This is a genomic window from Desulfuromonas sp. (assembly GCF_002868845.1).
In the GTDB taxonomy this organism is placed as follows: Bacteria; Desulfobacterota; Desulfuromonadia; order Desulfuromonadales; family BM501; genus BM501.
In genome coordinates, this window is sequence record NZ_PKUB01000048.1 from 102247 (window position 1) to 158555 (window position 56309).

Genomic DNA, 56309 nt, shown 5'->3' on the forward strand with positions numbered 1-56309 from the left:
GAGGGGTTGCCGCTGATGGAGGCGGTCACCGGGGCGGCCAGGCAGCGGCTCATCCCCGTCCTGGCTACGGCCGTGACCGACGCCGTCGGCTTTCTGCCCATGGCCATCTCGCTAGGGGTCGGCGCCGAAGTGCAGCGTCCGCTGGCGACCGTGGTGGTCTGCGGGGTGCTGACTTCGACCCTCCTCACGCTGTTCGTCCTCCCTGCGCTCTATGTGCTGGTGGGCCAGGGTGAGCGAAGGACCAACGCCCGAATTCGTTCAACGGAGAAAGGAAAAACCGAATGCGGCTAAAGATGTTTTTGGCAGTCACGATGGTTGCGTTGGGCGGGTTGTGCGACCTGGGGGGCAAGGCGCGGGCGATGGAACCGCTGCTTCTGGAGATCGTTCCGACGTCTGTGGCCTCGGTTTCCGAAGCGACGGTGGTGCAGGATGGCGAGGGGCTGCTGGTCAAGGGGGCGGTCCGGAAATTCCACAGGTTTTATCTGCCGGGCCATGTCGATGTCATTATTCTGGACGCGGGCGGAAACCCTCTCGGCCGGGCCAAGGCCCCGCTTTCGGGGTATGCGTCAAGGAGAGGGGGCGTGAAAGAGGCGCGGTTTGCGGCTCGTTTTGAGTGTTCGGCGCCGCAGGGGGCAACCGTGAAGGTCAGGTATCACGCTGCCGGCTCCGACGCGAAAGAGGTGGAAAACTGTTCCTAGTGTCCTGTGCGGTTCATCACGTCGGTTAATTCAATCGGGGCGGCCAACAGGCCGCCCCTTGTTTTTTCAGGAGGGGGGTGCGCCAGGGGGATCGCGTTCGAACGTTTTGGGTTCCCGCAGGGGAGGTCATCCCGGTCCGCCCCGGCGGAAACGTTTCGTATCGATCCCCAGCTTGCGCATCCGGCCGCGCAGGGTGTTGGGGTTGATCCCCAGCAGGCGGGCCGCCCCGTAGGTGCCCTCCACCCGTCCCCGGCAGCGATCGAGGGCGGCCTCGATGTGCCGGGACATGGCTTTGTCGAGGGTCGCGAAGGGGCGATCGGGGGCGCCGGGGGCGGGGCGGGACTCCACCGCCTCTCCCGCCCCCGAGGAGAGGGTCAGGTCGGTGCCGAGGGCCTGGGCGACTTCGAGCCGCCGCCCGCTGCCGAGGATCGCCGCCCGCTCCATGACCGCCGAGAGTTCCCGGACGTTTCCCGGCCAGGGGTAGGCGGCGAGCAGGCTGTTGTCTTCCGGGGTCGGCACCAGGGGCGGGTTGCCGAGGCGCCGCGCCGCCCGAAGGGCGAAGTGGGAGGAGAGGGCGGGGATGTCCGCCAGCCGCTCGCGCAGCGGCGGGATGCGTACGGGGAAGATCGCGATGCGGTACCAGAGATCCTCGCGGAAGGAGCCCGCGGCCACCATGGCCTTCAGGTCGCGGTGAGTGGCGGCCACTACGCGAACGTTGACCTTCATCGGCCGCTGGCCGCCGACTCGTTCGAAGGAGCCGTCCTGAAGGATGCGCAGGAAGCGGACCTGGGCGGCGGGGGTCAGTTCTCCGATCTCGTCGAGGAGCAGGGTCCCCCCGTCGGCCCGCTCGAACCACCCCTTGCGTGTGTCGGTCGCCCCGGTGAAGCTCCCCCGCTCGTGGCCGAAGAGCTGCGAATCGAGAAGCTCCGGCGGGATCGCCCCGCAGTTGACCCGCACAAAGGGCCCGGAGGCCCGCCGCGAGCTCTGGTGGATGGCCCGGGCCACGACCTCCTTGCCCGACCCCGTCTCTCCGAGGATCAGCACCGGGGCGTCGGATTGGGCAACCAGTTCGATCCTTTCCACCACCCTGGCGAGTCCGCTCTCCGCCCCGACGATGGTGTCGCTGATGTCCTGGCGGCCGAGGCGGGAGAGGAGGGAGCGGTTGTCGGCTTCGACCGCTTCCTTGAGACTGCTCAGCTCGCGGTGGCGGCGGTCGTTCTCCAGGGCCGCCGCGAGGGGGTCGAGGAGCGCCCGGAAGAGGGGCTCGTGCTGCGGGGCGAAGCGCCCCGGCGCGGCGCTGAGGACCAGCAGGCCCACCGGCTCCGTCTCCCGGTGCAGGGGGCCGGCCAGGACCTGTCCGCTCATCCCCTCGGGGAGGAGCCCCGGGAGGGTGCGGGCCACCTCGCGCGAATCGGCGCGCACGATGCGCGTGGGCTGGCACCAGGCGAGCAGCCCCTCCATCTCGTCCTGCCGGCAGTCGCTGCGTTTCAGCAGCGGCGGGACAATTTCATTTGCAGGCCCCGCCGCCACGGTCTCCACCCGGCAGGCGCTCCGGTCGAACTGGCGGACCAGGACCAGGTCGGCGGGGAGGCGGCTGCAGAGGAGGGGGGTGATGCGGGCGAGGGCCTCGGGGAGTTCGACGTGCCGGCAGGCGGTGGTCCAGATTTCGAGCAACAGGGGAAGAAAGGCGTCCATGGTAAATCCGTCAAATAGAAATGAAAAAATACTGTATTTAACGAAATTTGTATCTTATTTGACAGATATGTCAAGGGGCCTCCGGGGGAGGTTTGCAAGTGACCGAAAATGCACTAATTTTCTGGTTCTGTCCGAATGGTGCGGAGGTTGCTCTATGTTCTGAGTAAAGAGCTGGGACAACACCCAAAGAAAAAGGAGAGAGCCATGGGCAAGGCGTTGTTCGACAGGGTGCGGGCGATTTCGAGGGTGGGGCGGGTCCGGTTCTGGGCCCTGGCGGTTCTGGCGGTGACGATCCCGCTCGGGATCCAGGCGACCTGGCCCGGGCGGCAGCTGTTCCTTCCGTTTTCCGGAGACCTCGGTGCCGGGGTCTTCCTGGCGATCTTCCTTGCGGCCCTGGCCTGCGAGTACGTCGACTCGAGCCTGGGGATGGGGTACGGGACGACCTTGACCCCGATCCTCCTGCTGGCGGGCTTCGAGCCGCTCCAGGTCGTACCCTGCGTGCTTCTGAGCGAACTGGCGACCGGGTTCGCCGCCACGGTCATGCACCAGAGGGACGGCAACGTCGACCTGTTGAGGGACGGGCAGGCGCGGCAGACCGCTCTGCTGCTGTCGGCCCTGAGCGTGGTCGGCGCCCTGGCGGCGGTGACCCTGGCGCTGCGGGTTCCCAAGGCATGGCTTTCGACCATCATTGCCGTCATCATCCTCTCGGTCGGCGTGACGATTCTCGCCACCCTGCGGCGCCGCCTGACCTACCGGCGCCGCAACATCATCGTCATCGGGGCGATCGCCGCCTTCAACAAGGGGCTGAGCGGCGGCGGCTATGGGCCTCTGACCACCTCGGGGCAGGTCTTCTCCGGCGTGTCGCCCAGGCAGGCGGTGGCCATCACCTCCCTCGCCGAAGCGCTGACCTGCTTCGTCGGGCTCGGCGCCTACCTGCTGATGCACGGCCGGTTCGACGGCCGCCTCGCCGTCCCCCTCGTCATGGGCGCTCTCTTCTCGGTCCCCGTGGCGACCCTGACCGTGCGCTGTCTTCCCGAGTCGTGGATGCGCGCCGGCGTGGGGTTCTTTACCTGTCTGCTTGGGCTCCTCATGGTCGGAAAGCTCCTCCTTTGACCGCCGGGCTCCCCCGGCCCCCGAATTAGCCCTTCTCAAACCGCCCCCGTTGGGTTAATCTACGCCGACCAAACGAAGGGGGACGGGGGTTTGGGTACCTTCCAGGATCTATTGCAATTTGTCTTTTCGGGCCTGACCAGCGGGGCCATATACGCCCTCATCGCCCTGGGGTTCTGCGTGGTGCACAACACCATGGGCATCGTCAACTTCGTGCAGGTCGATTTCGTCTCCCTGGGGGGGATGCTCCTCTTCAGCGCCCTCTTCGCCCTGGGGCTGGCCATGCCCCTGGCGCTTCTCGCTGCGGTGGCGGGAGTGACCCTGACGGCGATGCTCGTGGAGCGCTTCGGGGTCCGGCCCTCCCGCTCCGACAACCACCTGGTGCTGATCTTCCTCACCATTGGCCTCTCCATCATCCTGCGGGGGATCATGGCGCTCGTGTGGGGCAAGAACCGCATGGCCGTCCCCCCCCTGTCCGGGGAGGAGCCGATCGTACTGTTCGGCGCCACTCTCCTGCCCCAGGCTGTGTGGATCCTCGTCTTGACCGCGGCGGCCATCGCGGGGCTGGTTTTCTTCTTTCGCCACACCTCCCTGGGATTGGCCATGCGCGCCGTCGCCTCCAACCCGGCTGCGGCGGCCGTGGTGGGGCTGAACACCGGGCGGGTCAAGGCGATCAGCTTCGGCCTGGCCGGCGCCCTCGGCGGCCTGGCGGGGGTGCTGGTCACCCCCATCACCACCCTCAGCCACGACGTCGGCGTCCTTCTCGGGCTCAAGGGGTTCGCCGCCGCCATCCTCGGCGGCTTCGGCTCCTTTCCCGGGGCGATCATCGGCGGGGTGGGGCTGGGTCTGATGGAATCGCTCTCGGCGGGCTACCTGAGCAGCGCCTACAAGGACGTCATCGCCTTCGTGGTTCTGCTGCTGGTCCTTTTCGTGCGCCCGAAGGGGTTGATGGGGAAATAGTTTAAAGCTGTAAGTTGTAATTTTTAGCTTCAAGTTGATTGTATCTGTGCCTTCGTGGCAAAAGGATTTTTTCCATGAACGATAATCGCAATGTCAAACTCCTCATGGGCAACGAGGCTATTGCCCGTGGGCTGATCGAGGCGGGGTGCACCCTCGCCGCGGCCTATCCCGGCACCCCCTCCACCGAGGTTCTCTCGGCGGTGGTCGGCTTTTTGAAGAAGGAGCCGACCGGGATGTACGTCGAGTGGTCGGTGAACGAGAAGATCGCCTATGAGGTCGCCCTCGCTTCAAGCTACACCGGCAAGCGCTCGGCGGTGGTGATGAAGCAGGTCGGGCTCAACGTGGCCGCCGACCCTTTCATGCGCTCGGCCTATCTCGGGGTCAAGGGCGGCCTGGTGGTCATCGTCGCCGACGACCCCGGGCCCCACAGCTCCCAGAACGAGCAGGACACCCGGCTTTTCGCGCACCTGGCCAAGGTGCCGGTCCTCGACCCCTCCAGCCCCGCCGAGGCGCGGGACATGGTGGCCGAGGCCTTCGATCTCTCCGAGAAGTACCAGGTTCCCGTCATCCTTCGGCCGACCACGCGCATCTGCCACTCCCGCCAGAACGTGGCCTTCGAAAAGACGGTCGACCTGGGACGCAAGGCCGATTTCGAAAAGGATCCGGCGCGCTGGGTGGCGACCCCCGCCTTTCTCCCCGCTCTGCACCGGGAGCTGAACGGGAAAATGGCCGGCATCGCCGCCGAGGAGTCGTTGCGGCCGGCGCTGACTCCCGGCGACGGCACCTACCCCGGGCGTTGCGTCGTCGCCTCGGGGATCGCCTACGCCAACGCCTACGACCTGCTCGAGGGGATGGGCCTGCTCGGGAAGGTCGACCTCTACCAGGTGCGGTGTCCCTTCCCTCTTCACGAGGGGTTCATCGGCGATATGCGCTCGCGTTATGAGCAGGTGCTGGTCCTCGAGGAGACCTATTCGGTGGTGGAACTCCAGTTGGCCCACCCCGGGGCGGAGGGGCGCGCCTCGGGCGCCGTCCCCGGCTTCGGGGAGCTGACCCCCGACCTGATCGGCGAGGCGCTGACCCGGTTTCTCGGACTGCCCGCCGAGGGCGCAGGGACCGCATCCTCCCCGGGGCGGGGCAAACGCCCCTCCCTCTGCGCAGGCTGTCCCCACCGGGCCGCCTTTTACAGCATCAAGAAGAGTTTCCCGAAGGGGATCTTCCCCTCGGACATCGGTTGCTACACCCTCGGCATGAACCTCGGCGCCGTCGATACGGTGCACTGCATGGGGGCCTGCATCAGCCAGGGGGCCGGCTTTTACCACGCTTACGCCCAGGACGGCGGCGAGGTGCCGACCGTGGTCGTCACCATCGGCGACTCGACCTTCTTCCATGCCGGCATCCCGGCCCTGGTCAACGCCGTGGTCCAGGATGCGCGGATCATCGTCGTCATTCTCGACAACGCCACAACCGCCATGACCGGTCATCAGCCGGTCCCCCACATGGGGCTCAAGGCCGACGGCTCGCCGACCCGGGCGGTGCCGATCCCCGAACTGGTGAAGGCCTGCGGGGTCGACTATCTCGCCGAGTGCGACCCCTACGACACGGGCCGCTTCGAGGAGTTGCTGCGGGAGGCGGACGGCTACTGCCGCTCCCCGGAGGGCGGGCCGGCTGTGATCCTGTCGAAGCACCCCTGCCTCATGGACAAGAGGGCGACCCTCGATCAGGAGCGTTTCGAAATCGAGGTCCTCGACAGCTGCATCGGCTGCCGCAAGTGCATCGACCAGTTCGAGTGCCCGGCTATCGAATTCGACGAAACGAGCAAGAAGGCGGTCATCAGCGCCGACCTCTGCACCGGGTGCGGGGTCTGCGAGCCGGTCTGCCCGGTGCAGGCGATCGTCAAGAGGGGAGGGGAGGGCAAATGAAGCAGCAGATCATCGTCAGCGGCCTCGGGGGGCAGGGCGTCCTCTTTCTGACCCGGGTCATCGCCGAGGCGGCGGTCCGCGCCGGGCTAGAGATCCTCACCTCCGAAACCCACGGCATGGCCCAGCGCGGCGGCAGCGTCCTCTCCACGATCAAGGTCGGTTCCTTCAAGAGCCCCCTGATCCGGCGGGGGCAGGCCGACGCCGGCCTCTTTCTCCACTCGGGCAACCTCGACGTTCACGGGCATCTGATGGCCGGGGACGGCCGGCTTGTCGTCAACGCACCGGAGGGGAACGATTTTCTCCGCGTCGACGCCTCCGGCATGGCTCGCGCCATGGGGGCGCCGGTGCTGGCCAACCTGATCCTTCTCGGCCGGGCGGTGGCCGCAGGGACGCTCTTCTGCGACCGGCAAGGGTGCGAGGAGGCAATCCGGGCCCTGTCCAACCCCAAGTTCGTCGAGGCCAACCTGGAGGGCTTCCGGGCCGGGCTGGAAAGCTGAATCTGCCACGGAGACACGGAGACACGGAGACACAGAGAAAGACGATGCCAGTCGGCTTTTGTCCCCCTTTGCCGTCGCCGGAGCGCAGTGGACGGTTTGGGAAAGAGTCGGGCAAATGTCTGAGCGAAGCGAGTTTTTGCCCGCCCCCGAAACGTCCGCGGAGCGGAGGGGACCCGCCGCAGGCGGGCGGTGGCAATGGGGGCGCCCTTTTGATCCAAACTTTTGGGCGGTCAAAAGGTTGGTCGCCGTCAGGGGGCGAGACCCCTGGCCTGAGATTGATCATTTTTTTAAAGTGAAAAAGTGAGAGCATGACCCTCAAGGAGAAGATCCTCTACTTCCTCTACCTCCACCGCACCGGCCTGACGGTGTTGGCGCTTTCGGTCGCGCTCGGCCTTTTTCCCCTCGTCCAGGACAACCCCTACATCCTCGGCCTGACCAACCTGATCGCCATCTACACGATCGTTGTTCTCGGCCTGAACCTCTTTATCGGCTATGCGGGGCAGATCTCCCTCGGACACGCCGCCTTCTTCGGGCTGGGGGCCTACGGTTCCGCCCTGCTGACGGTGGAGGCCGGGGTGCCGTCCTGGCCGGCCATGGTCCTCGTGGCTGCAATCGTGTCCCTTGTCGCCCTCGTCATCGGTCTGGCCGCTCTGCGCCTGGCGGGGCACTATCTGGCCATGGCCACTCTGGGCTTCAACATCGTCGTCTACACGGTCCTGGTGCAGTGGGACGAGGTGACCGGGGGGCCGAGCGGGTTCGCCGGCATTCCCTCCCTTTCCGTCGCCGGGGTCGGGATCGACGACGAGATCAAGCTGCACTACGTGGTCTGGGGCATCGCCCTTCTCTGCCTGACCCTCGGGCTCAACCTGGTGCGCAGCGGGGTGGGGCGTGGCCTGGCCGCCCTGGCCGGGGACGAGACCGCCGCCGGCGCCCTCGGGGTCGATACCCGGCGGGCCAAGATCAAGGTCTTAGTCCTTTCGGCGGCCTTCGCCTCGGTGGCCGGAAGCCTCTACGCTCACACCTTCAACTTCGTCAACCCCGACACCTTCGGCATCTTCGCCTCTGTCGATTTCGTCATCATGGTCGTGGTGGGGGGGCTCGGTTCGATCTGGGGGAGCCTCTTCGGGGCGGCCATCATCACCTGGCTCCCCGAACTGATCGATGTTTTCGAGGCCTATAAGGAGATCATCCACGGCCTGGTCCTGGTCCTTGTCCTGATGTTCCTCCCCCAGGGCCTGGTTTCGGGGATCGTGGACGTCGCTCGGGTCCGGATCGCCCGCTGGAAGGGACGGCATGCTTCGGCTGGCTGAGATTGGCAAGCGTTTCGGCGGTCTGCCGGCCCTCGACGGGGTCTCTTTCGAAGTGGCCCGGGGGAGCGTCACCGCCCTGATCGGACCGAACGGCGCCGGCAAGTCGACCCTGATCAACGCGGTCAGCGGGGTCTGCCCGCCCGATACCGGCTCGGTCCTCTTCGCCGGGGAGGAGATCGCCGGCCGCCCCCCCCATGAGATCGCCCGGCTGGGGATCGCCCGCACCTTCCAGAACCTGCGGCTCTTTCCCCGCATGTCGGTCCTCGACAACGTCCTTTGCGGGCTGACCCCCCAGGGGGGGCGCTCCTTCGTCGGGGCCCTGCTGCGCCTTCCCGCGACCCGCAACCGGGAGCGGCGCCTCAAACTCCTCGCCATGGAGTCCCTCGACGCCTTCGGCCTTTCCTCCCTCTCGGACTGGCCGGTGGCGGTCCTGCCCTACGGGGACAGGAAGCGGGTGGAACTGGCCCGGGCCTTCGTCTCGGAGCCGCGCCTGGTCCTGCTCGACGAGCCGGTGGCCGGGCTCAACCCCGAGGAGACCTCCGAGATCGCCGCCCAGATCATGCGCCTCAAGGCCCAGGGGCACACCATGCTCCTGGTGGAGCACGACATGGACTTGGTGATGGGGGTCGCCGACCGGGTTGTGGTCCTCGACAGCGGAAAGTGCATCGCCCGGGGCACCCCTGACGAGATCCGCGTCAACCCCCTGGTGCTGGAGGCGTACCTGGGGCGGATGAGCGCGACGGCTTAAAAGCAGCTGTAAGCTGCAAGTTTGAAGCTTGAAACTCACGGATCACGGCCTTTCCCGTATGCAAAGAGGTTGAAGTCTCATGCTGAAGATCGAAAACCTCCAGGTTCACTACGGCGCCGCCCAGGCCCTGTTCGGCATCGACCTTCAGGTCGCCGCCGGGGAGACCGTGGCCCTGGTCGGGGCCAACGGCGCCGGCAAGAGCACCTTGCTCAAGGCGGTCATGGGGCTGGTGCGGCCGAGCGGGGGCCGGATTCTCTTCGACGGGCGGGATGTGACCGGCTGCTCCCCGGCGCGGATGGTGAAGTTCGGCCTGGCCCTCTCCCCCGAGGGGCGGGAGATGTTCGGCGACCTGACCGTCCGCGAGAACCTGGAGCTCGGCACCCTTCCCCTGCGCCTCGGCCGGAGCGAGACGGACCGCCGCATGGAGGAGGTCTTCGAGCGCTTCCCCAAGCTTCGCCAGCGCCTCGAGCAGAAGACCGCCACCATGAGCGGCGGCGAGCAGCAGATGGTGGCCATGGGCCGGGCGCTGATGGCCCGCCCGCGCCTGCTGCTGCTCGACGAGCCCAGCCTGGGGCTTGCCCCCTTGGTCACGGACGAAATATTTGCTATCATTCACCAGCTTTCCCGCGCCGGCACCACCATCCTGCTCGTGGAGCAGAACGCCGCCCGCGCCCTGACCGCCTCGAGTTCGGCGTACCTGCTGGCCAACGGCCGCATCGTCGATTCGGGCGAGAGCGGCCAGCTCCTCGGCGACCCCGCCCTGCGAAGGGCCTTTCTCGGCGCCGCCTCGGAGCAGAGGCCGGAGGCGAGCCGCCTGGGGGGCGCCGGCCTGACCAATATCCGACTGGAGAAACCCCGCATGACCCGGACTTTCATGCCCGACTTTAAAAGCCCAGAGGAACTGCACGCCCAGCAGCTGGCCGGCCTGCAGTGGACCGTCCGCCACGCCCACGAGGGCTCGAGCTTCTACCGGCAGAGCTTCGAAAAAGCCGGGGTGGGACCCGCCGACATCCGCTCCCTGGCCGACCTGGAAAAACTCCCCTTCACCACCGCCGACGACCTGCGCGACGGCTACCCCTTTCCCCTGAGGGCCGTCCCCTTCGAGCAGATCGCGCGGGTCCACGCCAGCAGCGGCACCACCGGCAAGCGCAAGGTGCTGGCCTATACCCAGAAGGACCTCGACGACTGGACCGACTTCTTCGCCCGCTGCTACGAGATGGCCGGGGTGGGGCCGCTCGACCGGGTGCAGGTCGCCGTCGGCTACGGCGTGTGGACCGCGGGGATGGGCTTTCAGCTCGGCTGCGAGAAGGTCGGCGCCATGGCGGTGCCGGCCGGGCCGGGCAACATCGACATGCAGATCCAGTTCCTGGTCGATTTCCAGTCGACGGTCTTCTGCTCCACCGCCTCCATGGCCCTGCTCATGGCCGAGGAAATCCACAAGCGCGGCCTCGCCGACAAGATCGCGATCAAGAAGATCATCTACGGCTCGGAACGCTCCAGCGTCTCCATGCGGCGCAAGATCTCCGAGCTCTTCGGCGGCGCCGAGCTCTTCGACATCACCGGTCTGACCGAGCTCTACGGTCCGGGCACGGGGATCGAGTGCTCCGACCACGACTGCATCCACTACTGGGGGGACTACTACATCCTCGAGATCGTCGATCCCGAGACCCTCTGCCCCGTCCCCGACGGCGAGTGGGGGGAGATGGTGGTGACCAGCCTGCGCAAGGAGGCCGCCCCCCTGATCCGCTACCGCACCCGGGACATCACCCGGATCATCCCCGGGCCCTGCTCCTGCGGCTCGCTCCTTCCCCGCCACTCGCGCATCAAGGGGCGCTCGGACGACACCTTCAAGTTCCGCGGGGTCAACATCTACCCCAGCAGCGTCGACAACATCCTCTCGCAGGTTCCCGGGCTCGGCTCCGAGTACCAGGTGCACCTTTCCCGGGACGCCGGGTCGGGCCGCGACAGCATGAAGCTGGTCGTCGAGCGCGGCCAGGGGGTCGACAGGGGCCGGGTCCCCGACCTGCTCAAGGAGACGATTCACCAGATGAAGAAACAGCTGCTGGTTACCCCGGAGGTCGAGGTCGTGGAGTACGGAACCCTGCCCCGCTCCGAGCGCAAGAGTCAGAGGGTTTTTGACACCCGCATCGAGGACGACATCGTTTAGGGCAGCTATAAGTTTTAAGTTTTAAGTTTTAAGTTTTTAGCTGATAGCTGGTTGTATTCCCTTTTCCAAGGAGGAATGGCATGAAAAAAGGATTGGTGTATCTCGCGGCGGCCCTGCTGGCCTTTGCCTTGGCGACCCCGGCAATAGCCAAGGACACGGTGAAGATCGGGGCCTTCTTCGATCTTTCCGGTCCCGCCAGCTTTATCGGCACCCCGACCAAGCTGGTCGCCGAGATGGTCGTCGACAAGATTAACAAGGAGGGGGGGGTTAACGGCAAGCCGATCGAACTGGTCATCGGCGACACCGAGGGCGACCCGGCCAAGGCGGCCAACATCGCCAAGAAGTTCATCTACAAGGACAAGGTGGCGGCGCTCATCGGCCCGACCCGTACCGGCACCGGGATGAACGTCAAGGGGATCGTCGAGAAGGCGGGGATGCCGACTTTCATGACTGTCGGCGGCGACCCTGTCATCATGGGGGGCAAGTTCGGCCCCTACACCTACGTCTTCAAGTCCCCGCAGCGTTCGGAGGTCGCCGTCCGCACCCTTTTCGGCTACCTCAAGGAAAAGGGGCTGACCAAGGTCGCCCTGCTCTCGGCCGCCGACGGCTTCGGCAAGGACGGCGCCCGCTGGATGGACAAGCTCGCCCCCGAGTTCGGCATCGAGCTGGTGGTCAAAGAGTCCTTCGGCCCGAAGGACACCGACATGACCTCCCAGCTGACCAAGGCCAAGAACGCCGGGCCCCAGGCGATCATCAGCTGGACCATCGGCCCCGCCGGCTCCATCGTGGCCAAGAACCGCGCCCAGCTCGGTATCAAGGCTCCCCTCTTCCAGTGTCACGGCCTGCCCGACCCCAAGTACATCGAGCTGGCCGGCGCCGCCTCCGAGGGGGATCGCATGCCCGCCACCAAGCTGATGGTGGTCGAGGAACTGGCCGACAGCGACCCCCAGAAACCGGTGATCCGCGAGTTCGTGCGCCTCTACAGCGAGGTCTACGGCTACGACAAACAGTTCCCCATCAACACCCACTCGGGCTACGCCTGGGACGCCATCACCATCGTCGCCAACGCCATGAAGAAGGCCGGCACCGAGGCGAAGGCCCTGCGCGCCGCCATCGAGCAGACCAAGGGCTATGTCGGCGTCTCCGGGGTCTACAACCTCACCGCCGAGGACCACAACGGCCTCGGCCTCGATTCCATGGTGATGCTCGAGGTCAGGGACGGCAAGTTCGTTCTGGCCAAGTAGGGCAGAGACGCTGACCAGCTGCGCCCGGCGGTAGCCCGCCGGGCGCTTTTTTTTCGGGGTTGGTGTAGGCCTGCCGATTCCCAGGGGAGGGCCCCGCTGGCGGCGCCCCGCGATTCGGTTACACTTAAGCACGACCCTGTCCCAGGAGAAAACGGATGCAACTCTACCTCATGCAACACGGCCAGGCTCTGGCCGAGGAACTCGATCCCGAGCAACCCCTCAGCCCCGAGGGGGTGGCGCAGATCAAGGCCTCGGCCCGGGCCATGAAGAGGATGGGAATCAATCTCGATCTCATCGTCTCCAGCCCCAAGAGGCGCTCCCACCAGACCGCCGCCCTGGTGGCCGAGGCGGTCAACTACCCCTACAGCGACATCGTCGAGACCGAGGCCGTCAAGCCTCTCGCCTCCGCCCGGGAGAGCCTCGATTTCCTGATGCGCCAGAAAGACTGCCGCTCCGTCCTTGTCGCCGGGCATCTGCCCTGCCTCGCCGAGATCGCCTCGGCCCTGCTCGCCGGCGATGGGAAGGTCTCGCTCGGGTTCGCCAACGGCGGGCTCTGCCTGCTCGAGGCTCCCAGTTTGGCAGGGGCCGACGCTGAGTTACGGTACTTCCTCTCCCCCCAACAGATGAGCCTCATCGCCACGGGCTGAATCTTCCGCTTGTTAAAGAAAACTGTTAAAAAAAGCTTGTTTTTCGGTGCTCTTTCATGTTAGTAGGGGGCAAGTTGAACAAGTTTGTGTAGACTTTTGTGGCCAGGCAGATTGACCGTCAGTTTGTTACCAAACCGCGCAGAACTGCCATACCGTGTGGTTTTCCTTTGGCAACACAACTTCCTGCACAAACAAGAAAGCTCCCCGCGGGGGAGGCAAAGGAGAAAAACATGGCTGAAGGTACAGTGAAGTGGTTCAATGAGTCCAAGGGATTTGGTTTCATCGAGCAGGACAATGGGCCTGACGTGTTCGTGCATTTTTCCGCCATCCAGTCCGAAGGGTTCAAAACCCTGAATGAAGGCGACCGGGTTGAGTTCGACGTGACCGAGGGCCAGAAGGGCCCCCAGTCCGCCAACGTGCGCAAAATCTAACCGCGGCGCTCAAAAGAGGTTAAATCCAAAAGCTCCGCAGGAAACTGCGGGGCTTTTTTTCTGTCCGGGGGCGTGCGCCGCTTTGCGCATAGCCGTTTGTCCCTTGCCATCAGCTTCACCGGGGCGTAGCATGTCCGGGTCTGGCACCTGGCACCGACTCCGTTTCCATTTTCGATAAGTGTTTCCATGGACCGTTCCTCTCGCAACCGGCTGAATGAAAGACTCCTGCCCCAGTTCCCCGGGGAGACCCTTTTCGACCGCGTCGCCCGGGCGGCCTGCCGTGCCGGCTGCCTGCCTCGCAAGGAGCTCTACGAAGCCTGGGAGGTGGCTCGCCGGGTGCGCCGCCGTTTCCGCGGGGGGCGGGTCGTCGATCTGGCCTGCGGGCACGGGCTGCTGGCCCAGCTCCTGGTGCTTCTCGACGACAGCTCCTCCGAAGCCTTGGCCGTGGACCGGAGCATTCCCGCCACCGCCGGCCGTCTCGCCTCGGTCCTGCAGGCCGACTGGCCCCGCCTTGGCGGGAGGGTGCGGCTGGTCGAAGCGGACCTGGAGGAGGTGGAACTGGAGGAAAACGACCTGGTCGTCTCCGTCCACACCTGCGGCGAATTGACGGATCTCGTGCTGGAGCGGGCCACATCCGCCGGCGCTCGCCTCGCCGTTCTGCCCTGCTGCCATGCTCTCGACGGGGCCGATCTCGGAGGCCTGCAGGGCTGGCTCGACGGCCCGCTGGCGATCGACGTGGTCCGTGTCCTTCGGTTGCGGAACCTCGGCTACCGGGTTTACACCGGGCAGATCCCCGGTGACATCACCCCAAAGAACCGCCTGCTGATCGCCGAGCCCGAGGGGCGCTGCCGATGACCGGGGAGGCCCTCGACATCCTTTATTCCGACGAGCACCTGGTGGTGGTCGACAAGCCCGCCGGGCTCCTCGTCCACCGCAGCCCCATCGCCCGCCGCGAGACCCGTTTCGCCCTGCAAATCGTGCGCGATCAGCTCGGCCGCCGCGTCTACCCCGCGCACCGCCTCGACAAGCCGACCTCCGGGGCGCTGTTGTTTGGCCTCTGCCCGGAGAGCGCCGCTCGGCTCTCCGGTCTGTTCGCCGGGGGAGAGGTTGAGAAGGCATACCTCGCGGTGGTGCGGGGGGTCGCCGCCGAGCACGGAGTGATCGATCACCCCCTGGCCGAGCGGCCCGAGAAGTTGCGCGACCCGCGGGAGGGGGAGCCCCGCCGGGCCATCACTGAATACCGCCGCCTCGCCGCAGTCGAGCTCCCCTTTGCCGTGGGGCGCTACCCCACCAGTCGCTACAGCCTCGTGGAGGCGCGCCCTCGCACCGGCCGCAGGCACCAGCTGCGGCGCCACTTCAAGCACGTCTTCCACCCCATCGTCGGCGATACCAAGTACGGCGAGGGCCGCCACAACCGCTTCTTCCGCGAGGACCTCGCCTCCTCCCGAATGCTCCTCGCCGCGGTCGAGATATCCTTCGACCATCCCTTCACCGGCCGGCGGGTAAGCGTTACGGCTCCTCTTTCGGCCGGCTTCCGCACCGTCATCGACCGGCTCGGCTGGAGCGGTTCGGTTCCCTCGCGCTGGTTGGCCAGGGGGGAATTCGGCGCTACAATCGATTCTGAAAACGGCCCCTGACGTGGGCGAGAGCTCACGATTCAGCTGCACGGGCAGGAAGCAGAGAATTGCCCGGGATTTCCATATCATCGAAAATGATAGAAACCAGGAGGAACCGGATGGAGACTGCAACGACTCTGGACGTGATCGAGGCGCGGGTGCTCGGATGTCTGGTGGAGAAGGAAATGGCCACCCCCGACTACTACCCCTTGTCCCTCAACGCCCTGACCAACGCCTGCAACCAGAAGAGCAACCGCAACCCGGTGATGGCTCTCGAGGAGGCCGACGCGGCCCGGGCTCTGGAGCGGCTGCGCGCCGTCGGGCTCGCCGTCGCCGCGGCCAGCGGCGGGCGGGTTCCCAAGTACGGCCACAACCTGCGGGGCAAACTGATGCTCGACGAGGACGAGCTCGCCCTGCTCTGCATGCTGTTGCTGAGGGGGCCTCAGACCGTCGGCGAGTTGCGCGGCCGGACCGAGCGCATGCACCCCTTCGCCGAGCTGGCCGAAGTCGAAGCGGCGCTGCAGGTCCTGGCCGACAAGGAGCCTCCTCTGGCCGTCAAGCTTCCCCGGCAGCCCGGGCGCAAGGAAAACCGCTTCGCCCACCTCCTCTGCGGGGAACCCGAGACCGAGAGCGAGGGGAACGCCCCGCCGGCCGAGGCGGCGACCCTCCGGGTGCGGGCCGAGAACGAGCGCATCGCGGCCCTGGAGGAAGAGGTTGCAGCCCTGCGCGAGGAACTGGAAGGGCTCAAGACGGCGATGGCGGAGTTCAAGTCCCAGTTCGAGTAAGGGGACCGGCGACACGATGAAAGGAAAAGCCGCACAGGCCGGATGGCTGTGCGGCTTTTCTTTTTCTGGCGCGAGATTTGAGGCGGCTCGCTCCGCCGGCCGTCAGTCGTCAGCGGATGATCATCCAGCTGCCGTCGGGCTGGCGGCAAGCGGTGCCGTACGCCTGCTGCTGCTGGCCGCCGACGGTGATGGCCTGCTGGTATTCGCGGCAGTACTGGCCCTGCCCGGTCTGGTAGGTCTCGATAGGGGTGATGGTGCCGTAGTTGCCCGTGTCCGGGTTGCGCCAGGTGGTGGTCGTGTTGGTCCGGGTGCTCTCCAGGGCGTACTGGGCGTTGCGCTGCATGTACAACTGGTCCGCTCTGTCCAGAGACTTGCCTGCCTCCTGGCCGAGGATGGCGCCGGCCAGGGTGCCGATGGCCACCGCCACCAGTTGCCCCCTGCCTTTTCCGATCTGAGCGCCGAGCAGGGCGCCCGACCCGGCCCCGATCACCGTGCTCGTCGATTCCTTCGGCCCCATGCCGGGTGTGCAGGCGGCCAGAAGAAAAGAGGTGATCATCACCGTCACCGTCAGCTTTTTCATGGGTCACTCCTTCCCGTCGTGCGCCCGTTTCGAGCGGGGCAAGGTATCGTCTTTCTGTCCGGATTATATCGGTGCCATGGGACGTGTCAAGGCGGGCCCCCAGGGGAAAAGGGGCTCCAGGGGGACGGGCGGGGGTTTGTTTTGTCCAATTAAGGAATTGACAACCAGGGTGCACGAGCGGTATTCATCTTAGGCGGTTTCGGGCTTCTGGTTCAAGGAGGCCGAACCGTTGAATGTCAATGTCTGACGGGGGAGGTAGGATCATGAAGATCGTCTGCGTTCTGGGGAGCCCGCACGGACTCAAGGGCAACACCTCGCGCCTGCTCGGCCACGTTCTCGAAGGGGCGGAAGCTCTCGGTGCCGAGGCTGAGATCGTTAGTCTTGAGCCGGGCACTGTCCAGCCCTGTGACGCCTGCGATGCCTGCCACAAAATCGGCCGCTGCAAGCAGAAAGACGCCTTCGAGGCCATCTGCGAGCGCATCGCCGCCGCCGACGGCCTGGTCCTCGCCAGTCCCAACTATATCCAGAGCGTCAGCGCCCAGATGAAGGCCTTCATGGACCGCTGCTGCGGGGTGGTGCACCGTCTCGGCTTCGAGGGCAAGTACGGCGCCTCGATCGTCACCTCCGGAGGGGGTGGCGACGATCCCATCATCGATTACATGAATCGCTTCCTGGTCATCACCGGGGTGCGCCCCGTCGGCGGCGTCCACGCCACCATGGGCGCCCTGCCCGAGGGCCAGTTCACCGACGGCCTCATCCGGAGCGCCCGCGAGCTGGGCGAGAAGCTCGTGAAGGCCTGGCGGGGCCAGCGTGTCGATCCCGAGACGGAGAGGGAGATGGAGGAGTTTCGCCAGCGGATGCGGCAACTCGTCACCTTCCGGCGGGATGAGTGGCTGTACGAGTATGCCTACTGGCAGGAGAAGGAGGGAGAGGGGTGTCGGCAGGTTTGAATAAAAGATGATATAAGGCGACTGCTATGACGGAAATGACATTGTGACACCGCGATTTTGGAAGAGAAGTGTGGCAGCGCAAGATCTGCCCCTGTTGGCTTTCTCGGCGGTCCCGGGTAAAGGCAGAAGGATCTGAAGTTGTGGGACTATCGTGTTTTGCGGCCGATGGGGAAGGGGCTTGGGTCGACGGGATCTCTGTTCGCAATCCCTGCTCGATACGGTTGATTAAAAAAATCCCTCTTGGTACATTTACGATCGGATTTCGGGGAGTCTGATGCAAGCAGGGGCGAGGCCGTTCCGATGGATTCACCGAAAACAATCCTTTGACCTTTGAGGGGGCTGAATTGGGTCTGCATTGGGAACCTGTAGCAGAGCGCCTTTATCGTGACAAGCCGGGTTTAATCCTCGTGCACATCCCGAAGACCGGCGGCAGTTCGGTGGCCTCGGCGATCCGCCGCCACTATCGCCTTTCCGATCTCAATATCCGTGCCGGGCAATCCTCCCGAGCCGCAGAGGCCTTGACGGGGATGTCCGGTTCGGACAGGGGTTTCGATGCCGCCGTCCAGTCGCTGCGTGCCTCCCTGGCGTTCTATGCCGCCGAACGGGGCGTCAAGTTCATCACCGGCCACCTGTGGTACGAACCGGCCATGAAAAATCTCGAAGGGCGCGGTTATCATTGCGTCAGCGTGATCAGGGAGCCCGTAGCCCGCTGGTATTCAGCTTACTTTTACCGCAGATTCAAAAGCGCCGGCCATGGGAAAATTGATCTGGACATCGAGGCTTTTCTCGATAGCGAACAGGGGCGCAGCCTGGGCAGCAGTTATGTGCGCTACCTGGGGGGGACTCAGGCGGGGAAGGACTATTGCTCGCATCGGGCCGTGACCGTCGCCATCGAGCGAATGCGCGGCCTCGCCGTTATCGGTTGCCTGGAGGATCTGAAGGGGTTCCAGAATGCGATGTCGCAGCGTTTTGGCCTTCGCCTCGAGATCCCCCACAAGCGCAAAAGCCCCGTTCTCAATAACCCCGAGCATCTGGAGTTGATGAATAAGGCGAAGGGGTCGAATGAGTTGCGAAAGAGGATTGAAGAGATCTGCGCGCCGAACATGGTGATTTACGAGCATGTTCGATCTCGTGGGCTTGGAACCGGGTAGCCGGCCGGAACAAGGATCGTTCCCGGGGACGGGTTTGCCTTGCTCCTTCCTGAAAATCTCATTATGTCCTTCACAACAAAGAAGCGGGGCCCCTGTCGGAGCCCCGCTTTTGCATTTTTTGCGACTTGGCCCCGGACGGGGGCATCGCCCATTGGGCTTATCTCCGCTCCCTGTCCCAGGGTTCGGTCTCCTCCCCGTGCAGGTGTTCCGCCACTTCCACCGGTTCGGAAACGGAAGGGTTCTCAGCGGTCGATGTCCTCTCATTCCAGGCGGGTTCGGGTTGATCTTCCGCCGGTTCGGGCACCAGGGCCGCCCGGGTACTCTTCTGGGCCCATTTTTTCATCGCGGCGATCTCGCCTTTGAGAAGGGGGCGTCCCGCTTCGCGGACCTGCCGGAAATAGGTTTCGAGCATCGGGTGCTTTGCGCAGAGCTCGACGACCCTGGAGTGGGCCTTTCTCTTCTCGGGTATCGGCTTGAGGGCCTGCAGGCCTTCCTGCGCCGTTCTCAGCAGATGGCCGATGGCCAGACAGGCGATCCCCAGCAGCAGTCCGCCGCCGACCCCGACGTAGACGGCCAGGGCGAGGTCGTTCCTCGTTGTCAGGATCCAGGTCGCCGCGGTCGTGCCCCCCAGAGCCACCAACAGGCAGGCGATCGCTCCCACCGCGGCCCGGGATCCCCCGAGCAACCGCGCCAGGAGGGCGAAGACCACCGTGCCTCCTCCGAGGGCGAGGGTCGTTCGCTGGTCGGCGAACTTCATCGTCCAGAGCAGGTAGATTGCGCCGGCCCAGAGGAGAGCCAGCAGCGAGGCGAAGGCGGCGGCTTTTTTCCGCCGCGACAGAAGTGTCGCGCGCTGCTTCTCGACGTCCTGTGATGACGGCGGTTTGAAATAGATGTCAAATTCCATCAGCATGGTCCTCTCCTGAATGCATTGCACTCTCCATGGGGCGTTTTTTAGGCGACGCTCCAATAAGGGGCGTTTAATTTTTCTAGCACTCTTGAAGTATACAAAATTCTTCAGGAAACGGAAACACTAGATGGGCCGAATGGGGGCATGCATCTTTTTATCAGGAGTATCCACTCCCGGTAGCGAAAAATAATGCGGGGCCCCTTTCGGAGCCCCGCATAGGGATTCCAATGCCGGTCCCTCTCTTACATTTTGTGGAACCCTTTGGCGGACTTGGCCGCCCAGGCCTTGTCTCGGCTTCCGTGGCAGGCCAGGCAGGCATACTCGAGGGTCAGGTACCCCTGGGCGAAGGTCGAGGTCTTTTCTTTCTCCGTGACCGTCTTGAACATCGCCGCCTTCGGATCGACGTTGATCTTGAAAAGGTGGGTGCGCACGTCCCCGGTGTAGCTGGCCACCGCGATGGCCGACTTGGTCGCCTTGGGCATGTGGCACTCTTTGCAGCCCAGGCCCGCCTTGCCGTGGATCGAGGCGGCGTAGGACTTGGCGGCGGCGGCGTGGCATTCGGCGCAGTTGTCCTTGGCGAGGATGGCCCGCTGGTGGGGGTTGTGGCAGTCGATGCAGGCCAGGCTCTTGTGGACGCCCGCCTTGAGCTCGTTGATCTGCTCGTGGTGGCGAATGAAGCCCCCTTTGGCCGGCGGCTCGGGTCCCATGCCGCCGCGCTGGTGGCACTTGCCGCAGGCCTCGGCGCCGCGGTCGATGGCGATGGTCTTCTTGGAGGGCTTTTTGATGTGCTCCCCGCCCGGTCCGTTACATTCCTCGCAGCCGATGCCGTCCTCGGACCAGGTGCCGATCATCCCCACCATGCCGTCCTGGTGTCCGTCGGCGCTGTAGTTGGTCATATGGCAGGGGCCGCATTTGTAGGGCTTCTTCTCCCCCTTGTGGTAGAAGGACCAGGAGCCGTTCGCGAGATTGTATTGGGTCTTGGCTTCGCTGCCGTCCTTGGCGGTCGTGATGATGTAGCCCTTTTTGTCGATGAAGCGGGCTTTCTTTGTCGCTCCGCCGATGACGTAGGAGATGTCGTCCCAGCTGTAGCCGGGGGGCAGGGGGAGCTTGGCGTAGCGGGCCTTTTCGACCTTGCGCAGCTTCCAGGGGTGGCCGCTGGCCTGCCAGTCGTTGAACTGTTCGGCGTGACAGGTGAAGCACTTCTCCGAGCCAACGTAGTCGGCGGCCGTAGCCGGCAGGGCCAGCGCCGCGCAGAGCAGAATAGCCGCCAAAATCCCGAACGTCTTGATCATTTCTACCTCCAGAGGAAAGGGTAAATTCTACTCATTTTACCAGGGGTGGGGCGGTGAGCAAGGAGTGGTGGGGGTCAGGCGGGGTTTCCCCCCTGTTCCTCCCCGTCGTCGGGAGTGAGGAGTTCGCCGATAAAGAGGCTTCCGTTGTGGACGAAGAAGCACGACGGCAGCCCCTCGGCCAGCTCGTTCAGACGGCGGGAGTAGGTCTCCTCTTCGCCCTTCTCGGGCACGGCGAGGCCGAGAAGCACCAGGCCGCCGTTGCGCTGCAGGCCTCCCCACCAGATGTGGATGGTGCGCCGCACTCCCTCGCGGCTCGGGGCCAGGGGGCGGATCCGGCCGATGAGCAGCGACTGGTTGAGGCGCGCCAGGCGGCGGATGGCCCGCAGGAAGTGGACCATGCGCTTCGGCTCGTCGGGCCAGCCGAGGATGACGGTGTTGCTTTCGATGCCGCCGATCTCCAGGCCGAGGCTCCGGGAAATGATGTAGTAGGCGCCGCCGACCCCGACCCGGGTGTTGGTGGCGACCGCCGAGAGGGCGAGGGCGGTGACGAGGGAGATGGCGTTGGCCAGCGCCACGATGAGCAGGGTGCGCCCCAGGCCGACCTGCCCGACGACCCAGCCGAAGCGCAGGTACATGATGACCCCGAGGATGGTCAGGATCGTGGGGGTGAAGACGCCCAGAAAGGTGCCGAGCTTGCCCGGTCCGGAGGGGCCCTTGGGGGCCTTCGCCCGGGGGAAAAGAGCCGAAGGCTTCTTTGCAGCAGTTCGTCGAGCATGGCCACCCTCCTTGGATCTCACCCATTTAAGCGCAACGGGGCTCGATTTGCCTTCTTTTTCCGCCTTCCGAAAGGAGCGCACGCGCCCCCGTTATCCTGCGGTATCGCTGGGAGTTATCGCGGTTGCGGGCGAAGGAGATCCGGGGTAGAATGCCCCCACTTCCCACGACGAGGTTCGCAATGGACAACCGTTTGATTCTCATCACCATGACCGGCCCCGACCGGCCGGGGATCATCGCCGCGGTCACCGGCCAGATCGCCGCGGCCGGGGCGCGCATCCGGGACATCGAACAGACGGTGACCCACACCCTCCTCTCCCTTTCGGTGATTATCGATTTTCCCGGCGGCGGCAGCGACCAGAAGCCGCTCATCAAGGAACTCCTTTTTTTGGCCAAGGAGCTGGGCCTCGACCTCGACTTTCAGGTCCTGGCCGAGGAGGAGTACCGGCGCAAGAGCGACCGCTGCGCCTTCGTGGTGACGGTCCTCGGCGGCGGAGTGAGCGCCGCGGCCCTGGCCCGCGTCTCCGGTATCCTGGCCGACCAGGAGGGGAACGTCGAGCGCATCTCCAAGCTCAACCAGGGGGAGTTGCGCTGCGTGGAGCTGCTCGTCACCACCCCGCCGAGGCCCGACTTGAGGGGCATGACCCGAGAGCTTCTGCAGGCCGGGTCCGAGATGGGGGTGGACATAGCGGTGCAGGAGGAAAGTCTTTACCGGCGGGCCAAGCGCCTGGTGGTCATGGACATGGACTCCACCCTGATTCAGATCGAGGTCATCGACGAACTGGCCCGCATCGCCGGGGTCGGGGAGCAGGTGGCGGAGATCACCGAACGGGCGATGAACGGCGAACTCGACTTCCAGGCCTCGCTGCGGGAGCGGGTGGCCCTGCTCAAGGGGCTGAAGGCCGAGGCCCTGGAAATGGTTTACCGCAGCGTTCCCTTCACCCCCGGGGCCAAGACCCTGGTGCGTACCCTGCGCCGCCTCGGCTTCAAGACCGCGGTCATCTCCGGAGGTTTCAAGTTCTTCACCGACAGGCTAAAGGCCGAACTCGGTCTCGATTACGCCTATGCCAACCAGCTCGAGATCGCCGACGGGGTCGTGACCGGCGGCCTGGTGGGCGAGATCGTCGACGGCGCCCGCAAGGCGCAGCTCCTGGAGGAGATCTCCGAGCGGGAGGGGATCACCCTCGACCAGGTCATTGCCATCGGCGACGGGGCCAACGACCTGCCGATGCTCGGCCGGGCCGGTCTGGGGATCGCCTACAACGCCAAGGCCCGGGTCCGGGAGCAGGCCGACACCCATATCAGCCACCTCGGCCTCGACTCCATCCTCTACCTGCTCGGCCTCTCCGAAAAGGAGATGGCGGAGATCGGCGGGTGAGGCTCCCCGCGCCCCTGCTCGCGGGGATCCTGGTGCGCCGCTACAAGCGCTTTTTCGCCGACGTCGAACTGGAGGACGGCAGGGTCGTCACCGCCCACACCCCGAACACCGGCAGCATGAAGCAGTGCGCCGTCCCCGGGCACCGGGTGCTGATCTCCCGGGCCGACAACCCGGCCCGCAAGCTGGCCTACACCCTGGAGCTGATCCGGGTGAACGGGCACTGGGTCGACACCCACACCCACCGGACCAACCGGGTGGTGGAGGAGGGGCTGCGCAGCGGGACGATCCCCGAGCTAGCCGGCTACGCCGTCACCCCCGAGTACCGCTACGGGGAGAGCCGCATCGACTTCCTCCTCGAGGGGGATGATGAGAAGATCCTGGTCGAGGTGAAGAACGTCACTCTGTGCTGCTCCCCGGACGTCGCCGGCTTTCCCGACGCGGTGACGACCCGCGGACAGAAGCACCTGCGGGAGCTGATGGAGGCTCGCCGCCAGGGGCTGCGGGGGGTGATTTTCTTTCTCGTCCAGCGCGGCGAGGCGCAGGCTTTTTGTCCTGCCGACGCCATCGACCCCGAGTACGGGAGCCTTCTGCGCCAGGCCTCCGCAGAGGGGGTCGAGGCTCTCGCCTACCGTTCCGTCGTCTCAGCGGAGGAAAATCGCATCGGGACGCGCATTCCGGTGCTTTTGGATTAACCCCCGAAGAGGAGATCGTTATGCCCGGCACCCGAACCATCCGTTGGACCCTTCTTGCAGTCCTGGCCCTTCTTGCTGCCGCCTGCTCCGACGGCGGAAATGGCACGCCGGACCCTCAGCCCCAGCCCCAGGCGGGGCTGCTGCGTTTTTCCGACTGTTCAGATCTCTCCGGTTACCTGAAGCAGACCCGGGACGCTGAGGCAGGCCTGTTCGGCAGCTTCGACATGGCCTGGGAGACGGCCAACGAGGTCATGACGCCCGAAGCCGACTCAGGCGCCTCGGCCGCCGACGACGGCGCCGAACGCGAGTACACCTCCACCAACGTGCAGGAGGCGGGGGTGGACGAGGCCGATTTCGTGAAGAGCGACGGCGACTTCCTTTACCTCGTGACCGGCGGCCACCTGCTGATCTTCGACGCCTGGCCCGCAGGGCAGACGGGCGAGCTGGCCCGCATGGAGCTGGAGGGAGACCCCTTCGCCCTTTTCGTCGAGGGGGACGTGGCGGCGGTCCTCGCCCGGGTCTGGGACCTGGAGGGCCTCGATGCGGGGTTCGCCCCCCAGTCCTGGGAGGTGGTCAAGCTGTCCCTCTTCGATCTCTCCGACCGCTCCGCGCCGACCCTGTTGCGGGAAAGCTACCTGGAGGGAAGCTACGCCGACGCCCGCCTGGTGGAGGGCCGCCTTCACCTCGTGCTGACCACCGGAGTTCACAGCTACGGGGCGATGGGGATGGCCACCGACGACGTCACCGTCGCCCAACCGGGCGGGGAAGGCGGAACCTCCTCCGGAACGTCGGTCCCGGCCGCCCTGGCCGTCGGGATGGACGACTCCTTCCCGAGCTATCTCGACAAGGTCTATGTCGGCGGGGGGGCGGTGCCCCGGGTCGACCTTCTCTGTGCCTGCGAGAACGTCTACCGCCCCGCCGAGGAGAACGGCAGCGGCTTTCTGACCCTCCTCACCCTCAATCTGGACAATCCCCAGGGGGAGCTCGAGAGCGTCTCCCTGCTCGGCAACAGCGGCATCGTCTACGCCTCCACCGACAGCCTTTACGTCGCGGCCGCCAACAACGACGTCTGGTTGTGGTGGCCGGTGGCGGAGGGCGAGAGCAAGAAGCCGCGCTCGACCACGACCCTGCACCGCTTCGTTCTAGGCTCCGAGCCGGCCTACGCCGGAAGCGGGCAGGTCCCGGGCTGGGTGCTCAACCAGTTCTCCCTGAGCGAACACGAGGGCGTGCTGCGGGTGGCCACCACCGAGCCGGCCTGGGTGACGGGCAGCGGCCCAGAGAACAGGGTCTTCGCCCTCGGCCATGAGGGGGAGGCCCTGAAGGAGCTCGGCCGCCTGGAGGGGATCGGCAAGCCGGGCGAGTCGATCTTCGCGGTGCGCTTTCTCGGCTCCCGGGGCTTCGTGGTCACCTTCGAACGCATCGACCCCCTCTACGCCCTCGACCTTTCCGATCCGACAGCCCCGAAGGTGGCGGGCGAACTCGAGGTGCCGGGCTTCTCCACCTACCTCCATCCCCTCGGGGAGGAGCGCCTGATCGCCGTCGGCCGCGACCCGGAAAACAACAGCCTCAAGCTGAGCCTCTTCGACGTGGCCGATCTTGCCGACTCGAAGGAACTCGACAGCCTTCTCGTCGGCGCGGGGAGCTACTCGGACGCCGAGTACGACCACCACGCATTCACCTACTACTCCCCCGCGGGCGTTCTCGCCCTGCCGGTGACGGCCTGGGGCCAGGCTTCCGGCCCGGAGTTCTACGGCGGCTGGGACGTCTTCGCCGGACTCCACCTCTACGACGTCGATCCGCAGGCGGGCTTTTCCCTGCGCGGCACCGTGGACCACGCCGAGTTCTTCCGCGACGACGCAAAGGGGGGATGGTACTCCCCGGAGGCGGTGCGCCGCAGCCTGTTCATCGGCGAAGAAGGAGCAGGGGACTTCCTTTACTCGGTCAGCCGAAGGGGGCTGAAGGTGACCGAACTGGCCGATCTTTCGAGCGACGTGGCGAAGGCCGAGCTGCCGGCCGAGGACCTGTGGTGGATCTACCCGATGATGGAAATCGATGGAGAGCCTGCCGTCTCGGAGTAGCTGTGGGGACTCGCGCGACAACCACCAAGCAGTTGTGTTCCACAGGGAAACTATGCGCGCCGTCGGCCTGATTACCGAGTACAACCCCTTCCACAACGGGCACCTTCACCACCTGCGGGAGAGTCGGAAGGCGGCCGGGGCAGAGGTGGCGGTGGCGGTGATGAGCGGCCACTTCCTGCAGCGGGGCGAGCCGGCCCTGGTCGACAAGTGGACCCGGGCCGAGATGGCCCTGCGCGCCGGGGTCGACCTGGTGCTGGAGCTCCCCTTTCCCTGGGCCTGCAACAGCGCTCCCCACTTCGCCGCCGGTGCGGTGCGGGCCCTTGAGGCTCTCGGCGGGGTCGAGGCCCTCTGCTTCGGCTCGGAGGCGGGGGGGATCGGCCCCCTGCAGGACTGCGCCGAACTCCTGCAGGAGCGGGCGGAGCAGATCGGGGAGGAGACCGCCGCCCTGCTGCGCAGCGGCATGGGTTACCCCGCGGCCCGGCAGAGGGTCGTGGAGAGCCTGTCCGGGGCCGGGGAGGCCGGGGAGGTCCTGAAAACCCCCAATAACATCCTTGGCATCGCCTATCTGAAGGCTCTGCGCGAGGCCGGCAGTTCCATCCGGCCGTTGACGGTTCCCCGGGTCGGGGCGGGCTACCACGACGCCGAGGCGGTCGGGGGGATCGCCAGCGCCACCGGCATCCGCCGCATGTTCGCCGAGGGGAGGGAGGTCGCGCCCTTCATCCCCGCCGCTGCCCGTTCCCCGCTGGAGCAGGCCCTGGCCTCCGGGCGGAGCCTCGAGCCCGACCACCTCTACCGCCTGCTGCTGGGGCGGATCTTTCGCGGCCCCTCCTCCCTGCGCTCGGTCTACCAGGTCGCCGACGGCATCGAGAACCGCATCTGCGAGGCCGCCGAGACCGCCTCCGGCTACGAGGAGCTGGTCGATGCGGTCAAGTCGCGGCACTTCACCCGCACCCGCATCCAGCGCCTGCTCGCCTACATCCTCAACGAGGTCGGAGACGACGACATGTCGGCCTTCCTCGATGCCGGCCCCCTCTACCTGCATGTCCTCGGCTTTTCCGGGCGGGGGCGCTCCTTTCTCGCCGCCTGCCGCAAGTCGTTGCAGCTGCCCCTGGTCAAGAACTACTCCCGGGTCCACGCCATCCTGAAGCGCCATTACGGCCCGGATACGGAGCGCGGCCGCCTCGCCGAGCGGATGCTCGCCCTCGAGCTGCGCGCTACGCGCAACTACACCCTGCTGCTGCGGCAGTGGCCGGGGGGGGGGCGGGGTCTCGACTTTTACAGGGAGGCGGTATTCGTGGAGGGGTAGGGGGGACTGTCCGGACGGCAGGGTGGGGTCTATTCCACGATCAGGTTGGGCAGTTCGTTCGTATCGTCCTTTTTGACCGGGAAGTTCTTTTCGAGCAGTTCGCCGCAGCGGGCGACGGCGGCGCACAACGCCTCGCAGGTGCGCCCCTGGTGGATGCCCCTGGTGACGATGTGGACGATCTCCTCCCAGGTGTGGGCGGGGACGGTTTCGTTGATGCCGCGGTCGGCCAGGACATAGACCCGCCGCTCGAACAGGGAGATGAGGATGAGGATGCCGGTGGCGTCCCGGGTGTGATGCAGGTCCCGCTCCAGGAAGGAGACCAGGGCCTTCTCCTCCACTTCGGCGGCGATCTCCGCGGGGTTGATCAGGCGCCGCTTGAGGGCGGGGAGGTTGCGGATGAGAAGCTTGAAGGGGAAGAAGGCCGCGGCGAAAAGCCACAGAAAGTGCCACAGGGATTCGCCGAAAAAGGCCCAGCTCAGGGAGGTCGCGGTGGCCAGGGAGAAGAGTCCGGCGCCGAGGATCTCGGCCCGGGGATAGTCGTAGGAGTCGTCGACCACCATCGGCACGATCTCTCCGCTGGTGCGTGCCTCGGCCGCCTGAACCGCCGCCTCGATGCGCTCTTTTTCGGCGTCGTTGAAGAAGTCTTTCGCCCTTGTCATGTCAATTCCTCGTTGTTCGGTCGCAGAGATACGGAGGTGCAGGACATTCTATCATATCCGGAGGTCTTAACGCCTTGAAACCGTTTGGCTTCGGCGTGCAGTTTGCGGATGCCTGTCTACCATCCCCCGGAGGCCCCGCCGCCGCCGAATCCTCCGCCTCCACCGCCAAAGCCCCCGCCTCCACCGCCGCCTCCGAATCCCCCCCCGAAGGGGCCGCCGATCCAGAAGCCGCCGCGCCGGTGATGGCTGCGCCCGCCGGTGAGGAACATCAGGCCCGGGCCGAGGAAGAGGAGGAGGGCGAGGGATCCCAGGGGGTTGCGCTTTTTCTTTTTGCGGGCGCTCTGCCCGGTGCCCTGGTATTCGCCGCGTACCGCCTCGGCCATGGCGGCCACCCCGGCGACGACCCCGTTGTCGAAATCCCCGGCTTTGAACCGGGGGGTGATCTCGTTGTCGATGATCCGCCCGGAGAGCAGGTCGGTCAGGCGTCCCTCGAGGCCGTAGCCGACCTCGATGCGCATTTTCCGGTCCTCTTTGGCGATTAGCAGAAGGGCTCCGTTGTCCTTCCCCTTCTGGCCGATCCCCCACGATTCGGCCACGCGCAGGGCGTACGCGTCCACCGCTTCCCCTTCGAGGGAGGCGATGGTGAGGACCACGATCTGGGTGGAGTCGCTGCGTTCGAAGCCACCCAGGAAGCGCTCCAGTTTGAGGATCGTCCCGGGGGCGAGCAGCCCGGCGTTGTCGTTGACGTAGCCGGAGAGCTTCGGTATGTCGAGGGCCCAGCTCTGCAGGGGCAGCAGCAGGAGGAGGGCCAGCAGGAGAAGACGGCGCACCGGCATGCTCTAGAACTGCACCCGGGGGGCCTTCTCGGCGCCGGCCTCGGCCTTGAAGGGCTCCTTGCGTTCCAGGTGGAGCAGGAACTTGTTGGTCAGGCTGTTGGGAAAGGTCCGGATGGAACTGTTGAAGGTCTGCACCGACTTGTTGTAGCGCTGGCGCGCGACGTTGATCCGGTTCTCCGTCCCCTCGAGCTGGTGCTGCAGGTCGAGGAAGTTCTGGCTCGCCTTGAGGTCGGGGTAGCGTTCGGCTACCAGGAGCAGGCGGGAGATGGCGCTGGAGAGTTGGCCCTGGGCGGCCTGGAATTTCTGCATCGCGGCCGGATCCGAAAGGGTGTCGGCGCTGATGTTGACCTGGCCCACCTTGGCCCGGGCGTTGGTGACGCTCTCCAGAGTCTCCCTTTCGTGGGAGGCGTAGGCCTTGACCGTCTCCACCAGGTTGGGGATCAGGTCGGCCCGTCTCTGGTAGGTGGCCTCCACGTCGGCCCATGCGGCAAAGACCCCTTCCTCGTTTTTCTGGATCTGGTTGTAGCCGCAACCGGAGAGGGAGGGGAGAATAATGAGGGCGGCGGTCAAGAGGAGCAACAGGCGTTTCAACATGGCAGGGGCCTCCTTGAGGTGAACGGTCGTTTGGGGGTCCGGCGGCCGGGCCGGTACATGGAAGAAATATAGGCACTCGGGCCGGGATTGTAAAGGGCGCGGGCCGATTATTCGCCCAGATCGATGACCTGGTCGGTGATCTCGGTAAAGCTGACGTCGTGGCTGATCAGAAAGAGCTGATCGTACCAGTGTTCGCTGACCTCCTGCTGGCCCTGGTCGATGGCGCGGAAGGCCTGGGCCAGATTCTCCCGGCGACCGGCGTCGAGGTTGGAGGTCGGCTCGTCGAAAAAAGCCATCCGGGCCCCGAGGCTCTGGAGCAGGGCGAGGCGCAGGGCGACGACGGCGCTCATCATCTGTCCGCCGGAGAGCTGGTCGTCGCTTCGGGTGCGCACGTCCCCGTCGGAAAGGTCACGCAGGCAGACCTGGTAGTTCTCCCCCCAGTGAAGCTCCTCGTCGGCCTCGCTGATCGAGCGGTAGATGCGGTCGGCGCGGCGGCCGATCTCCTCCCGGAAGCGCTCGGAGAGGCGGGCGGAGACCTGTTTGAAGACCCGGTTGCGCAGTAAACGCACCAGTTCCTCTTGCTTGCGAAGAACCTTGATCTGCTCCTTCCGGGCCTTGAGTTCGACCTCCACCGCCTGCAGCCTTCCAACCTCCTCTTCGAGGCGCTCCCGGTTGCGGGCCAGGCCTTTCAGCTCCTGGTCGAGGGCCGCCGCCCGGGCGACAAGGCGGTCTTTTTCCGTTCGGGCAGCGGCGTGTTCCCCGGAGCGGTATCTTCCCTGGAGGTCCCGAAGGCCTGCGGCCCCGGCCGCCTGCTCCTTTTGCAGTCCCTCCAGGGCTTTTCCGTAGCGATCCAGGGTCTGCTGCCGCCCTTCCATCTCTCCGGCCGCCTGCAGATGGGCCTGGAAGGCGTCGCGTGCCGCCCGGTGGCGCTCGCACTCGGCTTCGGCAGAGGCGATGGCCTCCTCAATGCCCCGGTATCCTTCCCGTTCCCGCCTGGCGGCGGCCAGATCCTCGGCCAGCCTCTCCTGCTCGGGGCGCAGCCGTTCGAGTGCCGCCCCCCTCTCCAGATTCCGGGCCTGGCGCTGTTGCAGGACGGTCTTCTGTTTTGTCAGTTCCTGCACCTGTACCCGCCGCGAGGCAAGTTCCTTCTCGGCCCCCTCGGCGGCTTCGAGTCGGGAGTCCTGTTTTGCGATGGCGGCTTCCAGGTGCCCGATGCGTCCGTCGAGCCCCTCGAGGCGGTCGGTGAAGACGTCCCGGGGGGGCTTGCCGCCGAGGTTCCGGCAGGGTTCGGCGAAGTAGGGACAGAGCCCCTCGGCGAGTTTTTCCCGCCCTTCGAGAAGGCCGGCGCGGCTGCCTTGCAGCTGGGAGCGGTCTGTCTTGGGACGGTCGTTCTCCTGCCGCAGCTCGGGAAGGGACGAGGCCAGGGCTCGAACTTCCCCCGGAGCCTCCAGGGCTCGAACCGTCTGTTCCAGGTTCCGCAGGTCCTCCTCGAGCTGGCGGGCGGTCTTGTCGATCTCCCCCTGCTCGAGGGCGATCTTCTGGCGCCCGGCGTCGTGGGCCTTGTCCAGGGCGAGTAGATTGCGCTCGGAGGCCTGGCGGGACTTCTCCCTTTCCCGCAGTTGTTTCAGCGTCTGTTCGGCCCTGTCGAAGGCTTCCTTGCCGGGACGGTTTTCAGCGACGAGTCCCTCTGCGAGGCGGGCTTCCCCGACCAGGGCCTTCTGGGTGGCCACATGCTCGCGGCCGGCAAGGATGCGCTCCTCCAGCCCCTTGAGCCTGGCGGTCGACTCATGGATGGTTCTCTCCAGGGCATCGAGGTCCCGAAGGCCTTCGGTCACCTGGGCCAGCGTCGTTTCCGCCTCTTTCAGGTCTCCTCGCCTCCCTGCTTCCTGCCCGGCCGTGTCCGCGAGTTCCGTTCTGCGCTCGGGCAGCAGGGCGATCTGGTCCCTTTTCCCCGCGACTTCGGCCTCGAGGGTCTGGATGCGTCCGGCGATCTCCTTCTGGAGGTCCCCCGTCCCCTCGAAGGTCTTGCGCCAGGAGTCGATGCCCAGGATTTCGTCGAAGGCCGTTTGGCGCCTGGTCGGCTGGCGGATGACGAAGGGCCCGAGGAAGTCGTTCTGGAAGGGGCCGATCACGAGCTTGAACTGGTCGGCGAGGGGGCGGCCGTTGTCGAGGCCGAGCAGGCGGGCGATGCGGGCCTCGGTTTCGGCTGCGCCGGCGTGCTCCTCGACCTCGAAGACCTCCCCGATCTTCTTGGCAAGCAGCCATTTGGCTCCGCCCCCGACGGTGCGGGTCGCCCGCCAGGTCAGGCCGTCGCCGGGGGCGAAGGTGACCGCCACTTCTCCCCTTGCAGCCCCGATGGTCAGGAAACGCTCGATTTTGGTGACGAAATCCCGGGCCTCGACCCCGAACAGTGCGTAGCCGATCGCTTCGAAAAGGGTGCTCTTGCCGACGCCGTTGGGGCCGGAGAGAACGTTGATGCCGGGGGAGAAGTCGAACGCCGACTGGCGGTGGGACTTGATGTTCTTCAACTGGACGGAGAGGATGTGCATGCCCTGGTGTCTCGTGGGGAAAGTTGTTTCGGGCTCTTCCGGGGAGCCCGTGGGAGATGGGGGGGATGCCTTCCCTGGTCACCGAGGCGGAGGGTTGACCCCGCGGAGCCTCAGGGCCTCGTCCCCACCAGGAAGGAATGGCAGGGCAGGACGGCGTGGCGGGTGACGCCGGTGAACCCGCTGGCCTCCATCTGGGCGGCCACGGTCGCCTCGGCGACCCGGGTGGCGAGGGGAGGGCCGTCGCCGGTCGGCTCCTTTTTCCAGTCGATGACCGCGAGGGTCCCGCCCGGCTTGAGGAGGCGATGGGCCTCTCTCAGCAGTTCTTCGGGCGCTTCCAGTTCGTGGTGGAGGTTGACCGTGAAGACCAGGTCGGCGGTGTTCTCCGGGAGGGGTACGGTGCTCTCCTCCATCTTCAGGGGGATCACTTTGCCGCGGCAGTCCGGGGGAAGGTGGTCTTTCATCCAGGCGAGCATGATCTCGGAGATGTCGCAGGCATAGACCTTGCCGCGGGGCAGTTTGCGGCTGAAGGGGACGGCGAAGAACCCGGTCCCGGCGCCGATGTCGACCAGGACCCGGGGATCCTTCAGGGCGAGGGTGTCCCAGATCAGGTCGGGGTTTTCCCTCTCCAGCCGCTTCGGGTCGATGAGCTTGGCCAGTTTCTTCGGGTCGAACTTCCTTGCGTCCACCGCCGAGCCGCTCACTGCAGGCCCAGCCCGTCCAGGAATTCGACCAGGGCGGCGTTGAAGGCCTCGGGCTGCTCGAGGTTGACCATGTGGCCGCCTCCGGGAAGAAGGCGCAGGGTGCTGTCGGGCAGGCCTGCGGCCAGGGCCTCGGACTGATCCGGGGGGATGGCCCGGTCCTGCTCGGCGCCGATGACGAGGCAGGGCAGCCTGAAGGAGGGAAGGCTCGGGGCGTAGTCCTTGCGCTCGCGCATCGCCAGAAGTCACCCGGCCAGGCCCTGCGGGTCCGCGCTGGCCATCATCCCCTCCACCTCGGCCACGATTCCGGGCATCCGGGCGGGGGTCTGTTCGGCGAACAGGACCCCTCTGAAGGCCTCGCCGACGGCCTGGGGCCTGCCCCGGCGAACCTCGTCGGCCAGTGCCGTTCTCTTATTCTTGCCCGCCGGATCGTCGGCGCCGGCCCGGGTGACCACGAACAGGGCCGCGGCAATGCGTCGGGGGTGGCGCTCCAGGAGGTTGAGCAGGACATAGCCGCCCATGGACATTCCGGCGACCGCGGCCTGTTCGATGCCGAGATGGTCGAGGAGTCCGGCCATGTCGTCGGCGAAGCGGTCCATGGAAAAGGGGGCGTCGCCCGATTCGCTGTCGCCGAAGCCTCGCAGGTCGGGGGCGATGACCCGGTAGCCGGCCTCCCGCAGGGCCTCGGCCTGGGGGCGCCACATGCGGCGGCACAGGGGATAGCCATGGACCAGCAGGACGGCAGGTCCGCTGCCGGCGTCGTCATACGCGATGTTGATGCCGTTTATCTTCGCCTTCAAGGGAACTCCTCCCGGTATTTGATGCACAAATCGTCTGCCCGGAGAACCGGATCAGTTGTCCAGAATATGGATGTAGATGTTGGCCCTGCGGTTTTTCGCTCTTCCTTCATCGGTCTCGTTGGTCTCGATCGGCTCGCTTTCGCCCCGGCCCTCGATTGTCACCGTGTCGGGATCGAAACCCCCGTAGGTGACCAGGAAGTCGGCGACGGTCCGGGCGCGGCTGATGGAAAGCTTCTGGTTGTAGGCCTCGGAGCCCCTGCTGTCGGTATGCCCGACGATCCGCAATTTGAAGATGATTCCCAGCTCCCGGAGACGGTCGGCAAAGCCGGCAACCCTCTCCTGATTCTCCGTATCGAGGTTGGCCTTGTCGAAATCGAAGTTCAGCCAGGGGACCTGGTTGGTGTCGAAGGTCAGTATCGATGTCAACTCGCCCTTCTCGTCCGGCGGAAGGAGCGTGATCTCGGGTATGACCGGCGCGACCGCTTCCAGGACCTTCTCCATGCTCGGCGGTTCGACGGGCTCGGGGGCCGGGCAACCGTCCTCGTCGACCGGGGTGTCGGGCGGGGTGTCGGGGCAGATGTCGCGGTAGTCGGGCACCCGGTCTCCGTCGCTGTCGATGGAGCATCCTTCCTCGTCGACGGTGGCGCCGGCGGGGGTGTCCGTGCACCTGTCGAAGGTGTCGGGGACGCCGTCGCCGTCGGTGTCGATCGGACAGCCGACTTCGTCGACCTCCACCCCTGACGGGGTGTCGGGGCACTTGTCGAGGTAGTCGGGGACGCCGTCGCCGTCGGTGTCGAGCGGGCAGCCGTCTTTGTCGACCTTCACCCCTGACGGGGTGTCGGGGCACTTGTCGAGAGGATCGAGCACCCCGTCGCCGTCGGTGTCGACGTCCTTGGGCGGTTTTTTCTTGCGCTCCTGGCCGAAGATGTAGCTCAGCCCGAGGGTGTATTCGTAACTGTCCCAGCCGAAGGTGTCGACCCACCGGACGTGCCTGGCTTCGGCCCTGGCGGCCAGGTAGTTCACGAGAGAGTACCTGGCTCCCAGGCCGTAGGCGACGATGGCTCCGCCTTCGGTGGTGTTGCCGTTGTCCTGGATGATGCCGCCGGCGCCGATGGTGAAGAATGGGGTGAGTTTTTTCTTGGGGAGAACCGGGAATATCGCATCGGCCCTGAACAGGTAGGCGCTTGCGCTGTTGCCATCCGTCTTGTTCTTGCTGCTGACGACGGAGACGCCCGCCTCGAGTCCGAAGCTGTTGGAAAAGTTGGAACCGACCAGGTTGTAGCCGAGTCTCAGGCCGGAGATCGGACCGGCTTCCATGTTCAGATCGTTGTCGGGAGTGTATCCTCCGGCCACAACGGTCAGGGAGATGACCCCTTTGCGATCCTTGGCCAAAAGGGTCGAGGGGAGGGTGAGGCCAAGGAGGATGACGAGGGCGATAAAAGAGATCTTTTTCACGGCTGTCCACTGCATCGGGGAAAAGGGGTTTGGGTTTTTGCGACTGCTCCTCCCTGTGGCGTACAGGGGGGCCGCCCTTCCCCGTTTCGAAGGGAGGGGGCGCGGGCAGGGCAAGGGACGATTAACGGGACGATCCTCCGGGTGGCAACATCCGCGGGGAGCGGCGCGAGGGCCGCGCAGGCTCCTGTTACAGAAATCCGAATTTTTTCATCCGGTACCGAAAGGCGTCAATGCCCAGGCGAAGCGTCTTGGCCGCTTTGGACTGGTTGCCCTGAGCCGATTCCAGAGCCTGGCGAATGAGTTCCCTCTCCACGTCCTCGATGTCCACACCCTCGGGAGGCAGACGGAAATTGAGCGGGCCGCCGGTTCCTCCGCCGGTCCTGGTGACGATCTCCTGGGGCAGATGCTCCAGAAGCAGGGTCTCCTCGCTCTCCAGGATGATGGCCCTTTCGAGGATGTTCCTCAGTTCGCGGGTATTGCCCGGCCAATTGTACTCGAGCAGAAATTTTTCCGCTATCTTGGATATCCCCTTGACGCTTTTGCCGAATTCCCGGTTGAAGTGCTCGATGAAATGCAGGGTCAGCGGGAGAATGTCCTCGGGGCGTTCCCGCAGGGGGGGGATGTGGATGGGAATGACCTGGATCCGGTAGTAGAGGTCGTTGCGGAAGGTCTTCTCATCGATGGCCTTGAGCAGGTCCTTGTTCGTGGCCGACACGATGCGCACGTCGACCTGGATGTCCTTGGTGCCGCCGATGCGGCGAAACGAGCGCTCCTCGAGGACGCGCAGCAGCTTGGCCTGCATCCCCAGTTCCATGTCCCCGATCTCGTCGAGAAAGACCGTCCCGCCGTGAGCTACCTCGAAGAGTCCCTTCTTCTGGGATTTGGCGTCGGTGAAGGAGCCCTTCTCATGACCCATGAGCTCGCTTTCGAGCAGGGTTTCGGGGACTGCGGCGCAGTTGATGGCCATGAACGGCTTTCCGGCCCGGGCGCTCTCGTAATGGATCGCCTTGGCGATGAGCTCCTTGCCCGTGCCGCTCTCGCCCTGGATGAGGACTGTGCTGGCGTCGCTTTTGGCGACCTTCTCGACCATGGAGAGGACGTTTTTCATGTGCTGGCTCTCGCCGACCATGTTGGCGATGCCAAACTGCCGGGACTGCTCCGAGCGCAGGTGGGCCACCTCCTGCTTCAGTTCACTCGTCTCCAGGGCCTTGCGGATGACGATGGCCAGTTCGTCCAGGTTGAAGGGCTTGTTGATGTAGTCGTAGGCGCCGAGGCGCATGGCTTTGACGGCGGTCTCCAGGACTCCGAGAGCCGTCACCATGATGACGATGATGTCTTCCTCGGTCTCCTTGACTTTGCGCAGGACGTCCATGCCGTTTATGCCCGGCAGCTGGACGTCGAGGAGCATCAGGTCCGGTGTCTCCTCCCGCAGCAGTTTGAGGGCCTCTTCCCCGGATGCGGCGGTGGACACTTCGTAGCCCTGCTTGCGGAGGTTCTGCTCCAGGGACCAGCGGATCAGATGTTCGTCATCGACTACCAGTATCCTATGCCTGGACATGGCTGCCCTCCTCGGGGCCCGGGGCCGGCCCGTTATCCACCGGCAGTTCGATGGCGAAGGTTGTTCCCTCGCCCACGCTGCTCTTCACCGAGATCGATCCTCCGTGCTGCTCGAGAAGCTGTCGGCAGATGGGTAGCCCGAGTCCGGTCCCCTGGGTCTTGGTGGTGTGGAAGGGGATGAAGATCTTCTCCAGTTCCTCCGGCGGGATGCCCTGGGCCGTGTCGGTGATAAAGACCCGAACGAATTCTTTGCCTTCCTTTTGTACCGAGTCGGTCCGTATGGTCAGGGTTCCGCCGCCCTTCATCGCCTGGATGGCATTAATAATAACATTGAAAAGGACTTGTTGAATCTGTTTCTCGTCGACCCAGACCGAGGAAAGGTCGCGGGTCAGCTCCTGGACCCGGTGAATATTGCGGGCCTCGGGGTGCTGGGAGACGAAGAAGAGGGTCTTCTTCACCATGGCGTTGATGTCTGCGAAGGAAAATTCGGGCTTGCCCGGCCGGCCGAAGTGAAGCAGGTCGGTGGCGGTCTTGTCCAGGCGGGCGATCTGCTCCAGAACCTGGTGGACGATGGTCCGCCGCGGGTCGCTCTCGGGGAAATCGTTGGCCAGAACCGAGATGGCGCCGCTGATGCCGGCCAGGGGGTTCTTGATCTCGTGGGCGATGCCTGTGGACATCTCCCCGACCGAAGCGAGGCGGTCGGCGCGCTCCATCTGGCGATAGTGGTAGCGTTCCAGCTCCTGCTTGGCCTTCTCCAGGTTGTCAACCATGGAGTTGAAGCTGCGCATGAGGCTTCCCATCTCGTCGTCATTGCGGGGGTTCATGCGCACCGACAGGTCCCCTGCCTCCACCTCGGCCATGCGGGCGGCTATGGTGCTGATGGGGCTGCGAAGGAAGCGCAACAGGATGAAGGAGACCCCCACAGAGAGCAGGACGATGATGAATACCGTGGAGATCATGAAGAACTGCGAGGAGTCCCGCAGTCTCCGGGTGGTGTCGGCCAGGGAGAAGTTGAGGTTCAAGACCCCGATGACCTTGCGGCCGATGCCGTGACAGAGGAAGCATCGCTCGTCGGAGACGATCGGCTTGACGATGCCCAGTACTTCCTCTCCGTTGACGCGGAAGATTCCTTCGGCGCGCTGGTTCTGGAAGAGAGCGAGGTCGAAGGAGTCGACCGGGCCGCCGATCTCGTGGGGCCGGGCCGACTTGAGGATGGTTCCGTCAGGGTGGAAGATGCGGACGTTGGTGAGGCTGTGGCTGCGTCCCACCATTTCGAGGATCGCCTGCACGTCTTCGCTGTTGCCGACCCGCATGGAGTTGAAAATGGCCCGTTCCACGGTGGCCAGGAGCAACTCCGCGCTCTCCTTGGTCGCGCCGATGAGGTGGATCTGCTCCCGGCGGATGTGGAACAGGGTAAAGGTCCCGATGCCCACCGTCAGGAGCAGGATGTTGAGAATGATGACGCTACTGATGAGGCTTTTAAAAAACAACGCCACCCCTGATGAATGCGCGGCGCCGAACAAAATGGCGCCGTTGGCGGATTCCCGGGGCCATAGCGTCCCCGGGTTCCTGAGAGACAGCCCCGGCCCGGCACGAAGCCGGGCTGGACCGTTGCTTGGTCAGTGGTTCTATTTTCTCCGCAGGACCCGCTCGGCGGCTTCCACCAGATTCGCGGGAGTCAGGTTGTAGTGGACCAGAAGGTCCTCCGCTGTTCCCGACTGGCCGAACACGTCGCGCAGGCCGACCCGCTCTACCGGCACCGGGTACCCCTCGGCCAGGACCTCGCAGACGGCGCCGCCGAGGCCGCCGATGACCGAGTGCTCCTCAGCGGTGACGATGGCCCCGGTCTCCCGGGCGGCGCGCAGCACCAGGTCGACATCGAGGGGCTTGATGGAGCCGAGGTGGACGACGCGGGCGGAGACCTTTTCCTCCTCGAGAATCCGGGCGGCCTCGAGGGCCTGGGCGGTCATCAGGCCCGTGGTGACGAAGGTCAGGTCGGTCCCTTCCCTGGCCGTCTTGCCGCGGCCGACGGTGAAGCTGCAGTCCTCATCGAAGACCACCGGAACCTTGCCGCGGCCGAGGCGGACGAAGACCGGACCGTCCAGGGCCGCAGCGGCGCGGATGGCCGCCGTCGTTTCGGGTCCGTCGGCAGGGCACAGCACGGTCATGTTGGGCAGGGCCCGCATGATGGCCAGATCCTCTATCGACTGGTGGGAGCCGCCGTCCTCCCCCACGGTGATTCCTCCGTGGGTCGCCACCACCTTGACGTTCATGCTGGGATAGGCGAGGGATTGGCGAATCTGTTCGAAAGCTCTTCCGGCGGCGAAAACGGCGAAGGTGGAGGCGAAGGGGATCATCCCCCCGGCCGACAGCCCCGCCGCCATCCCGACCATGTTGGCCTCGGCGATCCCGGCGTTGAAGAAGCGCTCGGGGAATTCCTTGGCGAAGGCTGCCGTCTTGGTGGACCCGGAGAGGTCGGCGTCCAGGACCACCACCCGGGGGTTCTACCGGCCAAGTTCCACTAAAGTTTTGCCGTAGGCATCTCTGGTTGCGATCATCTCGCTCACTGTGTGTTTCCCTTCGGTAATTCGTGAATCATGAATCGATAGGCCGCAAATGGCGTTGCCTGGAGCCGGTCGGCATCGGAAACGCCTCTTCACGGATGGGGCGTCTCTGGGTCAGGCGTGGCCCAACTCCTCCAGGCCGCGGTCGAGCTCTTCGTCGCTGGGCGGCACGCCGTGGTAGCTCGCCTTGTGCTCGAAGAAGGAAATGCCCTTGCCCTTGACCGTGCGGGCGATGATCATGGTGGGCTTGTCCTTCGTCTTTTCCGCGTCGGCCAGGGCCCGGCTGATGGCCTGGACGTCGTGGCCGTCCACTTCAAGGACGTGCCAGTTGTAGGAGAGGAACTTGGGCCCCAGGGGGCCGACGTTCATGACCTTGTCCACCTCGCCGTCGATCTGGAGGCCGTTCCAGTCGAGGAGGGCGCAGAGGTTGTCGAGCCGGTAATGGGCTGCGGCCATGGCCGCTTCCCAGATCTGCCCTTCCTGGACTTCGCCGTCGCCGAGGAGGGTGTAGACCCGGGAGCTTTTCCCCGCCAGACGCCCGGCCAGGGCGAGGCCGACGGCCTGGGAGAGGCCCTGGCCCAGGGAGCCGGTGCAGACTTCCACTCCCGGCGTTTTGTTCATGTCGGGGTGCCCCTGCAGGTGGCTGCCGAGTCGCCGCAGGGTCTTCAGGTCGTCGCGGGAGAAGTAGCCGGCCTTGGCGAGGCTGGCGTAGAGTGCGGGGGCGGCGTGCCCCTTGGACAGGACGAACCGGTCCCGGTCTTCCCAGGCGGGATTGCTCGGGTCGTGGCGCATCTTGTTGAAATAGAGCACGGTCAGGATGTCGATGGCCGAGAGGCTTCCCCCGGTGTGGCCCGACTTGGCCGTGTTGAGCATTTTGAGGATTTCCACGCGAAGCTGTCGGGCGGTCTGTTCAAGCTCCCGGACGGTCTGTTCTGTCAGCATGGGGCAGGTACTTCCTTTCTGTTCTTCCCCTCGGCAGAGGGAGGCTTGGATGGGAAGGGGGGCTAGCGCCCGCTCCTCAGATAATCGAAAACCAACCGTTCAAGGCTGCTTCCCGGGGCGTTTTTCTCAGCCGGCCGTCCGGCGGCGGGCTTTGGGGCCGTTGCGGCAGGCGGTGCCTTGGTCGGGGGCGTAGCTTGAGGCGCGATCGGGGCCGGGGCCGGGGGCGGATCTGGGGCCGGGGCCGGCGCTGGAGGTGCGGCCGGGGGGCCGGGCTTGGAGGCCGGGCTTTTCTCTTCGGCCTGGTCCAGGGCGGTGTCGAACTCTCCGCTTTTCAGGCGCCGCAGCATGGTGCGATGCTGGTCTTTCATGCGCCCTTCGACGACTTCTTCCAGGTCGTCGGTCCCGAGGATGTCGTCGTAGGAGGCTTTCAGGGAGGCGATGATGATCCCCCCGCGGTAAAGAAGAGTGACGATGTGGGGACTCTTCAGGCCGCTGTCTTCGGTCTGGATGTGGACCAGGAAGTCCTTGTAACGGAAATTGTGGTTAAAGCCGACAACCATGACGGGCCCCGGAACAAGGGAGAATCAAACTCGCCTATTGTTAGCACAGACCGCTAAACGGTTCAAGACTTAAGGCTTTTTCCCGCCGAGCAATTTCTTGATTTTGGCCACCGCCTCCAGGGCGTCCACGGCGTAGAGGTCGGCGCCGATGGTGTCGGCGTAGTCCTGCGTGACCACGGCGCCGCCGACCATGGTGAAGACCTCGATTCCGGCCGCCCGTAATTCGGCGATGGTTATTTCCATCTGGTTGAGGGTGGTGGTCATGAGGGCGGAGAGGCCGACCGCGTCCACCTCCAGGGCCCTGGCTTGCTCAACGATGCGCTCCGCCGGGACGTTTTTTCCCAGGTCGACGACCTCGAAGCCGTAATTCTCCAGCAGGGTGCAGACGATGTTCTTGCCGATGTCGTGGATGTCCCCCTCGACGGTAGCCATGAGGATCTTGCCCAGGTCGGGCGCGTCCCCTTTGCGCATCTCCGGCTTGAGGCGGGCGAAGGCAGTCTGCATGGTCTCGGCGGAGAGCATGACCTGGGGGAGGAACATCTGCCCGCTTCCGAACCGGCGGCCGACCTCCTCGAGTCCGGGCAGCAGGCCCTCGCTGCTGATCGCCAGGGGGGCGATGCCCTCCGCCAGGGCCTTCTCCACCAGTTGTTCGATGCCCTCCCGGTCACCTTCAAGAACGGCGGCGGCCAGCGCCTCCCGTATTCCCAGGGGCTCCCCCCCGGTACGGGGGGACGCTTCGGGTGGCGGCGCCTGGCCGTAGATTTCCACGTAGGTCTCGGCGCGAAGATCCCGCCCCAGCAGGACCATGGCCGCCCGGTAGGCGTCCATCATCCGCTCGTCCTTGGGGTTGATGATGGCGGCACAGAGGCCCGCCTCCAGGGCCATGGCGAAGAACGCCGAGGAGAGGACCGGGCGCCGGGGCAGGCCGAACGAGATGTTGCTCACCCCCAGAACGGTGGCCAGGCCAAGCTCTTGCCGCACCCGCCGCAGCGCCTCGAGGGTCTGCAACGCCTGGTCCTGCTCGGCGGAGACGGTCAGGGCGAGGCAGTCGATGATCACGTCCTCTTTCGGCAGGCCCGCTTCGCGGGCCGCCTCGAGAATCGTGCGGGCGACCTGCAGGCGTCCCTCGGCGGTCTTGGGGATGCCCTTGCCGTCCAGGGCCAGGCCGATGACAGCGGCGCCGTACTTGCGGGCGAGGGGAAGGACGGCCCGCAGGCTCTTCTGCTCCCCGGAAACGGAATTGATCAGGACCTTGCCGTCGGCCGCCTTGAGTCCCTCCTCCAGGGCCGCCGGATCGGAGGAGTCGAGCACCAGGGGGGCGGCCGTCGCCCCGGAGGCGGCGAAAACGGCCCGGCGCATGGCGGCGGGCTCGTCCACGCCCGGCGCTCCGCAGTTGACGTCGAGCAGGGCCGCCCCGGCGGCGGCCTGCTCCTGGGCCTCGCGGCGGACGTAGGCTGTCTTGCCCTCCCGCAACTCGGCGCTGTAGAGCTTCTTTCCGGTGGGATTGATGCGTTCTCCGATGACGGCGCAGGGCGCCTCGCCCCCGATCGGCACCACTGCGGTGCGGCTGGAGAGAATGCACCGGCGTGGCGGGGCCGTCCAGGAGAGATCTTTCCCCTCGAGGGCCCCGCGAATGGCGCGGATGTGGTCCGGCGTGGTGCCGCAGCAGCCGCCGATGACCCGTACCCCCAGGGCGAGCATCCGGTCGTGGTAGGCGGTCATCTCCTCCGGGGTTCCCGGGAAGACGGTCTGGCCGTCCCGCAGGGCCGGCAGGCCGGCGTTGGCCTGGGAGATCAGGGGGAGGGAGGTCACCGAGCGCATCCTCACCAGCAGTTCATAGATCCCCTCCACGCCGAGGCCGCAGTTGGAGCCCACCAGGTCGATGCCGAGGGCCTCCAGGGTGACCGCCGCGGCTTCGGGCGGAGTTCCCAGCACGGAGCGGCCGCCGTCGTCGAAGGTCATCAGGGCCATGACCGGCAGAGCCGAGAACTCTTTGCAGGCCACCACGGCGGCCCGCAGTTCCCGAATGTCGAGGAAGGTTTCCAGGGTGACCAGGTCCGCGCCGGCCTCGTTGAAGGCCCGGACCTGCTCGCCGAAGATCTCCACCATCTCGTCAAAACCCGCGTCTCCCACCGGCTCAAGGAACCGGCCGGTCGGCCCGACCGAGGCGGCCACGAAGGACGAGTCGCCCGCGGCCTTGCGGGCCAGTTCCACCGAGCGGGCGTTGATCTGCCGCACCCGGTCTTCCAGGCCGTAGTGGGCCAGCTTGACCCGGCTGCCGCCGAAGCTGTTGGTCACCAGGATGTCGGCGCCGGCCTCGCGGTACTCCCGGTGGATCGATTCCACCACCTCGGGAGAGGTGAGGTTCATCTCTTCGGGGCAACCGCCGGCCTTCAGGCCGCGCTCCTGGAGCATGGTACCCATGGCTCCGTCGAGGACGAGAACCTTTTCCCGTATCGCCTGTCGAAAATCAGCCATTCTATTCGTCCCTTTCCGCAGATGCAGCCGGCGTATTCAGCCCCTCTTCGCCGAACCCGGGCGCCCAGCCCTCCGGCGGCCGGCTGAAGTCGAAATCGGCCGGAATGGGGGAGCGCAGATCGACATGCCCCTTGATCGTTTCGACGGCGGCCCCCTCGACCAGGATTTGAACCTGGCGGATGTGGGGGAAGTTGACCGCCAGGGTGTTGGCCAGCCCGTAGGTCGTCAGCAGTTCCGATCCACTTCCTCCGGGATGGGCCGAGATCAGTTCACGGCCGAAGTCGACGGTGGCCGTGCCTTCCTCCACGCTCACTCCCCGCACAATCGCGTGGGAGGGGATCACCGGGACAAGGTCGCCCAGCGGTCCGTCGGCCAGGGCGCGGACGGTGCTGGCGATGCAGTCGGCTTCGTTCGGACAGTCCTCGATTTCCCGGGCCTCGGCCGCCAGGTAGCTGCCGCCGGGGTCGCCGAAGTAGAGGATCACCTCCCGCAGATTCCGGGGCTCTTCCATGGCCGGGGGCGGGGGCGCCGGCGGTGGGGTGGATACCATGAGCCTGCGGCCCATTACGATGCCGAGAACCACCAAGACGGTGATGACGGCCAGCAGGGTCAGGCGATCTTTGGTGAATATTTTCATGGTCTTGGAGTCCCCTTGCACGCTGTGGCGGACGTTTCAGCCCGCGGTTCGGGCATCGGTCGCCGGGGGGAGGGTGTCGTCCAGTTCTACCTGCATCACATCCCGCAGGGGGGCGCCGAGGAAAGAGCCGCCCACCCTTTCGAAGCGGGTCGGGACGTCGGTTACGAAAAGCATAGACGGGTCAGGCGGGGTTCGGCGGCAGAGGCCTCGCCCGGTCAGGAGTTCGGAGACCCGCAGGGCGGTCTGCTCGGCCGAGTCGACCAGTTCGATCCCCTCGCCGAGGACTTGGTGCAGGGTGCTCTTGAGCAGAGGGTAGTGGGTGCAGCCGAGGACCAGGGTGTCGATGTCCCTCTCGAGGAGTGGGGCGAGATATTCGCTGGCGACAAGGCGGGCCACGGGGTGCTCCGCCCACCCTTCTTCGGTCAGGGGGACGAACAGGGGGCAGGCGACGGCGTGGACCTCGATGCCTGGGTCCAGGGCGTGGATGGCTCGGGTGTAGGCTCCGCTCTTGATCGTCCCCTCGGTGCCGATGACCCCGACCCTGCGGTTGCGGGTGACAGCAGCGGCCCGCCGGGCGCCGGGCTCGATGACCCCCACGACGGGAAGGCTGAAGCGTTCCTCCAGTTCATCCAGGGCCACCGCCGAGGCGGTGTTGCAGGCGACCACCAGCAGTTTGACCCGCTGCCGGTCAAGGAATGCGGCGGCCTCCAGGGAGTAGCGCAGGACCGTGCGGGGGCTTTTGGTGCCGTAGGGCACCCGTGCTGTGTCGCCGAGGTAGATGAGTTGCTCGCCGGAAAGAAGGCGCCGGACCTCTTTGAAGACCGTCAGGCCGCCGACTCCCGAGTCGAAAATGCCGATGGCACGCTCTGACATGCAAACTCCCATTTTTCAGGCCTGAAAAGGAATTGATCATACTAGAGAATGTCGGCGGGGGAGTCAAGGACAAGAACCCTTTTGTCCTTTGCCTTTTAATGGAAAACTGTTATGTTGAGAAGATTGTATCGGCCTGCTCGGTAGACGGAGGAGCAAGGGCCGAAATCTTCCGGAGGGGGATTGTCCCATGACCGAGTTTTTCCAGTTGTTCCAGACCGAACGGGTTCTGGGCTACATGCAGCAGTGGCAGATCGGGGACCTGATCCGCAACCCGTGGTTTCTGGGCGGGATGGCCCTGCTGTGCCTGATCTCCCTGCTCCTGAAGTGGCGCATCCTGCTGGCCACGGTCGTCAGCGTTACCGGTTTCGTCGGGCTCGTCTCCTACACCCTCGGGCAGGAGACCAACCTCGAGAGCATGTCCAGCGACACCCTTCTGGTCTTCGTCGGCGGCGGGGTCGCCCTGGTCATGGTGGTCATCTACCTGCTGTTCATCAAGGCGGACTGACCCCCTTACGGCCCTTTCCCCTTTTCTCGCGTTGTCCATGGTCGGTTTTACCACAACCATTCCCATCGAAGTTCTGATCGCCGCCGGCCGCCGGCCGGTGGACCTCAATAATATTTTCATCACCGATCCCGAGCCCGGGCGGCTCATCGAGGAAGCGGAGGTCGCGGGGTTTCCCCGCAACATCTGCGGCTGGATCAAGGGGCTCTACGGGGTCACCCTGAGGCGCGGCATCCGCGAGCTGGTCGCTGTCACCGAGGGGGACTGCTCCAACACCCAGGCGCTGATGGAGGTGCTGAGTCTGCACGGCGTGAAAACCGTCCCCTTCGCTTTCCCCTATGACCGCTCGGCGGCGACCCTTTCCCACGAAATCGACAAGCTGGCCGGCGTTTTCGGCGCCTCCTCCGAGGGTGTCGAGGAGGCCCGGAGGCGCCTGCAGAAGGTGCGCAGCAAGGTCCACGAGGTTGACCGCCTGACCTGGGAGGAGGACCGGGTCACGGGAGAGGAGAACCACTACTACCAGGTCTGCACCTCGGACATGAACGGCGACCCCGACGCTTTCGAGGCCGAGGTTGACGCCTTTCTCGCCGAGGCCCGCCGGCGCCCTCCCATTCAGGATGCTCTGCGCCTGGCCTATATCGGGGTGCCCCCCATTGTCTCCGGCCTCTACGAAGCCCTCGAGTCCCTCGGGGCCCGGGTGGTTTTCAACGAAACCCAGCGCCAGTTCTCCATGCCCTACGCCACCGGGGACCTGGTCGAGCAGTACCGGCGCTACACCTATCCCTACGACATCTTCACTCGCCTGGAGGACATCGAGGAGGAGATCGCCAAGCGGCGGGTGGACGGCGTCGTGCACTACGTGCAGGCTTTTTGCTTTCGCCAGATCGAGGACATGATCGTGCGCCAGCGGTTGGGGGTGCCGGTGTTGACCCTCGAGGGGGACCGGCCCGGTCCCCTCGACGCCCGGACCCGGATCCGCATCGAGGGCTTCGTGGAAATGCTTCGTGCGAGGAAGCCATGACCGGGCTCGGCATCGACCTGGGCAGCCGTCAGGCCAAGTTCGCCGCCCTGGAGGGCGGGGAGGTCCTTTGGCTGCGGGATTTCGAGACCATTCCCTTCTACAAGCGCTTCGCTTCGATGCGCGAGGGGGTGTTGAACCTCGATTTCGCGGCCATGGACCTGTTCGACGGGCCGCCTCCGGCCGCCCTTTCAATCGTCGTGACCGGCTACGGCCGCAACACCCTCGGGCTGGAGGGGGCGCGGGTGGTTCCGGAGATCCAGGCCCATGTGCAGGGGGTCCGGTTTCAGACCGGATTGACCACCTTCACCATGCTCGACCTGGGCGGCCAGGATTCCAAGGTGGCCCGGGTGGAGAACGGCATCCTGATGGACTTCGTCATGAACGACAAGTGCGCCGCTTCCTCCGGCCGCTACCTGGAGAACATGGCCAAGGTCCTCGACCTCTCCCTCGAAGAGCTTTCCCGCCACCACCGCGACCCGGTCCCCCTCGACGCCACCTGCGGCATCTTCGGGGAGAGCGAGCTGATCGGCAAAATCATCGAGGGACACTCCCTGGAGCGGCTCTGCGCCGGGGTCAACAATACCCTTATCAAGCGGGTGGCCCCCATGCTGCACCGTTTTCCCCAGGACACAATCGTCCTTACCGGGGGGGTGGCCAAAAGCGCCGCCTTCCGGGAGCTCCTCCGGGAGTCGACCGGGGCCGGGATCGTCGTCCCGGAGCACCCCCAGCACAACGGCGCCCTCGGCTGCGCGGTCCTGGCCGGGAAATGAGGGGCCGTCCCCGCGACTTCAACGAAAGGTAAAAGGCATGGCATTCAAAAAGCGCGACTGGATCTTTATCGTCCTTGTCCTCGGCGTCTTCGGCACCTTCTACGCCCTGACCGGCGAGGAGAAGACCTCCAAGGTCCCCTACGACGACATCCACGCCAAGTTCTACCCCATCGTCAAGGATGAGGGGAAGAAGGCCGCGGAGAAGTTCTGCAAGGAGTGCCACGGTCCGGACGGAATCGCCTTCTCCGCGGAGCACCCCGACCCGATCCGCTGCCTCTTCTGCCACAAGCTGCTGCCGCGCTGATCCCGGCTGGCATCTTCCAGCCTTCCTGGCCCCCTGACACCCTCCCGCTCATCGGCGCCCCCGCACCGTTTCCCATCGCCTGCCCGAAGCCCCCCCTCGGGGGGCTTTTTTCCCGTTTTTTCCTCGCCAGAGGGCCGGACATGGCCTGCCTGTGGCTCTTGCGTTTTTCCCACTCAGGAAGGGACCGGTCTTTCTCGGCCGCGCGGGGATCCCATTGCAGGGGAACGGTTGTTGTTTCAGGGGAAGGAAAGGGGGCGGGGGGATTCGCCGAAGGCGGGGTCAGGAAGAGGCGGAGCGGCGCCGCAGCAGCAGGCCGGTGCCGACGGCCAGGGCGAGGGTCAGCAGGCCGCCCACGAGGCCGGAAAGGGTGGTGCCTGCATCGACGGCCGGCCAGGCGGCCTCTTCGGGGGGGACGGGTTCCGTTCCCTCGGGGGAGAATCCGTAGCCCGGAAGGAGGGCGACTTGCTCCTGCAGGTGGGCCAGAACGGGGTGAGGCCCCGAAGGCGGGGAGGGGAGCTGGCCGTCTTCGGCCATCTGCGAGATCGACCATTCCAGGCCGTCGGGGCGGGGCGATGCGAACCAGGAAAGGGCCCCGGCGGTCAGCGCCGTCGCCAGGACGAAGCCGACCAGTACCTTGCGGAGCGCGGGACCGCCCTGCCCGGGCGAGGCCGCGAACAGTTCAGGGCGAACCCTGCGGACCCAGGAGACGACCGAGGCGGTGATCACCCCTTCGGTCAGGCCGATGGCCAGGTGGATCGGCAGCATCACCAGGGCGAAACCGGTCAGGGGCAGGGCGGAGATGCCCGAAAGGGAGGTCTGGAGCACCACCCCCAGGGCTCCGGTCTGGGATGCGACCAGGGCCGCAGTCACCGAGGCCGCCCAGAGCCGCCGCGGTGACGGGCGCGCTCCGGCGATGGTGCGGTAGACGAGTGGGTAGGCCACCAGGCACGGGAGCAGGCCGAGGTTGAACAGGTTGCAGCCGAGGGCCAGCAGGCCCCCGTCGGCGAAGAGCAGGGCCTGGACCAGAAGGATCGAGGCGACCACCAGGAAGGCGGCGTGGGGCCCGAGCAGGATCGCCAGCAGCAGGCCGCCGCCCAGGTGTCCGCTCGAGCCGGTGCCCGGGATGGCGAAGTTGATCATCTGGGCGGCGAAGATGAAGGCCCCCAGGACCCCCATCAGGGCAACCCGGCCGTCCTCCGGGGCGGTCTGCGCCCTGCGCGAGCAAAGGGCGAGGGTGCCGGCGGAGGCGGCCCACAGGGCGCCGCCGACGGCGGGCGAGAGAAGGGCGTCGGCCATGTGCATGATGGTGCCTGCTCTGCGGTGTGAAGAATGGTGGAAACGTGTTACGCAAGGAAAGTATAACAGCTACGGCCGCCTGTCAATGCAGTCGCCGCGGCCGGGAGCGCTCGGGAAAGGGCTACAGGCCCCGGAGGGTCACCGTTCTGGCGTATCCCCGCGCCAGCTCGGCGAAGGCCTCGAGGCGTTGCGGAGGGTGGGGGTCGGTCTCGCGCGAGGTCTCGGCGAGGGCATGGCGGGGCTGGAACTGCTGGAGCACCCAGGTCCTCGCTCCGCAGACCAGGGCGCCGATGGCGTCGATGTCCGGCTCCTCGACGAAGCCGGGAACGCAGGTGGTGCGGATTTCGTAGTCCGGGGCCCGTTCCAGGATCAGCCGGGCGCTCTTCTCCAGGGCGGACAGGTCCACCGGGGCGCTGTGCAGTTCCCCGTAGCGCTTCGGGTCGGTCTTCAGGTCGAGGGCCACGAAGTCGACCAGGCCCTCGGTCAGGATCTCTTTCATCACCCGGGGTGCCAGGCCGTTGGTGTCCAGCTTGACCAGCAGGCCCAGCGCCCTGATCTTCCGCAGGAGGGGGATCAGTCCCGCATCGACGGTCGGCTCGCCTCCGGAGATGACCACCCCGTCGATGAAAGAACTCCGCTGCCTCAGTTCCTCCAGCAGGGCCTCCAGGGGGAAGTCGGGATACTGCTTCGGGTCCGTCACCAGGGTGGGGTTGTGGCAGAAGGGGCAGGTCAGGTTGCAGCCGCCGAAGAAGACGAGGGAGGCGATGCGGCCCGGGTAGTCGAGCAGACTGGTCCCTTGGAATCCCTTGACGTGCATCTATCCGGTCTTCTTCTTCGGTCCCACCTCGAATTCCCGGCGGTCCTTGAATTCCTCCTTCTTCCCCTTGTTCCACTGCTGGACGGGGCGGAAGAAGCCGCACACCCGGGAATAGACTTCCGTTTTCGCATCACATTTGGTCGCCATCGATTCCTCCTCGTTCGATTTCAAGATCCAGGGGCAGAGGCCCGGGCTCGAGGTTCGTCTCTTGTTGCCGCTTGGAGCTGAGAGCTGCCTTTACGCCGCCTTCCCCTCGTGATGGTGGGGGCAGGAGAAGTGCTCCCCGGAAATGTATCCGTGTTCCGGGCAGATGGTGAAGGTCGGGCTGATGGTGAAGTAGGGCAGGTGGAAGTTCTCCGCGATGCGCCGCACCAGCAGGCGGGCGCTGCGCCAGTCCTCCAGCCTCTCGCCGAGGAAGCCGTGGAAGACCGTCCCGCCGGTGTACTGGGTTTGCATGGCGTCCTGGTGGGAAAGGGCCTGGAAGATGTCGTCGGTGCTCCCCACCGGAAGCTGGGTGGAGTTGGTGTAGTAGGGCTGGTCGGCGCCTGCGGTGATGATGTCGGGATGCAGCTTGCGGTCCTGCTTGGCGAGGCGGAAGCTGGTCCCCTCCGCCGGTGTGGCTTCGAGGTTGTACAGGTGGCCGGTCTCCTCCTGGAAGGCCTCGAGCTGGTTGCGCATGAACTGCAGGGTCTTCACCGCCAGGACCTTCCCCTCGGGGGTGTCGACCCCCTGGCCGATGAGGTTGAGGCATGCCTCGTTCATGCCGATCAGGCCGATGGTGGAGAAGTGGTTGTTCCAGAAGTTGCCGCTGCGTTCGCGGATGGCCGAGAGGTAGAAGCGGGAGTAGGGGTAGAGGTTGTCCTCGGTAAAGCGCTCGAGCTGCTTGCGCTTGATCTCCAGGGATTCGGAGGCGAGCCGCATCAGCTCGGAGATCTGTGCGAAGAACTCGGTCATGCCTTCGGCCCGGTAGGCCGCCCGTGGCAGGTTGAGGGTGACCACGCCGATGGAGCCGGTCAGGGGGTTGGAGCCGAAAAGGCCGCCGCCGCGGCGGCGCAACTCGCGGTTGTCGAGACGCAGCNGAGTTGATGAAGTTGCTGAAGTAGGGGATGCCGTACTTGGCGGTCATCTCCCAGATCGGCTGGAAGCGGTGGCTGTCCCAGTCGAAGCCGGCGGTGATGTTGTAGGTGGGGATGGGAAAGGAGAAGATCCGTCCCGAGGAGTCCCCCTCCATCATCACTTCGCAGAAGGCGCGGTTGAACAGGTCCATCTCTTCCTGGAACTCGCCGTAGGTCTCGGCCATCAGCTCCCCGCCGCGGATCACCGCCTCGTCCGCCATGTTGCGCGGGCAGGTCATGTCCATGGTGATGTTGGTGAAGGGGGTCTGGAACCCGACCCGCGTCGGGACGTTCATGTTGAAGATGAACTCCTGCAGGCACTGCTTGACCTCGGCGTAGCCGAGCCCCTCGTAGCGGATGAAAGGGGCGAGCAGGGTGTCGAAGTTGGCGAAGGCCTGGGCCCCGGCGGCCTCCCCCTGCAGGGTGTAGAAGAAATTCACCGTCTGGCCGAGGGCGGTGCGGAAGCGCTTGGGCGGGGCGCTCTGGATCTTGCCGTAGGCGCCCGTGAAGCCTTTCAGCAGCAGGTCTTTCAGGTCCCAGCCGCAGCAGTAGACGCTGAGCATGCCCAGGTCGTGAATGTGGAAGTCCCCGTCCCGGTGGGCGTCGGCGACGTAGGAGGGGTAGATCTTGTTGAGCCAGTAGTTGCTGGTGATGTTGGCGGCGACGTGGTTGTTGAGCCCCTGAAGGGAGTAGCCCATGTTGGCGTTTTCGTTGACCCGCCAGTCTTCCTGGGTCAGGTAGGAGTCGATCGCCTCGATCGACGCCTTCATGAATTCCCGGGTCTCGCGCAGGGATTCGTGCTGCTTGCGGTAGAGGATATAGCCCTTGGCGACCTGGGCGTGGCCGTTTTCGATGAGGATCTTCTCGACCAGGTCCTGGACGTTCTCCACCGTCGGAATGCGCTCGTCCTTGTAGATGACCTCCAGAATCCCCACCACTTGGCGGGAGATGTCCGCAGCCTTGTCCATGTCGGTGCCGCCCGCGGCGCGCACCGCCTTCTTGATCGCCTCGTTGATCTTCCCCTCGTCGAAGGGGTCGAGCCGCCCGTCCCGCTTGCGAATAAATTCCAACATTGGCACCGCCCTCCCTGATTAGAATCCAAGATTAGCGTGAATTTAGCACAGTGCCTTTTGGTGTCAAGGCAAAAAGCACAACATCTAGATTAGAATTGGAGGCAGGCGTACAACATGTTGTGAACAACCGGGGGGACAGGCTGTGGACGAAAGGTGGATGCGCTGCCCTCAGGGCCCGCCCGTCTTGACCCTCCGGGGGGAGCGTGCTAAACAGGGAAGGTCTGCACACCCCTCTTCGCTGCGAGGAACCCATGGCCGATCTGGTCCGCTTCGGCATCTCCATAGACGACAGCCTCCTGGAGCGCTTCGACGATCTCATCGCCCGCAAGGGCTACGGCAACCGCTCCGAGGCGATCCGGGATCTGATCCGGGGAGCCCTGGTGGAGGACCAATGGGCTCGGGGCGAGGAGGAGACCGTGGGAACCGTCACCCTGGTCTACGACCACCACACCCGGGACCTGGGAGACAAACTCACCGAACGGCAGCACTCCCACCATGACGCCATCATCTCCGCTCTGCACGTTCACCTCGACCACCACAACTGCATCGAAGTGGTGGTGGTGAAGGGGAAGGCCAGAGAGGTGAAGCGCCTGGCCGACGAGTTGATCGGCACCAAGGGGGTCAAGCACGGCAAATTGGTGACGACTACCACCGGCAGGGACCTGGGCTGACCGGGAGGGTCGGGGAGCTTTTTTTTGTTCCGGGGTAGCACAAAAAAGAAAATGGTAGTACCGGCGCCCCGGTTTCGGCGGGGAGGATGCGGACCATGAGTCAAGTCGCCTCGGCCTATCTGGATATTCGCGCCCTGGAGGCCCTGGCCGGGATGGAGAGCACCGTCCACCGCCTCGACCCCCGGGCCAAGCTGGTGACGACCCTGGTCTTCATCGTCGCGGTGGTCTCCTTCGGCCGCTACGAGATCTCCGCCCTGCTCCCCTTTTTCCTTTTCCCCGCCGCGCTGGTCGGCATGGGGCGACTGCCCCTGAGTGTTCTGAGTCGCAAGCTGCTGCTCGCCGCCCCCTTCGTCCTCCTGGTGGGAATCTTCAACCCGCTGATCGACCGGGAGACCCTCCTTGTCCTGGGACCGCTGGAGGTATCGGGGGGCTGGGTCTCCCTGGCCTCCCTGGCGCTGCGCTTCGTGCTTTCCGTCGGCGCGGTCCTCATCCTGATCGCCACCACCGGCATGCAGGGCATCGCCCTCGCCCTGGGGCGCCTCGGCGCGCCGCGGGTCCTGGTGGTGCAGCTCCTCTTTCTCTACCGCTACCTCTTCGTCCTGGTAGAGGAGGGCAGCCGCCTGGTGAGGGCCCGCGCCCAGCGCTCCTTCGGCAGCCGGGGCCTGGGAATAGGCGTTTTCGCCCATCTGCTGAGGCAGTGGCTCCTGCGCACCCTGGACCGTGCCGGGCGAATCCACCTGGCGATGCTGGGGCGGGGTTTCGACGGCGAGGTCCACCTGCTGCGCAGGCTCCATTTCGGACGCCGGGAGGCCCTCTTTACCCTCGGCTGGTCGGCCGCCTTTTTGGCCTTTCGCCTTGTCAACCTGCCCCGCCTGCTGGGGGGCCTGATCACGGAGGTGATGCGATGAGTTCCCCCACCCTCGCCATCGAGGGCCTGGAATACGCCTATCCCGACGGCACCCGGGCCCTGCTGGGGATCACCTGCAGCATCGCCGCGGGCGAATCGGTAGCCGTGGTCGGCGCCAACGGCGCCGGCAAGTCCACCTTCCTGCTGCACCTCAACGGCTCGCTCATTTCAAAGACGGGCGCGGTGCGCCTCGCCGGGAATCGGGTCACTGCCGGAAACCTGCGCCAGGTCCGGCAGCGGGTTGGGGTGGTTTTCCAGGATCCTGATGACCAGCTCTTCATGCCCTCTGTGGAGGAGGACGTGGCCTTCGGTCCCCTCAACCTTGGCCTTCCCCGGCAGGAGGTGGAATCGCGGGTCCGGGAGGCCCTCGGCAGGGTGGGCGTTCTGCACCTGCGGCAGCGTCCTCCCTACCATCTCTCCGGGGGGGAGAAGCGTGCCGTGGCCATCGCGGCGGTGCTCGCCATGGAGCCCGAGGTTCTTGTGCTCGACGAGCCTGCGGCAGGGCTCGATCCGCAGGCGCGCAAGCGTCTCATCGAGCTGCTGCGGGGCTTCGGGCACACCCGGATCATCGCCACCCACGACCTCGACCTGGCCCTCGATCTCTGCGGGAGGACCCTCGTCATGGACGGTGGGCGCATCCTCGCCGACGGCCCGACGGCGGACCTGCTGCGGGACCCGGAACTGCTCGCCGCGGGGCACCTGGAGAGGCCCCTGCGCCTGCAGGGGTGCCCGGTCTGCGGCGGGTGACCCGGCGGGGGGAAGGAAACATCCTGTGAGCTTTTGACGGATCGGCTTGGCTTCAGATCAATAGATGAATCCCCCGTTGCCTGGTGGCGGCGGGGGATTTTTTTCGGGGAGATCGCCTCTGCCGATTTTCGTAGAGCCCGAGGTCTTCATGAAACATCCGATCGGTTTCAGGTCCAGCCGGACTCTGCGTTATCGTCCCGGCGATGCAGAATGGCATGTCGGAACAGAAAAGTGAAAATGACATCGGCTGCACAGGGCTCCCGGCCGGAGTGTTTCTGCCGGGGGGCTGAATCAGGCGGCCCGACCGATTGCGATCTGCCCAGAAGGGGATATCCTCAGTTTAAGAGTTTCGAAGGGAAACAGTATGGGCAAATTCTACGGCCAGGAGGTGAAAAGTGAACGCCAGGTCGGCATCCCTTGTGCTGCTTATTGCGCTGCTGCTGAACTTTGCCGGAAGGGAGGGGCTCATGGCCATGGAAATCAACTCCTCTGCCTTTGCCGATGGCGGCAGCATCCCGACCCGATACACCTGCCAGGGGGCTGACGTTTCTCCCCCGCTGGCCTGGTCGGGAATCCCGCCGGAAGCCAAAAGCCTGGTCCTCATCGTCGACGATCCCGATGCTCCCGACCCGAAGGCCCCGAAAAGAACCTGGGTGCACTGGGTGCTCTACAACCTGGCGCCGGACAGCGGCGGTCTCGCCGAGGCGGTCGAGGACCTGCCTCCAGGTTCCGGGGAAGGGCTGAACGACTGGGGCAGAACCGCCTACGGCGGCCCCTGCCCACCGGTCGGCCGCCATCGCTACTTTCACAAGCTCTACGCCCTGGATACGGTGCTGGACGGTCTGGTTCGGCCGACCAAGGCCCAACTCGAGGCGGCGATGACCGGTCACATCGTGGCTCGGGCCGAGTTTGTGGGCACCTACGAGAAGCATTGAACAAAATGTTGTCCCAATCATAGATGCCCGCTCCGTGCAACAACGAGGTTCAAGTCGGAGTTGGTGGTTTGTCGGTTCGCCTTTATTATTGCGGCTCGGTGGGGGCTGATGTTCAGCGAGAGACAGGACCGCAGAAAGGCCCGCCTGGACACCCGGTCGGGTCTTTCTTGCTTTGCAGGGAAACAGAATTTTCACCAATCCGCTATATACTATTTCAAAAAACCAGGACACCAACTTAAGGGAGCTACGTTATGGACACCTTTGATGCCATCTATCAGCGTCGGGCAATCAAGCAATTTGACCCCAGTCACCGTCTGTCGAAGGAGGAAGAGGTCAAGCTTTTGAATGCCGCGATTCAGGCCCCCACAAGCTTCAATGCTCAACACTGGAGATTTGTCCTTGTTCGTGATCCTGACCTGCGCCGGAGAATCCGCACCGAGTACGGCAATGACCAGGCCCAGATGACCGATGCGTCCCTGCTCATCATTATGACGGCGGATCTCAAGGCGTGGGCGAAGGAGCCTCAGCGTTATTGGCAGAATGCTCCCAAGGAGGTTGCGGACCTTCTCGTCAACTGGATGGGCCCGTTTCATGAAGGCCGTGAATGGCTGCAGCGCGACGAGGCTCAGAGGTCGATCGGTTTGGCCATGCAGAATATCATGCTGGCTGCCAAGGCGATGGGGTATGACTCCTGCCCGATGATCGGTTTCGATATTGAAAAGGTCGCCGAACTGATCAATCTGCCTGACGACCATGTGATGGGCCCGATGGTGGCGGTCGGAAAGAAAATAAAGGACTCCTGGCCGAAACCAGGACAACTATCTCTGAACGAGGTGGTCGTCGAAGACTGTTTTTAATAATCATAGGGGCAAAAGGTTCCCAAGATTGGCGAATTGGTGGACCCCTGCAGGCGGCTTGAACACTCGTCCCCCAGGGAGCCACCCAAACATAGGCTGGCCGAGCAAGAGCCTTCAGGTCGGTGAGACCTGGAGGCTCTTGCTCGGTCCGGTTTGGGACTTTGATGCAATTGAGAAAAGGTCTCGGGAACGTTCGGGTGGGGGTGGGCTTATAGGGAAAAAGCGGGCCGCGGGATCTCTCTTCCGAGGGTGTTCAGGGGATTGCCCAAGACTTCCGCAAGTTCTGGAAAAGCTTCTTCGGAAGCGGGTCGCGGCGAGTCGGGCGAGTCAGGCCCGGCCGTGGGGGATGAGGTAGGTGGCGACGAACAGCGCTGTGGCGGCCAGCACAATGGAGGGGCCGGCGGGGGTGTCCCACCGCAGGGAGGCCAGCAGCCCGCCGGCGACGGCCAGGCAGCCGAAGCCGCTCGCGGCGGCGGCCATGGCTTCGGGAGAGCGGGCGAAGCGGCGGGCCGTGGCGGCGGGGATGATGAGCAGAGAGGTGACCAGGATCAGCCCGACGACCTTCATCATGATCGCCACGACAAGGGCCATCAGGGCGAAGAAGGCCAGCTGGACCAGGTCGACGGGCAGCCCTTCGACCCGCGCCAGGTCCTCGTGGACGGTGATCGAGACCAGCGGCCTCCAGAGCAGGAGCAAGGCCCCAAGGGCCAGCGCGCCGCCTCCGAAGATCCAGGCCAGGTCGACCCGGGTGATGGCGAGGATGTCGCCAAACAGGTAGGAGATCAGGTCAATCCGCACCGTCTCCATGAAGGCCAGGGCCACCAGCCCGAGGGAGAGGGCGCTGTGGGAGAGGATGCCGAGCAGGGTGTCGTCGGCCAGGCGCCTCTGGCGCTGGAAGAGGAAGAGCAGCAGGGCCAGGAGCTGACAGATCGCCACCACCCCGAGGGTCAGGTTGAGATGCAGCAGCAGGCCGATGGCCACCCCCAGCAGGGCGGAATGGGCAAGGGTGTCGCCGAAGTAGGCCAGCCGGCGCCACACGACGAAGGAGCCGAAGGGTCCTGCCACCGCCGCCACCCCGATCCCGCCCAGCAGGGCACGCAGCAGGAAATCATCCATGGCTCGCGCCTCCCGCCGGGAAGGCCTCCCGGTCGCCTTGC

51 protein-coding genes and 5 pseudogenes are annotated in these 56309 nt (G+C 65.4%); 30 read left to right on the forward strand and 26 right to left on the reverse strand.

Features of this window, described 5'->3' with window-relative positions:
- Positions 1-291, forward strand: a pseudogene (locus tag C0617_RS14845) (efflux RND transporter permease subunit); the annotation flags it as partial.
- Complete coding sequence (locus C0617_RS14850; protein WP_291317817.1) at positions 282-698, forward strand: hypothetical protein; 417 nt, start codon at positions 282-284, stop codon at positions 696-698. The pseudogene C0617_RS14845 and the gene C0617_RS14850, both read left to right, overlap by 10 nt.
- 126 nt (positions 699-824) lie before the next feature.
- Here C0617_RS14850 and C0617_RS14855 read toward each other — a convergent pair whose 3' ends face one another.
- Positions 825-2393, reverse strand: a complete 1569-nt coding sequence (locus tag C0617_RS14855; RefSeq protein ID WP_291317818.1) for a sigma-54 dependent transcriptional regulator — start codon at positions 2391-2393, stop codon at positions 825-827.
- Positions 2394-2597: 204 nt separating this feature from the next.
- On the opposite strand from C0617_RS14855, the gene C0617_RS14860 reads away from it, so the two are divergent.
- From C0617_RS14860 to C0617_RS14920, 13 genes are all read left to right on the forward strand, one after another.
- Positions 2598-3506 carry a sulfite exporter TauE/SafE family protein gene (locus C0617_RS14860; RefSeq protein WP_291317819.1) on the forward strand — a complete coding sequence of 303 codons (909 nt, stop codon included), beginning with the start codon at positions 2598-2600 and terminating at the stop codon, positions 3504-3506.
- A 111-nt stretch (positions 3507-3617) separates the two neighbouring features.
- Entirely contained in the window at positions 3618-4463 is an 846-nt protein-coding gene (locus C0617_RS14865; RefSeq protein ID WP_291317820.1) for a branched-chain amino acid ABC transporter permease, read from the forward strand.
- Positions 4464-4537: 74 nt separating this feature from the next.
- Entirely contained in the window at positions 4538-6382 is a 1845-nt protein-coding gene (locus C0617_RS14870) for a thiamine pyrophosphate-dependent enzyme (RefSeq protein ID WP_291317821.1), read from the forward strand.
- Positions 6379-6879, forward strand: a complete 501-nt coding sequence (locus C0617_RS14875) for a 2-oxoacid:acceptor oxidoreductase family protein (RefSeq protein ID WP_291317822.1) — start codon at positions 6379-6381, stop codon at positions 6877-6879. Before C0617_RS14870 ends, C0617_RS14875 begins: the two co-directional genes overlap by 4 nt.
- A gap of 308 nt (positions 6880-7187) precedes the next feature.
- Positions 7188-8189, forward strand: coding sequence for a branched-chain amino acid ABC transporter permease (locus C0617_RS14880; protein WP_291317823.1), 1002 nt, complete (start codon positions 7188-7190; stop codon positions 8187-8189).
- The gene (locus C0617_RS14885; RefSeq protein WP_291317824.1) at positions 8173-8937 is read left to right on the forward strand and encodes an ABC transporter ATP-binding protein; all 765 of its coding nucleotides are present in this window, start codon (positions 8173-8175) and stop codon (positions 8935-8937) included. Before C0617_RS14880 ends, C0617_RS14885 begins: the two co-directional genes overlap by 17 nt.
- Positions 8938-9016: 79 nt before the next feature.
- The gene (locus C0617_RS14890) at positions 9017-11104 is read left to right on the forward strand and encodes an ATP-binding cassette domain-containing protein (protein WP_291317825.1); all 2088 of its coding nucleotides are present in this window, start codon (positions 9017-9019) and stop codon (positions 11102-11104) included.
- An 80-nt stretch (positions 11105-11184) separates the two neighbouring features.
- Complete coding sequence (locus tag C0617_RS14895) at positions 11185-12348, forward strand: ABC transporter substrate-binding protein (RefSeq protein ID WP_291317826.1); 1164 nt, start codon at positions 11185-11187, stop codon at positions 12346-12348.
- 155 nt (positions 12349-12503) lie between these two features.
- Entirely contained in the window at positions 12504-12995 is a 492-nt protein-coding gene (gene sixA / locus C0617_RS14900) for a phosphohistidine phosphatase SixA (protein ID WP_291317827.1), read from the forward strand.
- Between the two features lie 230 nt (positions 12996-13225).
- Complete coding sequence (locus tag C0617_RS14905; protein ID WP_291317828.1) at positions 13226-13426, forward strand: cold-shock protein; 201 nt, start codon at positions 13226-13228, stop codon at positions 13424-13426.
- 186 nt (positions 13427-13612) lie between these two features.
- Positions 13613-14281, forward strand: coding sequence for a methyltransferase (locus tag C0617_RS14910; protein WP_291317829.1), 669 nt, complete (start codon positions 13613-13615; stop codon positions 14279-14281).
- Positions 14278-15063, forward strand: coding sequence for a pseudouridine synthase (locus tag C0617_RS14915; protein WP_291317830.1), 786 nt, complete (start codon positions 14278-14280; stop codon positions 15061-15063). The genes C0617_RS14910 and C0617_RS14915 overlap by 4 nt, the downstream gene beginning before the upstream one ends.
- A gap of 98 nt (positions 15064-15161) precedes the next feature.
- The gene (locus tag C0617_RS14920; RefSeq protein WP_291317831.1) at positions 15162-15827 is read left to right on the forward strand and encodes a YceH family protein; all 666 of its coding nucleotides are present in this window, start codon (positions 15162-15164) and stop codon (positions 15825-15827) included.
- A gap of 109 nt (positions 15828-15936) precedes the next feature.
- On the opposite strand, the gene C0617_RS14925 is transcribed toward C0617_RS14920, so the two are convergent.
- Positions 15937-16407: an RT0821/Lpp0805 family surface protein gene (locus tag C0617_RS14925; protein ID WP_291317832.1), complete on the reverse strand. Its 471-nt coding sequence runs from the start codon at positions 16405-16407 to the stop codon at positions 15937-15939.
- 263 nt (positions 16408-16670) lie between these two features.
- On the opposite strand from C0617_RS14925, the gene C0617_RS14930 reads away from it, so the two are divergent.
- Together C0617_RS14930 and C0617_RS14935 are read left to right on the forward strand one after the other, a co-directional pair.
- The gene (locus C0617_RS14930; protein WP_291317833.1) at positions 16671-17357 is read left to right on the forward strand and encodes a flavodoxin family protein; all 687 of its coding nucleotides are present in this window, start codon (positions 16671-16673) and stop codon (positions 17355-17357) included.
- 344 nt (positions 17358-17701) lie between these two features.
- Positions 17702-18508, forward strand: a complete 807-nt coding sequence (locus C0617_RS14935) for a hypothetical protein (protein WP_291317834.1) — start codon at positions 17702-17704, stop codon at positions 18506-18508.
- A gap of 157 nt (positions 18509-18665) precedes the next feature.
- Here C0617_RS14935 and C0617_RS14940 read toward each other — a convergent pair whose 3' ends face one another.
- The 3 genes and pseudogenes from C0617_RS14940 to C0617_RS17215 all read right to left on the reverse strand — a co-directional run.
- Positions 18666-19418 (reverse strand): hypothetical protein, encoded by a 753-nt coding sequence (locus tag C0617_RS14940; protein WP_291317835.1) that lies wholly within the window; start codon positions 19416-19418, stop codon positions 18666-18668.
- Between the two features lie 239 nt (positions 19419-19657).
- Entirely contained in the window at positions 19658-20707 is a 1050-nt protein-coding gene (locus C0617_RS14945) for a multiheme c-type cytochrome (RefSeq protein WP_291317836.1), read from the reverse strand.
- Between the two features lie 446 nt (positions 20708-21153).
- Positions 21154-21387, reverse strand: a pseudogene (locus C0617_RS17215) (amino acid permease); the annotation flags it as partial.
- Positions 21388-21662: 275 nt separating this feature from the next.
- On the opposite strand from C0617_RS17215, the gene serB reads away from it, so the two are divergent.
- Genes serB through C0617_RS14970 form a run of 4 tightly spaced genes read left to right on the forward strand, consistent with a single transcriptional unit; the run spans position 21663 to position 26935 of the window.
- On the forward strand, positions 21663-22859 hold the full coding sequence (gene serB / locus C0617_RS14955; RefSeq protein WP_291317838.1) for a phosphoserine phosphatase SerB: 1197 nt from the start codon (positions 21663-21665) through the stop codon (positions 22857-22859).
- The gene (sfsA, locus tag C0617_RS14960; protein ID WP_291317839.1) at positions 22856-23551 is read left to right on the forward strand and encodes a DNA/RNA nuclease SfsA; all 696 of its coding nucleotides are present in this window, start codon (positions 22856-22858) and stop codon (positions 23549-23551) included. The genes serB and sfsA overlap by 4 nt, the downstream gene beginning before the upstream one ends.
- A gap of 20 nt (positions 23552-23571) precedes the next feature.
- On the forward strand, positions 23572-25629 hold the full coding sequence (locus C0617_RS14965; protein WP_291317840.1) for a beta-propeller domain-containing protein: 2058 nt from the start codon (positions 23572-23574) through the stop codon (positions 25627-25629).
- 52 nt (positions 25630-25681) lie between these two features.
- Entirely contained in the window at positions 25682-26935 is a 1254-nt protein-coding gene (locus C0617_RS14970; protein ID WP_291317841.1) for a nucleotidyltransferase, read from the forward strand.
- 29 nt (positions 26936-26964) lie between these two features.
- Here the strand turns inward: C0617_RS14970 and C0617_RS14975 are convergent, their stop codons facing one another.
- From C0617_RS14975 to murI, 15 genes and pseudogenes are all read right to left on the reverse strand, one after another.
- On the reverse strand, positions 26965-27594 hold the full coding sequence (locus tag C0617_RS14975) for a hypothetical protein (protein WP_291317842.1): 630 nt from the start codon (positions 27592-27594) through the stop codon (positions 26965-26967).
- Positions 27595-27710: 116 nt separating this feature from the next.
- A complete protein-coding gene (locus C0617_RS14980; RefSeq protein WP_291317843.1) occupies positions 27711-28430 on the reverse strand; it encodes a TPM domain-containing protein in 720 nt (239 codons plus the stop codon).
- A 3-nt stretch (positions 28431-28433) separates the two neighbouring features.
- Positions 28434-29021 (reverse strand): LemA family protein, encoded by a 588-nt coding sequence (locus C0617_RS14985; protein WP_363324402.1) that lies wholly within the window; start codon positions 29019-29021, stop codon positions 28434-28436.
- A 110-nt stretch (positions 29022-29131) separates the two neighbouring features.
- The gene (locus tag C0617_RS14990; RefSeq protein WP_291317845.1) at positions 29132-31573 is read right to left on the reverse strand and encodes an SMC family ATPase; all 2442 of its coding nucleotides are present in this window, start codon (positions 31571-31573) and stop codon (positions 29132-29134) included.
- 110 nt (positions 31574-31683) lie between these two features.
- Positions 31684-32259 carry a class I SAM-dependent methyltransferase gene (locus tag C0617_RS14995; protein WP_291317846.1) on the reverse strand — a complete coding sequence of 192 codons (576 nt, stop codon included), beginning with the start codon at positions 32257-32259 and terminating at the stop codon, positions 31684-31686.
- 11 nt (positions 32260-32270) lie between these two features.
- A pseudogene (locus C0617_RS15005) lies at positions 32271-33098 on the reverse strand (alpha/beta fold hydrolase).
- A gap of 24 nt (positions 33099-33122) precedes the next feature.
- On the reverse strand, positions 33123-34526 hold the full coding sequence (locus C0617_RS15010; protein WP_291317849.1) for an OmpA family protein: 1404 nt from the start codon (positions 34524-34526) through the stop codon (positions 33123-33125).
- A gap of 187 nt (positions 34527-34713) precedes the next feature.
- The gene (locus C0617_RS15015; RefSeq protein WP_291317850.1) at positions 34714-36084 is read right to left on the reverse strand and encodes a sigma-54 dependent transcriptional regulator; all 1371 of its coding nucleotides are present in this window, start codon (positions 36082-36084) and stop codon (positions 34714-34716) included.
- Positions 36071-37573, reverse strand: coding sequence for an ATP-binding protein (locus C0617_RS15020; RefSeq protein WP_291317851.1), 1503 nt, complete (start codon positions 37571-37573; stop codon positions 36071-36073). Before C0617_RS15020 ends, C0617_RS15015 begins: the two co-directional genes overlap by 14 nt.
- Before the next feature lie 138 nt (positions 37574-37711).
- Positions 37712-38641 (reverse strand): annotated as a pseudogene (locus C0617_RS15025) (transketolase family protein).
- 120 nt (positions 38642-38761) lie between these two features.
- Positions 38762-39589: a transketolase gene (locus C0617_RS15030; RefSeq protein ID WP_291317853.1), complete on the reverse strand. Its 828-nt coding sequence runs from the start codon at positions 39587-39589 to the stop codon at positions 38762-38764.
- 62 nt (positions 39590-39651) lie between these two features.
- A complete protein-coding gene (locus C0617_RS15035) occupies positions 39652-40149 on the reverse strand; it encodes a hypothetical protein (protein WP_291317854.1) in 498 nt (165 codons plus the stop codon).
- A 69-nt stretch (positions 40150-40218) separates the two neighbouring features.
- Complete coding sequence (locus C0617_RS15040; protein ID WP_291317855.1) at positions 40219-42627, reverse strand: homocysteine S-methyltransferase family protein; 2409 nt, start codon at positions 42625-42627, stop codon at positions 40219-40221.
- Position 42628: 1 nt separating this feature from the next.
- Positions 42629-43264, reverse strand: coding sequence for a GerMN domain-containing protein (locus tag C0617_RS15045; RefSeq protein WP_291317856.1), 636 nt, complete (start codon positions 43262-43264; stop codon positions 42629-42631).
- Positions 43265-43300: 36 nt separating this feature from the next.
- Positions 43301-44137 carry a glutamate racemase gene (gene murI / locus C0617_RS15050; RefSeq protein ID WP_291317857.1) on the reverse strand — a complete coding sequence of 279 codons (837 nt, stop codon included), beginning with the start codon at positions 44135-44137 and terminating at the stop codon, positions 43301-43303.
- A 187-nt stretch (positions 44138-44324) separates the two neighbouring features.
- On the opposite strand from murI, the gene C0617_RS15055 reads away from it, so the two are divergent.
- From C0617_RS15055 to C0617_RS15070, 4 genes are read left to right on the forward strand one after another with little or no spacing between them, the layout of a single operon-like run.
- Complete coding sequence (locus C0617_RS15055) at positions 44325-44642, forward strand: hypothetical protein (RefSeq protein ID WP_291317858.1); 318 nt, start codon at positions 44325-44327, stop codon at positions 44640-44642.
- Positions 44643-44673: 31 nt separating this feature from the next.
- Positions 44674-45660 (forward strand): 2-hydroxyacyl-CoA dehydratase, encoded by a 987-nt coding sequence (locus tag C0617_RS15060; RefSeq protein ID WP_363324396.1) that lies wholly within the window; start codon positions 44674-44676, stop codon positions 45658-45660.
- Positions 45657-46430: an acyl-CoA dehydratase activase gene (locus tag C0617_RS15065; protein WP_291317860.1), complete on the forward strand. Its 774-nt coding sequence runs from the start codon at positions 45657-45659 to the stop codon at positions 46428-46430. The genes C0617_RS15060 and C0617_RS15065 overlap by 4 nt, the downstream gene beginning before the upstream one ends.
- Before the next feature lie 37 nt (positions 46431-46467).
- Positions 46468-46734: a cytochrome c gene (locus tag C0617_RS15070; RefSeq protein WP_291317861.1), complete on the forward strand. Its 267-nt coding sequence runs from the start codon at positions 46468-46470 to the stop codon at positions 46732-46734.
- 279 nt (positions 46735-47013) lie between these two features.
- Here the strand turns inward: C0617_RS15070 and C0617_RS15075 are convergent, their stop codons facing one another.
- The 5 genes and pseudogenes from C0617_RS15075 to C0617_RS15095 all read right to left on the reverse strand — a co-directional run.
- Positions 47014-48036 (reverse strand): energy-coupling factor ABC transporter permease, encoded by a 1023-nt coding sequence (locus tag C0617_RS15075; RefSeq protein WP_291317862.1) that lies wholly within the window; start codon positions 48034-48036, stop codon positions 47014-47016.
- A 115-nt stretch (positions 48037-48151) separates the two neighbouring features.
- Complete coding sequence (locus C0617_RS15080) at positions 48152-48847, reverse strand: anaerobic ribonucleoside-triphosphate reductase activating protein (RefSeq protein WP_291317863.1); 696 nt, start codon at positions 48845-48847, stop codon at positions 48152-48154.
- The gene (gene nrdD / locus C0617_RS15085; protein ID WP_291317864.1) at positions 48848-48994 is read right to left on the reverse strand and encodes an anaerobic ribonucleoside-triphosphate reductase; all 147 of its coding nucleotides are present in this window, start codon (positions 48992-48994) and stop codon (positions 48848-48850) included.
- Positions 48995-49084: 90 nt separating this feature from the next.
- A partial coding sequence (gene nrdD, locus C0617_RS15090) for an anaerobic ribonucleoside-triphosphate reductase (protein ID WP_291317865.1) occupies positions 49085-49925 on the reverse strand: 841 nt, incomplete at its 5' end.
- A gap of 1 nt (position 49926) precedes the next feature.
- Positions 49927-51035 (reverse strand): annotated as a pseudogene (locus C0617_RS15095) (ribonucleoside triphosphate reductase); the annotation flags it as partial.
- Between the two features lie 251 nt (positions 51036-51286).
- Here C0617_RS15095 and nikR point away from each other — a divergent pair.
- The 5 genes from nikR to C0617_RS15120 all read left to right on the forward strand — a co-directional run bounded on the left by nikR (position 51287) and on the right by C0617_RS15120 (position 55152).
- Positions 51287-51706 (forward strand): nickel-responsive transcriptional regulator NikR, encoded by a 420-nt coding sequence (gene nikR / locus C0617_RS15100; RefSeq protein ID WP_291317866.1) that lies wholly within the window; start codon positions 51287-51289, stop codon positions 51704-51706.
- A 95-nt stretch (positions 51707-51801) separates the two neighbouring features.
- Positions 51802-52614 carry a cobalt ECF transporter T component CbiQ gene (cbiQ, locus tag C0617_RS15105; RefSeq protein WP_291317867.1) on the forward strand — a complete coding sequence of 271 codons (813 nt, stop codon included), beginning with the start codon at positions 51802-51804 and terminating at the stop codon, positions 52612-52614.
- Positions 52611-53360 carry an ABC transporter ATP-binding protein gene (locus C0617_RS15110; protein ID WP_291317868.1) on the forward strand — a complete coding sequence of 250 codons (750 nt, stop codon included), beginning with the start codon at positions 52611-52613 and terminating at the stop codon, positions 53358-53360. Before cbiQ ends, C0617_RS15110 begins: the two co-directional genes overlap by 4 nt.
- 467 nt (positions 53361-53827) lie before the next feature.
- Positions 53828-54295: a YbhB/YbcL family Raf kinase inhibitor-like protein gene (locus C0617_RS15115; RefSeq protein ID WP_365889419.1), complete on the forward strand. Its 468-nt coding sequence runs from the start codon at positions 53828-53830 to the stop codon at positions 54293-54295.
- A 251-nt stretch (positions 54296-54546) separates the two neighbouring features.
- On the forward strand, positions 54547-55152 hold the full coding sequence (locus C0617_RS15120; RefSeq protein WP_291317870.1) for a nitroreductase family protein: 606 nt from the start codon (positions 54547-54549) through the stop codon (positions 55150-55152).
- A gap of 327 nt (positions 55153-55479) precedes the next feature.
- Here the strand turns inward: C0617_RS15120 and C0617_RS15125 are convergent, their stop codons facing one another.
- Positions 55480-56268, reverse strand: coding sequence for a metal ABC transporter permease (locus C0617_RS15125; RefSeq protein ID WP_291317871.1), 789 nt, complete (start codon positions 56266-56268; stop codon positions 55480-55482).
- Positions 56269-56309: the final 41 nt, after the last annotated feature.

Coding starts and splice junctions, on each gene's coding strand:
- C0617_RS14850 (WP_291317817.1), top strand. CDS start 282: ATGCGGCTAAAGATGTTTTTGGCAGTCACGATGGTTGCGTTGGGCGGG.
- C0617_RS14855 (WP_291317818.1), bottom strand. CDS start 2,393: ATGGACGCCTTTCTTCCCCTGTTGCTCGAAATCTGGACCACCGCCTGC.
- C0617_RS14860 (WP_291317819.1), top strand. CDS start 2,598: ATGGGCAAGGCGTTGTTCGACAGGGTGCGGGCGATTTCGAGGGTGGGG.
- C0617_RS14870 (WP_291317821.1), top strand. CDS start 4,538: ATGAACGATAATCGCAATGTCAAACTCCTCATGGGCAACGAGGCTATT.
- C0617_RS14875 (WP_291317822.1), top strand. CDS start 6,379: ATGAAGCAGCAGATCATCGTCAGCGGCCTCGGGGGGCAGGGCGTCCTC.
- C0617_RS14880 (WP_291317823.1), top strand. CDS start 7,188: ATGACCCTCAAGGAGAAGATCCTCTACTTCCTCTACCTCCACCGCACC.
- C0617_RS14885 (WP_291317824.1), top strand. CDS start 8,173: ATGCTTCGGCTGGCTGAGATTGGCAAGCGTTTCGGCGGTCTGCCGGCC.
- C0617_RS14890 (WP_291317825.1), top strand. CDS start 9,017: ATGCTGAAGATCGAAAACCTCCAGGTTCACTACGGCGCCGCCCAGGCC.
- C0617_RS14895 (WP_291317826.1), top strand. CDS start 11,185: ATGAAAAAAGGATTGGTGTATCTCGCGGCGGCCCTGCTGGCCTTTGCC.
- sixA (WP_291317827.1), top strand. CDS start 12,504: ATGCAACTCTACCTCATGCAACACGGCCAGGCTCTGGCCGAGGAACTC.
- C0617_RS14905 (WP_291317828.1), top strand. CDS start 13,226: ATGGCTGAAGGTACAGTGAAGTGGTTCAATGAGTCCAAGGGATTTGGT.
- C0617_RS14910 (WP_291317829.1), top strand. CDS start 13,613: ATGGACCGTTCCTCTCGCAACCGGCTGAATGAAAGACTCCTGCCCCAG.
- C0617_RS14915 (WP_291317830.1), top strand. CDS start 14,278: ATGACCGGGGAGGCCCTCGACATCCTTTATTCCGACGAGCACCTGGTG.
- C0617_RS14920 (WP_291317831.1), top strand. CDS start 15,162: ATGGAGACTGCAACGACTCTGGACGTGATCGAGGCGCGGGTGCTCGGA.
- C0617_RS14925 (WP_291317832.1), bottom strand. CDS start 16,407: ATGAAAAAGCTGACGGTGACGGTGATGATCACCTCTTTTCTTCTGGCC.
- C0617_RS14930 (WP_291317833.1), top strand. CDS start 16,671: ATGAAGATCGTCTGCGTTCTGGGGAGCCCGCACGGACTCAAGGGCAAC.
- C0617_RS14940 (WP_291317835.1), bottom strand. CDS start 19,418: ATGCTGATGGAATTTGACATCTATTTCAAACCGCCGTCATCACAGGAC.
- C0617_RS14945 (WP_291317836.1), bottom strand. CDS start 20,707: ATGATCAAGACGTTCGGGATTTTGGCGGCTATTCTGCTCTGCGCGGCG.
- serB (WP_291317838.1), top strand. CDS start 21,663: ATGGACAACCGTTTGATTCTCATCACCATGACCGGCCCCGACCGGCCG.
- C0617_RS14965 (WP_291317840.1), top strand. CDS start 23,572: ATGCCCGGCACCCGAACCATCCGTTGGACCCTTCTTGCAGTCCTGGCC.
- C0617_RS14970 (WP_291317841.1), top strand. CDS start 25,682: ATGCGCGCCGTCGGCCTGATTACCGAGTACAACCCCTTCCACAACGGG.
- C0617_RS14975 (WP_291317842.1), bottom strand. CDS start 27,594: ATGACAAGGGCGAAAGACTTCTTCAACGACGCCGAAAAAGAGCGCATC.
- C0617_RS14980 (WP_291317843.1), bottom strand. CDS start 28,430: ATGCCGGTGCGCCGTCTTCTCCTGCTGGCCCTCCTCCTGCTGCTGCCC.
- C0617_RS14990 (WP_291317845.1), bottom strand. CDS start 31,573: ATGCACATCCTCTCCGTCCAGTTGAAGAACATCAAGTCCCACCGCCAG.
- C0617_RS15015 (WP_291317850.1), bottom strand. CDS start 36,084: ATGTCCAGGCATAGGATACTGGTAGTCGATGACGAACATCTGATCCGC.
- C0617_RS15030 (WP_291317853.1), bottom strand. CDS start 39,589: ATGCTGACAGAACAGACCGTCCGGGAGCTTGAACAGACCGCCCGACAG.
- C0617_RS15035 (WP_291317854.1), bottom strand. CDS start 40,149: ATGGTTGTCGGCTTTAACCACAATTTCCGTTACAAGGACTTCCTGGTC.
- C0617_RS15040 (WP_291317855.1), bottom strand. CDS start 42,627: ATGGCTGATTTTCGACAGGCGATACGGGAAAAGGTTCTCGTCCTCGAC.
- C0617_RS15045 (WP_291317856.1), bottom strand. CDS start 43,264: ATGAAAATATTCACCAAAGATCGCCTGACCCTGCTGGCCGTCATCACC.
- murI (WP_291317857.1), bottom strand. CDS start 44,137: ATGTCAGAGCGTGCCATCGGCATTTTCGACTCGGGAGTCGGCGGCCTG.
- C0617_RS15055 (WP_291317858.1), top strand. CDS start 44,325: ATGACCGAGTTTTTCCAGTTGTTCCAGACCGAACGGGTTCTGGGCTAC.
- C0617_RS15065 (WP_291317860.1), top strand. CDS start 45,657: ATGACCGGGCTCGGCATCGACCTGGGCAGCCGTCAGGCCAAGTTCGCC.
- C0617_RS15070 (WP_291317861.1), top strand. CDS start 46,468: ATGGCATTCAAAAAGCGCGACTGGATCTTTATCGTCCTTGTCCTCGGC.
- C0617_RS15075 (WP_291317862.1), bottom strand. CDS start 48,036: ATGCACATGGCCGACGCCCTTCTCTCGCCCGCCGTCGGCGGCGCCCTG.
- C0617_RS15080 (WP_291317863.1), bottom strand. CDS start 48,847: ATGCACGTCAAGGGATTCCAAGGGACCAGTCTGCTCGACTACCCGGGC.
- nrdD (WP_291317864.1), bottom strand. CDS start 48,994: ATGGCGACCAAATGTGATGCGAAAACGGAAGTCTATTCCCGGGTGTGC.
- nikR (WP_291317866.1), top strand. CDS start 51,287: ATGGCCGATCTGGTCCGCTTCGGCATCTCCATAGACGACAGCCTCCTG.
- cbiQ (WP_291317867.1), top strand. CDS start 51,802: ATGAGTCAAGTCGCCTCGGCCTATCTGGATATTCGCGCCCTGGAGGCC.
- C0617_RS15110 (WP_291317868.1), top strand. CDS start 52,611: ATGAGTTCCCCCACCCTCGCCATCGAGGGCCTGGAATACGCCTATCCC.
- C0617_RS15115 (WP_365889419.1), top strand. CDS start 53,828: ATGGCCATGGAAATCAACTCCTCTGCCTTTGCCGATGGCGGCAGCATC.
- C0617_RS15120 (WP_291317870.1), top strand. CDS start 54,547: ATGGACACCTTTGATGCCATCTATCAGCGTCGGGCAATCAAGCAATTT.
- C0617_RS15125 (WP_291317871.1), bottom strand. CDS start 56,268: ATGGATGATTTCCTGCTGCGTGCCCTGCTGGGCGGGATCGGGGTGGCG.